This is a genomic window from Natronorubrum thiooxidans, assembly GCF_900156475.1.
Classification (GTDB): Archaea; Halobacteriota; Halobacteria; order Halobacteriales; family Natrialbaceae; genus Natronorubrum; species Natronorubrum thiooxidans.
Genome location: NZ_FTNR01000001.1, coordinates 56,155 through 110,340, shown reverse-complemented (window position 1 = coordinate 110,340; position 54,186 = coordinate 56,155). Strand labels below are relative to the sequence as shown.

General features: G+C 62.6%; 61 protein-coding genes and 1 tRNA gene (2 of these 62 cut by a window edge). 34 read left to right on the top strand and 28 right to left on the bottom strand.

Annotation, left to right across the window (positions count from 1 at the left end):
• On the bottom strand, window positions 1–574 hold the 5' portion of the coding sequence (locus BW940_RS00570) for a hypothetical protein (protein WP_076607242.1). The gene continues 497 nt to the left of window position 1, outside the view; only the first 574 of its 1,071 coding nucleotides appear in the window; the start codon lies at window positions 572–574; its stop codon lies off the left edge, out of view.
• A gap of 338 nt (window positions 575–912) precedes the next feature.
• Between BW940_RS00570 and BW940_RS00565 the strand changes: the two genes are divergently transcribed.
• From BW940_RS00565 to BW940_RS20990, 5 genes are all read left to right on the top strand, one after another.
• On the top strand, window positions 913–1,431 hold the full coding sequence (locus BW940_RS00565; protein ID WP_173834827.1) for an HTH domain-containing protein: 519 nt from the start codon (window positions 913–915) through the stop codon (window positions 1,429–1,431).
• A 73-nt stretch (window positions 1,432–1,504) separates the two neighbouring features.
• A complete protein-coding gene (locus BW940_RS21645; protein ID WP_173834826.1) occupies window positions 1,505–1,666 on the top strand; it encodes a hypothetical protein in 162 nt (53 codons plus the stop codon).
• A gap of 52 nt (window positions 1,667–1,718) precedes the next feature.
• A complete protein-coding gene (msrB, locus tag BW940_RS00560) occupies window positions 1,719–2,138 on the top strand; it encodes a peptide-methionine (R)-S-oxide reductase MsrB (RefSeq protein ID WP_076607240.1) in 420 nt (139 codons plus the stop codon).
• 162 nt (window positions 2,139–2,300) lie between these two features.
• Window positions 2,301–5,192, top strand: coding sequence for a bacterio-opsin activator domain-containing protein (locus BW940_RS00555; RefSeq protein WP_076607239.1), 2,892 nt, complete (start codon window positions 2,301–2,303; stop codon window positions 5,190–5,192).
• Between the two features lie 101 nt (window positions 5,193–5,293).
• Complete coding sequence (locus tag BW940_RS20990) at window positions 5,294–5,434, top strand: rubrerythrin-like domain-containing protein (protein ID WP_143823845.1); 141 nt, start codon at window positions 5,294–5,296, stop codon at window positions 5,432–5,434.
• Between the two features lie 18 nt (window positions 5,435–5,452).
• Here BW940_RS20990 and BW940_RS00550 read toward each other — a convergent pair whose 3' ends face one another.
• A complete protein-coding gene (locus BW940_RS00550) occupies window positions 5,453–6,082 on the bottom strand; it encodes a phosphoribosyltransferase (RefSeq protein ID WP_076607238.1) in 630 nt (209 codons plus the stop codon).
• A 244-nt stretch (window positions 6,083–6,326) separates the two neighbouring features.
• Here BW940_RS00550 and BW940_RS00545 point away from each other — a divergent pair, with 244 nt between their 5' ends.
• Window positions 6,327–6,998 (top strand): class I SAM-dependent methyltransferase, encoded by a 672-nt coding sequence (locus BW940_RS00545; RefSeq protein ID WP_076607690.1) that lies wholly within the window; start codon window positions 6,327–6,329, stop codon window positions 6,996–6,998.
• Between the two features lie 90 nt (window positions 6,999–7,088).
• On the top strand, window positions 7,089–7,367 hold the full coding sequence (locus BW940_RS00540) for a hypothetical protein (RefSeq protein WP_076607689.1): 279 nt from the start codon (window positions 7,089–7,091) through the stop codon (window positions 7,365–7,367).
• A gap of 60 nt (window positions 7,368–7,427) precedes the next feature.
• On the opposite strand, the gene BW940_RS00535 is transcribed toward BW940_RS00540, so the two are convergent.
• Complete coding sequence (locus BW940_RS00535; protein ID WP_076607688.1) at window positions 7,428–8,264, bottom strand: lipoate--protein ligase family protein; 837 nt, start codon at window positions 8,262–8,264, stop codon at window positions 7,428–7,430.
• A 426-nt stretch (window positions 8,265–8,690) separates the two neighbouring features.
• Between BW940_RS00535 and BW940_RS00530 the strand changes: the two genes are divergently transcribed.
• The 6 genes from BW940_RS00530 (at window position 8,691) to BW940_RS00505 (ending at window position 14,568) form a co-directional block, all read left to right on the top strand.
• Complete coding sequence (locus BW940_RS00530; protein ID WP_076607237.1) at window positions 8,691–10,304, top strand: long-chain-fatty-acid--CoA ligase; 1,614 nt, start codon at window positions 8,691–8,693, stop codon at window positions 10,302–10,304.
• A 565-nt stretch (window positions 10,305–10,869) separates the two neighbouring features.
• Complete coding sequence (locus BW940_RS00525; protein ID WP_076607236.1) at window positions 10,870–11,781, top strand: serine/threonine-protein kinase RIO2; 912 nt, start codon at window positions 10,870–10,872, stop codon at window positions 11,779–11,781.
• A 212-nt stretch (window positions 11,782–11,993) separates the two neighbouring features.
• Window positions 11,994–12,527 carry an SLC5/6 family protein gene (locus tag BW940_RS00520; protein WP_076607235.1) on the top strand — a complete coding sequence of 178 codons (534 nt, stop codon included), beginning with the start codon at window positions 11,994–11,996 and terminating at the stop codon, window positions 12,525–12,527.
• A gap of 225 nt (window positions 12,528–12,752) precedes the next feature.
• On the top strand, window positions 12,753–13,343 hold the full coding sequence (locus BW940_RS00515) for a 50S ribosomal protein L15e (RefSeq protein ID WP_076607234.1): 591 nt from the start codon (window positions 12,753–12,755) through the stop codon (window positions 13,341–13,343).
• A 249-nt stretch (window positions 13,344–13,592) separates the two neighbouring features.
• On the top strand, window positions 13,593–14,027 hold the full coding sequence (locus tag BW940_RS00510) for a universal stress protein (RefSeq protein WP_076607233.1): 435 nt from the start codon (window positions 13,593–13,595) through the stop codon (window positions 14,025–14,027).
• 112 nt (window positions 14,028–14,139) lie between these two features.
• Window positions 14,140–14,568 carry an arsenate-mycothiol transferase ArsC gene (locus tag BW940_RS00505; RefSeq protein ID WP_076607232.1) on the top strand — a complete coding sequence of 143 codons (429 nt, stop codon included), beginning with the start codon at window positions 14,140–14,142 and terminating at the stop codon, window positions 14,566–14,568.
• Between the two features lie 67 nt (window positions 14,569–14,635).
• On the opposite strand, the gene glmS is transcribed toward BW940_RS00505, so the two are convergent.
• From glmS to thrS, 3 genes are all read right to left on the bottom strand, one after another.
• Window positions 14,636–15,085, bottom strand: a complete 450-nt coding sequence (glmS, locus tag BW940_RS00500) for a methylaspartate mutase subunit S (RefSeq protein WP_076607231.1) — start codon at window positions 15,083–15,085, stop codon at window positions 14,636–14,638.
• Between the two features lie 188 nt (window positions 15,086–15,273).
• On the bottom strand, window positions 15,274–15,984 hold the full coding sequence (locus BW940_RS00495; RefSeq protein ID WP_076607230.1) for a phosphoribosyltransferase family protein: 711 nt from the start codon (window positions 15,982–15,984) through the stop codon (window positions 15,274–15,276).
• A gap of 173 nt (window positions 15,985–16,157) precedes the next feature.
• On the bottom strand, window positions 16,158–18,107 hold the full coding sequence (thrS, locus tag BW940_RS00490; RefSeq protein ID WP_076607229.1) for a threonine--tRNA ligase: 1,950 nt from the start codon (window positions 18,105–18,107) through the stop codon (window positions 16,158–16,160).
• Window positions 18,108–18,349: 242 nt separating this feature from the next.
• Between thrS and BW940_RS00485 the strand changes: the two genes are divergently transcribed.
• A complete protein-coding gene (locus BW940_RS00485) occupies window positions 18,350–18,685 on the top strand; it encodes a DUF7322 domain-containing protein (protein WP_076607228.1) in 336 nt (111 codons plus the stop codon).
• A 153-nt stretch (window positions 18,686–18,838) separates the two neighbouring features.
• Here the strand turns inward: BW940_RS00485 and pyrE are convergent, their stop codons facing one another.
• The gene (gene pyrE, locus BW940_RS00480; protein ID WP_076607227.1) at window positions 18,839–19,366 is read right to left on the bottom strand and encodes an orotate phosphoribosyltransferase; all 528 of its coding nucleotides are present in this window, start codon (window positions 19,364–19,366) and stop codon (window positions 18,839–18,841) included.
• 109 nt (window positions 19,367–19,475) lie between these two features.
• Here pyrE and aglM point away from each other — a divergent pair, with 109 nt between their 5' ends.
• Both aglM and aglJ read left to right on the top strand, forming a co-directional pair.
• Window positions 19,476–20,765, top strand: coding sequence for a UDP-glucose 6-dehydrogenase AglM (gene aglM / locus BW940_RS00475; protein WP_076607226.1), 1,290 nt, complete (start codon window positions 19,476–19,478; stop codon window positions 20,763–20,765).
• Window positions 20,766–20,852: 87 nt separating this feature from the next.
• Window positions 20,853–21,857: an S-layer glycoprotein N-glycosyltransferase AglJ gene (aglJ, locus tag BW940_RS00470; RefSeq protein ID WP_076607225.1), complete on the top strand. Its 1,005-nt coding sequence runs from the start codon at window positions 20,853–20,855 to the stop codon at window positions 21,855–21,857.
• A 24-nt stretch (window positions 21,858–21,881) separates the two neighbouring features.
• Here the strand turns inward: aglJ and BW940_RS00465 are convergent, their stop codons facing one another.
• Complete coding sequence (locus BW940_RS00465; RefSeq protein WP_076607224.1) at window positions 21,882–22,211, bottom strand: DUF5789 family protein; 330 nt, start codon at window positions 22,209–22,211, stop codon at window positions 21,882–21,884.
• Between the two features lie 98 nt (window positions 22,212–22,309).
• Between BW940_RS00465 and BW940_RS00460 the strand changes: the two genes are divergently transcribed.
• On the top strand, window positions 22,310–22,519 hold the full coding sequence (locus BW940_RS00460; RefSeq protein ID WP_076607223.1) for a ribbon-helix-helix domain-containing protein: 210 nt from the start codon (window positions 22,310–22,312) through the stop codon (window positions 22,517–22,519).
• Between the two features lie 25 nt (window positions 22,520–22,544).
• Here BW940_RS00460 and BW940_RS00455 read toward each other — a convergent pair whose 3' ends face one another.
• On the bottom strand, window positions 22,545–22,964 hold the full coding sequence (locus BW940_RS00455; RefSeq protein ID WP_076607222.1) for a hypothetical protein: 420 nt from the start codon (window positions 22,962–22,964) through the stop codon (window positions 22,545–22,547).
• A 67-nt stretch (window positions 22,965–23,031) separates the two neighbouring features.
• A complete protein-coding gene (locus tag BW940_RS00450; protein ID WP_076607221.1) occupies window positions 23,032–23,715 on the bottom strand; it encodes a hypothetical protein in 684 nt (227 codons plus the stop codon).
• A gap of 113 nt (window positions 23,716–23,828) precedes the next feature.
• On the opposite strand from BW940_RS00450, the gene BW940_RS00445 reads away from it, so the two are divergent.
• Window positions 23,829–24,521, top strand: a complete 693-nt coding sequence (locus BW940_RS00445) for a VOC family protein (protein ID WP_076607220.1) — start codon at window positions 23,829–23,831, stop codon at window positions 24,519–24,521.
• On the opposite strand, the gene BW940_RS00440 is transcribed toward BW940_RS00445, so the two are convergent.
• Both BW940_RS00440 and BW940_RS00435 read right to left on the bottom strand, forming a co-directional pair.
• Window positions 24,502–24,792: a DUF5779 family protein gene (locus BW940_RS00440; protein WP_076607219.1), complete on the bottom strand. Its 291-nt coding sequence runs from the start codon at window positions 24,790–24,792 to the stop codon at window positions 24,502–24,504. The two genes, BW940_RS00445 and BW940_RS00440, sit on opposite strands and share 20 nt — an antisense overlap.
• A 228-nt stretch (window positions 24,793–25,020) precedes the next feature.
• Window positions 25,021–25,094 (bottom strand) — tRNA-Tyr (locus BW940_RS00435).
• 130 nt (window positions 25,095–25,224) lie between these two features.
• Between BW940_RS00435 and BW940_RS00430 the strand changes: the two genes are divergently transcribed.
• The 3 genes from BW940_RS00430 to ftsZ all read left to right on the top strand — a co-directional run bounded on the left by BW940_RS00430 (window position 25,225) and on the right by ftsZ (window position 27,470).
• Complete coding sequence (locus BW940_RS00430) at window positions 25,225–25,902, top strand: ribbon-helix-helix protein, CopG family (protein ID WP_076607218.1); 678 nt, start codon at window positions 25,225–25,227, stop codon at window positions 25,900–25,902.
• A 198-nt stretch (window positions 25,903–26,100) separates the two neighbouring features.
• Window positions 26,101–26,280 carry a ribbon-helix-helix domain-containing protein gene (locus tag BW940_RS00425; RefSeq protein ID WP_076607217.1) on the top strand — a complete coding sequence of 60 codons (180 nt, stop codon included), beginning with the start codon at window positions 26,101–26,103 and terminating at the stop codon, window positions 26,278–26,280.
• A 2-nt stretch (window positions 26,281–26,282) separates the two neighbouring features.
• Window positions 26,283–27,470 (top strand): cell division protein FtsZ, encoded by a 1,188-nt coding sequence (gene ftsZ / locus BW940_RS00420; protein WP_076607216.1) that lies wholly within the window; start codon window positions 26,283–26,285, stop codon window positions 27,468–27,470.
• Between the two features lie 520 nt (window positions 27,471–27,990).
• Here the strand turns inward: ftsZ and ncsA are convergent.
• Together ncsA and BW940_RS00410 are read right to left on the bottom strand one after the other, a co-directional pair.
• Entirely contained in the window at window positions 27,991–28,950 is a 960-nt protein-coding gene (gene ncsA, locus BW940_RS00415; RefSeq protein ID WP_076607215.1) for a tRNA 2-thiolation protein NcsA, read from the bottom strand.
• A gap of 119 nt (window positions 28,951–29,069) precedes the next feature.
• The gene (locus BW940_RS00410; RefSeq protein WP_076607214.1) at window positions 29,070–29,807 is read right to left on the bottom strand and encodes an alpha/beta hydrolase; all 738 of its coding nucleotides are present in this window, start codon (window positions 29,805–29,807) and stop codon (window positions 29,070–29,072) included.
• Window positions 29,808–29,959: 152 nt separating this feature from the next.
• Between BW940_RS00410 and BW940_RS00405 the strand changes: the two genes are divergently transcribed.
• The 3 genes from BW940_RS00405 (at window position 29,960) to BW940_RS00395 (ending at window position 31,572) form a co-directional block, all read left to right on the top strand.
• The gene (locus BW940_RS00405) at window positions 29,960–30,427 is read left to right on the top strand and encodes a DUF4442 domain-containing protein (RefSeq protein WP_076607213.1); all 468 of its coding nucleotides are present in this window, start codon (window positions 29,960–29,962) and stop codon (window positions 30,425–30,427) included.
• Between the two features lie 70 nt (window positions 30,428–30,497).
• Window positions 30,498–31,160: a DUF7095 family protein gene (locus tag BW940_RS00400; RefSeq protein WP_076607212.1), complete on the top strand. Its 663-nt coding sequence runs from the start codon at window positions 30,498–30,500 to the stop codon at window positions 31,158–31,160.
• Window positions 31,161–31,371: 211 nt separating this feature from the next.
• Window positions 31,372–31,572, top strand: a complete 201-nt coding sequence (locus tag BW940_RS00395; RefSeq protein ID WP_076607211.1) for a hypothetical protein — start codon at window positions 31,372–31,374, stop codon at window positions 31,570–31,572.
• A gap of 21 nt (window positions 31,573–31,593) precedes the next feature.
• Here the strand turns inward: BW940_RS00395 and BW940_RS00390 are convergent, their stop codons facing one another.
• The 4 genes from BW940_RS00390 to BW940_RS00375 form a co-directional block, all read right to left on the bottom strand.
• The gene (locus BW940_RS00390; RefSeq protein ID WP_076607210.1) at window positions 31,594–32,391 is read right to left on the bottom strand and encodes a class I SAM-dependent methyltransferase; all 798 of its coding nucleotides are present in this window, start codon (window positions 32,389–32,391) and stop codon (window positions 31,594–31,596) included.
• Between the two features lie 41 nt (window positions 32,392–32,432).
• Window positions 32,433–32,804, bottom strand: coding sequence for a hypothetical protein (locus BW940_RS00385; RefSeq protein WP_076607209.1), 372 nt, complete (start codon window positions 32,802–32,804; stop codon window positions 32,433–32,435).
• 81 nt (window positions 32,805–32,885) lie between these two features.
• Window positions 32,886–33,755, bottom strand: coding sequence for a deoxyribonuclease IV (locus tag BW940_RS00380; protein WP_076607208.1), 870 nt, complete (start codon window positions 33,753–33,755; stop codon window positions 32,886–32,888).
• Window positions 33,756–34,027: 272 nt separating this feature from the next.
• Entirely contained in the window at window positions 34,028–34,222 is a 195-nt protein-coding gene (locus BW940_RS00375) for a cold-shock protein (RefSeq protein WP_008160330.1), read from the bottom strand.
• A 317-nt stretch (window positions 34,223–34,539) separates the two neighbouring features.
• Between BW940_RS00375 and BW940_RS00370 the strand changes: the two genes are divergently transcribed.
• The gene (locus tag BW940_RS00370; protein WP_076607207.1) at window positions 34,540–35,739 is read left to right on the top strand and encodes a redox-regulated ATPase YchF; all 1,200 of its coding nucleotides are present in this window, start codon (window positions 34,540–34,542) and stop codon (window positions 35,737–35,739) included.
• Window positions 35,740–35,766: 27 nt separating this feature from the next.
• Here the strand turns inward: BW940_RS00370 and BW940_RS00365 are convergent, their stop codons facing one another.
• Window positions 35,767–35,991 carry a hypothetical protein gene (locus tag BW940_RS00365; RefSeq protein WP_076607206.1) on the bottom strand — a complete coding sequence of 75 codons (225 nt, stop codon included), beginning with the start codon at window positions 35,989–35,991 and terminating at the stop codon, window positions 35,767–35,769.
• A gap of 105 nt (window positions 35,992–36,096) precedes the next feature.
• Here BW940_RS00365 and BW940_RS00360 point away from each other — a divergent pair, with 105 nt between their 5' ends.
• On the top strand, window positions 36,097–36,729 hold the full coding sequence (locus BW940_RS00360) for a hypothetical protein (RefSeq protein ID WP_076607205.1): 633 nt from the start codon (window positions 36,097–36,099) through the stop codon (window positions 36,727–36,729).
• Window positions 36,730–36,869: 140 nt separating this feature from the next.
• On the opposite strand, the gene BW940_RS00350 is transcribed toward BW940_RS00360, so the two are convergent.
• From BW940_RS00350 to BW940_RS00340, 3 genes are all read right to left on the bottom strand, one after another.
• Window positions 36,870–38,732 (bottom strand): carbon starvation CstA family protein, encoded by a 1,863-nt coding sequence (locus BW940_RS00350; RefSeq protein WP_076607203.1) that lies wholly within the window; start codon window positions 38,730–38,732, stop codon window positions 36,870–36,872.
• Between the two features lie 181 nt (window positions 38,733–38,913).
• Complete coding sequence (locus BW940_RS00345; protein WP_076607202.1) at window positions 38,914–39,888, bottom strand: ArsA family ATPase; 975 nt, start codon at window positions 39,886–39,888, stop codon at window positions 38,914–38,916.
• A gap of 3 nt (window positions 39,889–39,891) precedes the next feature.
• Window positions 39,892–40,188 carry a hypothetical protein gene (locus tag BW940_RS00340; RefSeq protein ID WP_006064785.1) on the bottom strand — a complete coding sequence of 99 codons (297 nt, stop codon included), beginning with the start codon at window positions 40,186–40,188 and terminating at the stop codon, window positions 39,892–39,894.
• 342 nt (window positions 40,189–40,530) lie between these two features.
• On the opposite strand from BW940_RS00340, the gene BW940_RS00335 reads away from it, so the two are divergent.
• A complete protein-coding gene (locus tag BW940_RS00335; RefSeq protein WP_076607201.1) occupies window positions 40,531–41,775 on the top strand; it encodes a CobW family GTP-binding protein in 1,245 nt (414 codons plus the stop codon).
• 23 nt (window positions 41,776–41,798) lie between these two features.
• On the opposite strand, the gene BW940_RS00330 is transcribed toward BW940_RS00335, so the two are convergent.
• A complete protein-coding gene (locus BW940_RS00330; protein ID WP_076607200.1) occupies window positions 41,799–42,206 on the bottom strand; it encodes an SRPBCC family protein in 408 nt (135 codons plus the stop codon).
• Window positions 42,207–42,325: 119 nt separating this feature from the next.
• Here BW940_RS00330 and BW940_RS00325 point away from each other — a divergent pair, with 119 nt between their 5' ends.
• Together BW940_RS00325 and BW940_RS00320 are read left to right on the top strand one after the other, a co-directional pair.
• Entirely contained in the window at window positions 42,326–42,550 is a 225-nt protein-coding gene (locus tag BW940_RS00325) for a hypothetical protein (protein WP_076607199.1), read from the top strand.
• Between the two features lie 103 nt (window positions 42,551–42,653).
• Window positions 42,654–44,315 carry a spermidine synthase gene (locus BW940_RS00320; protein ID WP_076607198.1) on the top strand — a complete coding sequence of 554 codons (1,662 nt, stop codon included), beginning with the start codon at window positions 42,654–42,656 and terminating at the stop codon, window positions 44,313–44,315.
• Here the strand turns inward: BW940_RS00320 and BW940_RS00315 are convergent.
• Together BW940_RS00315 and BW940_RS00310 are read right to left on the bottom strand one after the other, a co-directional pair.
• On the bottom strand, window positions 44,296–44,742 hold the full coding sequence (locus BW940_RS00315; protein ID WP_076607197.1) for a universal stress protein: 447 nt from the start codon (window positions 44,740–44,742) through the stop codon (window positions 44,296–44,298). The genes BW940_RS00320 and BW940_RS00315 overlap by 20 nt on opposite strands.
• A gap of 113 nt (window positions 44,743–44,855) precedes the next feature.
• Complete coding sequence (locus tag BW940_RS00310; protein ID WP_076607196.1) at window positions 44,856–45,719, bottom strand: SDR family oxidoreductase; 864 nt, start codon at window positions 45,717–45,719, stop codon at window positions 44,856–44,858.
• A gap of 356 nt (window positions 45,720–46,075) precedes the next feature.
• On the opposite strand from BW940_RS00310, the gene BW940_RS00305 reads away from it, so the two are divergent.
• Window positions 46,076–47,524 carry an aldehyde dehydrogenase family protein gene (locus tag BW940_RS00305; RefSeq protein ID WP_076607195.1) on the top strand — a complete coding sequence of 483 codons (1,449 nt, stop codon included), beginning with the start codon at window positions 46,076–46,078 and terminating at the stop codon, window positions 47,522–47,524.
• A 247-nt stretch (window positions 47,525–47,771) separates the two neighbouring features.
• On the opposite strand, the gene BW940_RS00300 is transcribed toward BW940_RS00305, so the two are convergent.
• Together BW940_RS00300 and BW940_RS00295 are read right to left on the bottom strand one after the other, a co-directional pair.
• Window positions 47,772–48,197 carry a universal stress protein gene (locus BW940_RS00300; RefSeq protein ID WP_076607194.1) on the bottom strand — a complete coding sequence of 142 codons (426 nt, stop codon included), beginning with the start codon at window positions 48,195–48,197 and terminating at the stop codon, window positions 47,772–47,774.
• A gap of 120 nt (window positions 48,198–48,317) precedes the next feature.
• Complete coding sequence (locus tag BW940_RS00295) at window positions 48,318–49,988, bottom strand: acyl-CoA synthetase (protein ID WP_076607193.1); 1,671 nt, start codon at window positions 49,986–49,988, stop codon at window positions 48,318–48,320.
• A 117-nt stretch (window positions 49,989–50,105) separates the two neighbouring features.
• Between BW940_RS00295 and pdhA the strand changes: the two genes are divergently transcribed.
• The 3 genes from pdhA (at window position 50,106) to BW940_RS00280 (ending at window position 53,193) form a co-directional block, all read left to right on the top strand.
• On the top strand, window positions 50,106–51,233 hold the full coding sequence (pdhA, locus tag BW940_RS00290; protein WP_076607192.1) for a pyruvate dehydrogenase (acetyl-transferring) E1 component subunit alpha: 1,128 nt from the start codon (window positions 50,106–50,108) through the stop codon (window positions 51,231–51,233).
• Between the two features lie 77 nt (window positions 51,234–51,310).
• Complete coding sequence (locus tag BW940_RS00285) at window positions 51,311–51,808, top strand: hypothetical protein (protein WP_076607191.1); 498 nt, start codon at window positions 51,311–51,313, stop codon at window positions 51,806–51,808.
• A 164-nt stretch (window positions 51,809–51,972) separates the two neighbouring features.
• Window positions 51,973–53,193, top strand: a complete 1,221-nt coding sequence (locus BW940_RS00280; protein WP_076607190.1) for an acyl-CoA dehydrogenase family protein — start codon at window positions 51,973–51,975, stop codon at window positions 53,191–53,193.
• A gap of 71 nt (window positions 53,194–53,264) precedes the next feature.
• On the opposite strand, the gene BW940_RS00275 is transcribed toward BW940_RS00280, so the two are convergent.
• Entirely contained in the window at window positions 53,265–53,645 is a 381-nt protein-coding gene (locus BW940_RS00275) for a hypothetical protein (protein WP_076607189.1), read from the bottom strand.
• Between the two features lie 174 nt (window positions 53,646–53,819).
• On the opposite strand from BW940_RS00275, the gene BW940_RS00270 reads away from it, so the two are divergent.
• Window positions 53,820–54,186: the 5' end (the start) of a CaiB/BaiF CoA transferase family protein gene (locus BW940_RS00270; RefSeq protein ID WP_076607188.1), read on the top strand. The gene runs 821 nt beyond the window's last position; the window shows 367 of its 1,188 coding nt (coding positions 1–367); it begins with the start codon at window positions 53,820–53,822; the stop codon falls past the right edge of the window.

The window sequence follows — 54,186 nt, the reverse complement described above, 5'->3', positions numbered from 1 at the left end:
CGTTATATGATTCCGCTCGCTCGGCCACTCGGACCGCGTCTTCCCACCGCTCTTGATCCAGATACTGCTCCCAGACCTCGAACTCATCCATCGCGTCGCCGAACGCCGAGAAAACAGCCACGAAGTCACGGAGGAACTCGACGACATCCTCGAGCGCCGCGATCGTCTCGAGTTGGTCGTCGGTCGCCCCGTCTCGTGCAGCCGCCAGATTGGTCTCGGCGTCGTCGATCCGGGCTTCGATCGGCCGCGTTTCAATTGCGTTCGAACGCTCGCCCAGTGGATCGTCGGTGTCGTCGAGTGCCGCCTCGAATTCGTCGACGGCCTCGTCGAGTGTCTCATCGGCTGTTGCGATCAGTTCCGCCGATTCGTCTACCGTCTGTCCGGTCGTCTCCTCCTCGCTCTCCGTCTCCGCGTTTCCATCGTCGGTATCAGTGTCTGTCTCCTCCTCGTTCTCCGTTTCCTCCTCGGTATTTGTCCCCTGACTCGAGCCATCGTCGTCATCGCCCAGACAGCCAGCGAGTGAGAGTGTGGCGACCGATCCGCCAACAGCGGACAGCGCTCGTCTTCGATACATACCCCGGTGATGAGACTCGAGCGGTGAATGCGTTCACCTTCATATGACCATCGTGAAAAACAACCGTTCGGTCTGACATTCGACGCGATATCGCGGAGGACACCCTCGATTGGCTCAGCGACAGTGGCCATCGATCAGCGAACGGATGTCTCGCTCCGTCGGGACACCCACCACAGACCGATAGTCGCCACAGGCCGTCCAAGGCGATAGGTCAGGCGAAATGATAGCTTGACCAACACTTTTGTGCACATCCGTAGACACCCTCGAAAGAGATCAGCGTGTCACACCACACCACCACTCCGAAGACGGTCGAGCTATGGATCCGTTCGTTCACCCCAATGAGCACGGGTCCGACCCAGGAACGCGCCCTGGAGCGACTCGACGACCTCGAGTCGAACGCGCCGGTCGAGTCGGTCGAGATTGGCGTCTGGGGCAAGGAGGTCGAACAGACGGACCACGCGACGCGGATTCCACACCTCCAGCGGATCGAAACGCGACTCGAGGCGTTCGAATCGTGGGCGGCTCGCACCAGTCGATCGCTCGAGCCGTTCTTTCGAGAGACTCACATCGACTCTTCGATTACGGGCGAGTGTTACGACGTGTGGCGGCTGCCGACGGTTGCCCTTGCGGAGTTCGACGAGGATGACGAACTCCTCCACGTGGCTCCCTGCCACGACGGCGAGGACATGATCGGCGTCTTTGACCGGATCGATGCGCTCATCGACGACGAGACGGACCCATCGGTACCCGTCGACGACGAGCATCGAAACGATGAGGTGATCGTCGACCGGCCGAGCGACCGGACGACCAGCTACGGCCGGGGTCGTATCGAACCACCGTCGTCTCGTTCCGATTGACGTCTGTCACTCGCTGTGAGACTCACGAACAGCGTGAACAACACCTATGGGACTGACTGACATATATCGGTGTATGGTGACCGAATCAGTCAGTCTCGGCCAGTCACGATGTCGCAACTGCGGATTCGAAGCCCCCGGCGGTGACGACGCATGGGGACGGATCGAGGTCCCGAAACTGGGACGAATGACACAGTGTCCGGAATGTGGCAGCACAGACGTGATCACGAGTCGATAACGGTGACGCGACGCAGACAGACTCTTTGGTGTCTCGCCACTAACACCCCCACATGGCACACGAAACGGACGATCACGGGTCCGACGCCGACCAATCCCCGACCGACAGCGAGTGGCGGTCCGAACTGAGCGATGAGGAGTACCGTATCCTCCGGGAAGCCGGGACCGAACCACCCTTTAGCGGCGAGTTCGTCGATCACAACGCCGACGGGAGCTACGTCTGTGCCGGCTGTGGTGCTGAACTGTTCGACTCCGAGACGAAGTTCGAGTCCGGCTGTGGTTGGCCCAGTTTCTACGATACCGACGACGATCGCATCGAAACCAGACTCGACACCAGTAACGGCATGCGCCGGACCGAGGTCCTGTGTGGCAACTGCGGCGGCCACCTCGGTCACGTCTTCGATGACGGGCCCGATCCCACCGGAAAACGCTACTGTATCAACTCGGTCGCGCTCGATTTCGACGCAGAGTAGCGCAGACCAGTCCACGAGCGCAGCGCGCGGACGGGCACGACCATTTTGACTCGACCGATCCGCCGTCGAGAGAGTGATCCAGCCGCCTCGAGAGATTCACGGCGGTCCCAACTGCGAGGAAAACCGATGGATTCTATCACTATCGAATGCGAGTGACCACGAATGGCTTCCGCACGGACCGTCGACGACACCCATCTCCTCGTCGTCGCCGACGAGACGATCCCAGCCGAAGATGGCGACCCAGTCTCGACTGTCGCCGAGCGCGAATTCGACGCCGAACTGCTTACGGCGTCAACCGTCGAGACGGCGCTCGAGATCCTCGCAGCCCGGCCAGTCGACTGTATCTTGTCGCTCCACCAGCTCCCGGACGCACGCGGCCTCGACCTCCTCGAGCGAGTTCGCGAGCGCGAGCCGGAGTGTCCGGTCGTGCTCGCCCCCAGTGATGGCGACGAAACGCTCGCGAGTGCAGCGATCGCGGCGGGCGTAACGGAGTACGTCCCCGAAGATCGACGCGCCACAGACCTGATTGCAGCGCTCGAGCGCGCACTCGAGACAGGGCGGGAGCGACGAGAACGGCGCGCACAGTCGCGCCAGTTCAGTGCGGTTTTCGATGATCCGGAGACGTATTCGTGGGTGCTGGCACCCGACGGACGCGTTCGCCGAGCCAACGCGGTCGCCCTCGAGGCGATCAACGCGACCGAGACTGCTGTCCGCGGGCAGTCGTTTGCCGACCTCCCATGGTGGCGGTGTGCCGAGGCGGGACGAACGGTACTCGAGGCGGCACTCGAGCGGGCCGCCGCTGGCGAGGTCGTCCACAGGGAAGTGACACAAGCGCAGATCGCCGACGAGGACAGCGAGGCGACCGACCCACACACGCTCGAGGTGACCATTCGGCCGGTCTACAACGACTCTGGAACGGTCGGCTCGCTACTTGCACGGGCGAGCGACGTCACCGAGCGCGTCCGCCTCGAACAGGAACTGCGCGAATCAGAGGAACTGCACCGGGTAACACTGAACAACATGACCGATACCGTCCTCATCACGAACGATGCAGGCGAGTTTACCTACGTCTGTCCGAACGTCCACTTCATTTTCGGCTACACGGACGAGGAGATCCACGAGATGGGGACGATCGACCAACTCCTCGGGTCGGACCTGTTCGACCGCGAGGTGCTCGAGGCCGACGGCGTGTTGACCAACATCGAGTGTACGGCGACCGATCGGGCGGGTCGCGAGCACACGCTGCTCATCAACGTCCGTGAGGTCTCGATTCAGGACGGCACGCTCCTCTATAGCTGCCGGGACGTGACGACACGCAAACACCGAGAGGAGGCGCTGACAGCGCTGCACCGAACGACGCAAAAACTGCTCTACGCCGAAACTGACCGCGAGATCGCCGACATCGTCGTCGAAGACGCCCCCGAGATCCTCGACCTCGAGGCGAGCGGGGCCCACCTGTTCGATACCGACGAGAACGTGCTTCGGCCGGCCGCGATCTCACCAGGGTTAAAACGGCTTCACGGGCCGCTCTCACAGCGGCGGGCGACCACTGACAGCATCGCAGGCGGGGTCTTCGTCGAGGGCCAGTCTCGCTTTTTCGAGGATATCCACGACGCGGACGTGCTCTCGGATCCGACGACCGATCTCAGAAGCGGCGCGTTCGTCCCGCTCGGCGACCACGGCGTGTTCGTCGTCGGCTCGTCGCAGTCCGACGCGTTCGACGACGTCGCTCGAGAGCTGACCGATCTGGTGGCGACGACGGCAACGGCGGCGCTCGACCGGGTCGAACGGGAGCGAACGCTCCGTGAACGTGACAGGGAACTCAAACGGCGGAACCGGGAACTCACCCGACTCAACCAGATCAACGAGATCATCCGCGAGATCGACGCCGCACTCGTCCGGGCGGAAACCCGCGAGGAGATCGAAGCGGCCGTCTGCGAACGGCTCACCTCCGACGAGCGGTTTTCGTTCGCCTGGATCGGCGCTGTGGACGTGACGGACGAACGGCTCGTCCCGAACGCACACTGCGGGACGGGACGCGGACAGGATTACCTCGACAGCGTCTCACTGTCGCTTGCGGAGGGACGCGAGCCGGCAGTGCTCACGGCAACGACTCGTGACGTGACCGTCGTCTCGAACGTCGTCGATCGGCTCCACGACGAGCTCTGGCGCTCCGAGGCCCTCGCGCGGGAGTACCAGTCGATCACCAGTGTCCCGCTGGCGTACGACGAGTTCACCTACGGCGTGTTGACCGTCTACGCCGACCAGCCCGACGCGTTCGGCGAGGTGACGCGGGCCGTCCTCGCGGAACTCGGTGAGACGATCGCCGCCGCGATCGCCGCCGTCGAACGCAAACAGGCGCTGTTGACCGACTCCCGGACGCGCATCGAGTTCGACGTCGTCGACGACAGTTTCGTGTTTTCCCGGCTTGCACAGACGGTCGGCTGTGTCCTGTCGTTCGACGGCGGTGTCCGTCTCCACGAAGACGGTGCTGCGGTGTTCGCGACGGTCGAAAACGCCGATCCGGACGCCGTCGTCGACGCGACCGCCGAACTCGTTGCCGTCGAGCGCGCACAGGTGATCAGCGGTGGCGAACCCGGCGGGAACGGAACGGTCCTGCTCGAGCTCTCGTCGCCGTTTCTGGCGCTGCAGCTTGCAGACCACGGCGTCGTGTTACACAGCGTCGAGGCGACGCCGGAGCAGACGCGGATCGTCGTCGACGTCCCACGGACTGTCGACGCCAGAGCGAGCATCGACGTCGTCTCGAACGCCTTTTCGGACGTCGCCCTCCACGCAAAACGCAGCGTCGATCGAACGACCACTCGCGACCTCCGGGCCGAACTGCTCGAGCGACTCACCGACCGCCAACTCGAGGTCGTCCAACTGGCCTACTACGGCGGCTACTTCGAATCGCCACGGGAGCGCTCGGGCGAAGCTATCGCCGAGACACTCGAGATCTCGCCGGCCGCGTTCTATCGTCACATCCGGATCGTGCAGCGAAAGCTGTTCACGATCCTCTTCGAGGAACTCGATGTTCCGGCAAACACTGCGTAAGGGGTTGAATAGTGAACCGTCAAAAATCGTCGACGCTAGCTATCTAACGGACACGCATATCCTAATATCCCTATTATTCCTCAATCGAAATCCCACGCCCCATGAAAGACGTCAAACTCAACCCGAAAGAAGAATCGACCTACGAGTGTTTCGACTGCGGAACTGTGGTCCGTGCGACGGCCCCAGAACAGTGTCCCAACTGCGGTGCTGATATGCGGAATCGACAGACACCGATCGAATAATCGGCGGTATTGCAGTTCCTACGGCTCCGTCTGAAGGTAGTCGATCGCCTCTTCGTCGCTTACCTGCCCGAACGTCTGGTAGAACTGGCCGACAGCACGAAACGACGGTGGCGTCTCCAGGGCAATCACTTCGTCGGCTTCAGCCTCGAGGTCGTCAATACTCCGCGGCGAACCGACTGGCACTGCAAGCGCAACGAACGCGGCGTCGGCGTCCCGTACCTGCCGCAGACAGGCCATCGCGGTTGCCCCGGTCGCGACGCCGTCGTCGACGACGACCACGCGTTTTCCCTCGAGACTCGGTAGTTCAGCGCCGTCACGGTACCGAGTTGCCTTCTCGCGGGCGTTTTCGGCCTCTTTCGTCCGGACCTCCTCGAGGTAGTCTTCGGAGACGCCGAGTCGGTCGATGAGGGCGTCGTTGTGCCAGACGCTCCCGTCGCTCGCGACGGCCCCGATCGCCAGTTCGGGATTTCTCGGGGCTCCCATCTTCCTGGCGACGACGACGTCGAGGTCGGCATCTAGCGCGTCGGCGACCGGACGAGCAACGGGCAAGGCACCGCGAGGAATCCCGAGGACGATATCGGCCTCAAGGCCGCGGCGCTCGAGATGGGCCGCGAGCTGTTCGCCGGCGTCGGTTCGATCGTCGAACATAGTCATGTACGGACTACGACAACCACGTACTATGATTTATGGTGTCATCTATTGGCTGACATATCGAGTTATCCATCAGTTCGAAACAGCCGGAAGACGCCTGCCGAACGGCTATCTGTGGCTGTTCGAGAACCGTGGTATGGATCGCCTTCAGCGAACGCTTCCGAATATCGTCACGGAACGCGGGATCGACAACGGTCGCGTGGGAAACGGTTACCTGACTCTTGCCCCACACTCGAGACAGATGCCCGAACCGAACACGCAGCCACCGACTCGAGACCACGAGATCGCCCACCCCCTCTTTGCGACGCTCTACGACTGGCTCCCACAGGCGTTCCTGCTTGCACCCCATCGGAACTCCCTCGTACAGAACCTCTCGGGGCGTGTGCTCGAACTGGGCTGTGGCACCGGCGATATGTTTCCGTTCGTTGCCGACACGGAGCCGTCGGTGCTCGAATACCACGCCATCGAACCGGACCCACACATGCGAACGCGGGCGGCACGCACCGCTCGAGAGGCCGGCCTCGACGTGACGCTCCGAGACGCCCGCGCCGAATCGTTGCCCTACCCCGACGACAGTTTCGACGTCGTCCTCGCCAGCGTCGTCTTCTGTACGGTTCAGGACCCCGACGCCGCCGTCGATGAGGTTGCACGGGTGTTGAAACCAGGTGGTGAGTTCCGGTTTTTCGAGCACGTTCACGCCGACGGCTGGCAGGGAACCGGCCAGCAGCTGCTCAACCCGCTCTGGAAGCGTGTTGCCGGTGGCTGCCAACTCACCCGCGAGACGCTTCCGCGGTTCGTCGGCCACGACGCCTTCGCAGTCGACGAGATTGAACGCCTCGAGTTCGGGATCTTTCCAGCGACGCCGTTCGTCCGCGGAACGTTGCGGCGTCGACGCGACAGCGTGCTCGGCTAACGGCTCGCAGTCGGTTTCTGAACCGTGCTCGTGTCGAACCCGGAGGCTGCAGGTGGAACCGTTTCCCAAGAGACGGTTTTAGAAGAGGATATGTCCGAACCGGATCGAGAGCCGACGGAAACGCCCACGACTTCCAGAGACGAGGCCGAAGCGGAAGGGCAGTGGATGGCCCGCAACTGGCTCGGGATCGCTGTCGTCTCGATACTGTCGCTGGTGATACTCGCGCTCGCGTTGATGCAGTGGACTGGCCTCGTCAACGTCTTCGCACCGATCGCGGAGACCGAAGGCCAGCAGTGGGGAGCGTTCTTCGTCCTCGCGCTCGTCGTGATTATTCTCGGTGGCTGGAGTTGGAAAGCGATCCTCAGTTAAGACCGGCGCTCCGGTGGCCCGGTCGACGACCCCACTGTCTGTGACTCGAGTCGACTCGTCTTACTGCTCGCCCGCCTCGAGCACCTCTCGATTACGAACCCAGGCGTCGGCACCGAACTTCCGGTCGGCGAGGTCAGCAGCGGCCTCGAGTTCGTCGTCGCGCCAGTCGCCCGCGTCCGCGTCACACCACTCGCCCAGCGCCGTCGCGAGGGTGTCGACGGCGTCCTCGCGATCGATTCCCATCTCGTCACGGATGCTCGTCACTCGGTCGGTGAACACGGCTGGTTCGAGGTCCGTCTCGAAGACGCCGACGTGATGGTCGGGCTCGAGGGCGTAGCTGATCGAACCGTGCTGGATGACGACGTCGCGCTGGCGGTACTGGGCGTTGCCGCTGATCTTCCGTGCGTTCTCGCCCGCACTCGCGGGCGCGACGACGTCGTGGGCCGGGTTGATATCCCGCAGGTAACAGGAGGGGTAGTAGATCGACGACTGCTCGACGGCGGCGAAGTCGGCGTCGACGCCCATCCGCTCGAGTCCCTCGAGCACTGGCTCACAGAACAGTTCGTAGCAGTCCATCAGATCGCCCGGGACTTCGTCCGCGGGAGCGACGATGGTATACGAGATATCGGCGTATCGGTCGTGATAGATCCCGCCGCCGCCGGTTTGCCGGCGCGTGACGTCGATCCCTGCCTGCTCGCAGTACTCCCAGTCGACCGTCTCGGCGTCCTGTCGGTACCCAAGCGAGAGCGTACTCGGCTCCCACGAGTACACCCGGACCGTCCGGATATCGTCCTCGAGTGCCGTCGTCGCAGCCACTTCCTCGAGGGCCATCTGTGTCGCCCCATCACGGGGCTCGTCTCGAAGCAACCGCCACGAACGCTCGGCGAGGTCAGTCATATTCATCTGATCGCTAGCAACCGAGTTAGGGGTTGCGACGGGAACTCACGCCCGAAAAGAACGTCCCCTCTGCTCGCGGTGATCGATCTGGACCAGAAACAGAACGCGACGGAGCCTCGGAGTCGGTTCTCGAGGCCGCGTCAGACATAGGTATGAAATCCGAAAATCGACGTCGAACGGTCCGGTCTGGCGCATCGAGTTGGCACTCGAGAACGGGCTGTCACGGTCGGCGGGCAGCGGTCACAACGAGCCGACAGGTGATCGTATCAAGTAGCTACCGTCTCCGTGTTTCACGCCAGTCGGCCACTCTTTTTTCGAACCGTACCGATCAAGGCGAACATCTTCGCCAGACACCGATTCATCTAGACTCGATGTCGATTATAGATCCATAAAGAATATTATAAACAATGTTCAAAGCTGAGCCACATGGAAGTCCCGCTCTTAGTAACCGATTTCCTCGACCGGGCGCGCAAGTATTACGGCGACGAAGAAGCGATCGTTGCGACGACAGGCGAACGGTTCACCTACGACGAGTTCGGCGACCGGGCCGACCGACTGTCTGCAGTGTTGCAAGAGCGCGGTATCGAGAAGGGTGACCGCGTGGCGGTCCTCGACCCGAACACGCACTACCACCTCGAGTCGGCATACGGGATCATGCAACTCGGTGCGATCCACGCGCCGCTGAACTACCGGCTGACGCCCGAGGACTACGAGTACATGCTCAACGACGCCGGCGTCACAGCCGTGATCGCCGACTACGAGTACGCAGAGCAGATCGAAGCGATTCGAGACGAGGTCCCAGTCGAGACGTTCATCACGAACGATGCCGACGCCGTCGAGGGTGACTGGGAAGATTTCGAGGCGCTCATCGACGACGCCGAACCCGACTACGAGCGCCCAGAGATGAGCGAGGACGACGTCATCACAATCAACTACACCTCAGGGACGACTGGCGACCCGAAAGGCGTCATGCGGACCCACCGCACCGAGTCGCTGCACGCCCAGCTCGTCACGATCCACCACGAGATCACCGACGACGACGTCTACCTCTGGACGCTGCCGATGTTCCACGTCAACGGCTGGGGTCATATCTACGCCATCACGGGCATGGGCGCAAAACACGTCTGTACCCGCGGCGTCGACGCCGGACAGATCTTCACCGACATCGCCGAGGAAGACGTCTCGTTCCTCTGTTGTGCCCCGACGGTGCTCAGCCTCCTCGAGGAGTACCGCGAGGAGAACGACGTCGAACTGACGGGCGACAACCCGATGCGTGTCACCGCAGCCGGCGCTGCACCGCCGGAAAGCATCATCGAAACTGTCGAAGAGGAGTTTGGCTGGCACTTCCGCCAGCTCTACGGCGCGACCGAGACCGGGCCCCTCATCGGCACCTCCGCGACTCGACGCCTCATCGACGAGGACAGCGACCGTCGCTTCGCGCTCAAAAAGCGCCAGGGGATCGCCCCGCTGGCTACCGACGTCGAAGTCGTCGACGACGAGGGTACCGAAGTGCCGTGGGACGACGAAACCATCGGCGAAATCCTCGTTCGTGGTAACCAGGTCATGGAAGGCTACTGGGAGAAACCCGAGGAGACCGACGAAGCGTTCAACGACAAACGCGAGGGCTGGTTCCACACCGGCGACCTGGCTGTTGTCAACGACGACGGCATGATCGCCATCCAGGACCGCGAAAAGGACATCATCATCTCCGGCGGCGAGAACATCTCGAGTATTGAACTCGAGGACACGCTGTTCGACCACGAGGCTGTCTCGGACGTGGCCGTCATCCCGTCCCCGAGCGAGAAGTGGGGCGAGACGCCGAAGGCGTTCGTCGTGCCATCGAACAACGACCCCGAGAACCCACCGATCTCTCCGGACGAATTGACGGCGTTTACCCGCGACAAACTCGCCGGCTACAAGGTCGTCCACCGCGTCGAGTTCGTCAACGAACTGCCCAAGACGGCGACGGGCAAGATCCAGAAGTACGAACTCCGCGAAGAGGAGTGGGACGAAGAAGACGGCATGGTCGGGCAAGGATAACACGCGGCCGGACCACGACGGCCGATACGGGGCCGTCCGTCGCCCCGAGCCGATCGACAGCGTAGCGCCTTCGAAATCTGCAGTCGCCGACCACTTGCCGCGCCGCCGTGACTGCCAGCGGGACCTGCCGTGCTGTTTTTGCTGTGTGTGGCCAACAACTGAACCGATCACACACCCATCCAGAGTCGCCGTACGATGAGAGTGCAAACGGTCAGTGGCTACTATAGACTCCGCTGTTGACTCGCGTACTCCATGGGATCGCCAACTCGTCCGTTTGACGCCAGGGTATCGACAGGGATGCCCGTCTCAAACACGGTGAGTTTTGATTCTATATCCCAGTATATGATTTATGGCTGGCAGTGAACCACGCTCGAGGCCCGACACGTCGCGCTGAACGCGACTGGCTGTCCGGAAGACGGGGTACAACGAGCCACACCGGCCGAAAACAGGTTCGACACTCGAGTTCGAACTGCTCAGTTGCGGCTTGCGGTGATCGCCCGCCGGCGGTCGACCCACCTGCGGTGCGCGTCACGACGTTTTTACGTATCCACCAGCTATCTCGCGTATGGTGCGGAACGTCGCCGGATTACTTCCGGAACTCGAGGCCGAGGACTTCTATCTCCTTTCGGGGGTCGAACAGGGGATGCGCTTTTCGGAGTGGGTCCAGCGGGAGAAGCTTCCGAAGTTCTCCGGCCTGACCGAAGAGGAGGTCGACTACCGACTCGAGCGCTGTCTCAAGCGCGGGTTAGTCGAAAAGAAAACGATCCAGTATGAGGGGTACACCCTCCAGTTCGAGGGGTACGATATCCTCGCGTTGCGAGCGCTCGTCGAACAGGACACGATCAGCGAGTTCGGCTCCCCACTGGGTGTTGGGAAGGAAAGTGACGTCTACGAGGTCAAATCCTACAAGCCACTCGCCCTGAAGTACCACCGCGAAGGCTATACGAACTTCCGGGAAGTCCACAAAGAACGCGATTACACGTCGGACAACGAGCACGTCTCCTGGATGTACACCGCTCGAAAAGCCGCCGAACGGGAGCATGATATCCTCGAGGCACTGTATCCGGACGTCTCGGTTCCCCGACCGATCGGCCAGAACCGCCACGTTATCGTCATGGAAAAGATGGACGGCGTCGAGCTCTCACAGACGAAACTCACGGACGAGCAGGTCCTCGGTGTCCTCGACTTGTTGCTCGAGGAGATCGCACTCGCCTACGAGACTGGCTACGTCCACGCGGACATGAGCGAGTACAACGTCTTCGTCAGCGAGGACGGCGTGAAAATTTTCGACTGGCCACAGGCGATTCCGACGGATCACGAGAACGCAACCCAGTTCCTCCGGCGTGACCTGACGAACACCCTGGGGTATTTCCGCCGCAAGTACCCCCAGCACGTGCCGGATGCAATCGACAGCGAGGAGGTAGCTGCCTCGATCGAGACGGGATCGTTCGACAGCGTGACCGACTCGCTTTCGTAACGGCTTCACGTTTTCAATCGCGATTCGGGTCGCAGCTGGTTCCGTGGACAGCGAGTGCGCTGTGACCTGTTTTAAATCCTATTTTGCGATATGAAATGTCCGTGGCAGCCACGGATCGAATCCGAGCGACGTGTGCTCGTGTTCGCAGCCAGTATTGTCACGGCTATCGACGGATGAGGGGATTCATTCTACTCGCGCCCGTACCTCAAACCATGAGTGAGAATACCACGCATGGTATCGACAGCGTCGGTATCTGGGGTGGTGGATTCACTGGCGGACTGGTCGGCGGGATCGCCATGGGGCTGGTCCTCCATCTCGGTGCGAACCAGATCGAACTACTCGGCGGACTCGTCCCCGGCGGGGGAACAGCAGTTGCAGTCGGCTGGACGTTCCATCTAATAATCAGCGTCCTGTTCGGGCTGGTGTTTGCGACCCTCGTCTCGAGGACCGTGGGCCAAGAGCTGCTGGAGACGTTCATCGACTACGTGATCGCTGGCCTCGCCTTCGGTGCGCTCCTCGGTCTCTTCGCCGGCGGTGTCCTCTTCCCGGTGGCGATGGCAGGGGCTGGCGTGGAGACGCTCCCGCTTCCGTTCTTGCCTATCCCCGGCATTGCGGGTGAGTTGGTCAGTGCACTGCTGTTCGCGCTTGGCCATCTCGTCTACGGGCTGATCCTCGGAGCCGTCTTCGCGGCGATCAACGGTGTGACGCCGGCAGCCGTCGAGAGACGAACCCCACTCAAGCGATAGGTCAGCACACGAGTTTTCGACGCCGACCGACGTTTGATGTCTCTCGAGTCCGCCGTTCGTGGAGTTCGAAGCTCTTATACTCGAGAGTTGGATAGGTTCACGCAGACTCGCTGGGTCGCGGGCGTCAGCGGGCACCTGCTCGGCATTGTGCTACAGGTCGGAATGTGATCCGCGGGGCAAAGCCCCGGTCAGGATTGAACCAGAAAACGCCCGCGGGAACATACAATGGCAAAAAGCTTCTACTCCCATATCAAGGAGGCATGGAAAGACCCCGACGACGGCAAGCTCGGGGAGCTGCAGTGGCAGCGAAAGCAGGAATGGCGAAACCAGGGCGCAATCGAGCGTATCGACCGCCCCACCCGCCTCGACAAAGCACGCGAACTCGGCTACAAGGCCAAACAAGGCATCATCATGACGCGGGTTTCGGTCCGCAAAGGGACCGCCCGGAAAGAGCGCTTTACGGCCGGCCGACGAACGAAGCGCCAGGGTGTCAACCGCATCGGGCGGCGCAAGAACATCCAGCGCATCGGTGAGGAGCGCGTCTCCCGGAAGTACCCCAACATGCGGGTACTCAACAGCTACTGGGTCGGTGAAGACGGCTCGCAGAAGTGGTTCGAAGTGATTCTCGTCGATCCGAACCACCCCGCAATCGAGAACGACGACGACCTGAACTGGATCTGTGGCAGCGCCCATCAGAACCGCGCCTTCCGTGGCCTGACCAACGCCGGCAAGGCCAACCGCGGCCTCAACAACCGCGGCAAAGGTGCCGAGAAGGTCCGTCCGTCCAACAACGGCGGCCAGGGTCGCGCAAAGTAACCTCGACCGACGCTCTTCCATTTCGATTTTCTCGACTCGAGTCCGACGAGTCCGAAGCGACTGCTGTCGACCGTGTTCAGCCACCGACCGTCCCCAATTCGATCGAGGTTTTTCGCCGCTACTACTCCCTTTCCAAGCGTCGACTACAGGCTCGAATCGACCCGCACCATCAGATCGAGCCAGCAGGTCAGGCTTGGCGCGCCACTAGCGGCCGGAGGCTTATTTTATTGGCCGACGTACACGCGACAGATGGTAGACCACGTTCTCGTTCCGGTAGACGACTCGGCCCAATCGATGGACGCACTCGAGTTTGCCTGTACGGAGTATGCCGATACCACGATTACGGCACTTCACGTCCTCGATCCCGGGGACTTCTACGGCGCAACAGGTATCGAAGGCGGCGCGATGGCGAACTACGAGGAGATCCAAAAACACCACGAGAATCGGGCCGAAGAACTCCTCGAGCAGGCACGCAAACGGGCTGCCGATCACGACGTGGAACTCGAGACGGACCACGTCATCGGCGGAATTTCGCGCTCGATCGTCGACTACGCCGACGAACACGACGTCGATCTGATCGCAATCGGTAGCCACGGTCGGACGGGCGCGAGTCGCATTCTCCTCGGCAGTGTGGCCGAGAAGGTGGCTCGTCGCTCCCCGGTTCCGGTGACGATCGTTCGGTGAGTGTCGCTCCGACGGTGGCTGGGCGCGACACGTCGAAGACGTATCCGTGCGTATGTTTCTCACAGACACCCACATATGAACAGTTAGGAGTGATCCGCGCCACCCGATACGCATGACCGACGCCGAAACACAGATCGCACTCGTCTGTGTCCAGAACGCCGGGCGAAGCCAGATGGCGACCGCATACGCCGAACGCGAACGCGAGACTCGTGAACTCGCCGACGAGATATCGATTCACTCGGGTGGCACACACCCGGCCGACGCCGTCCACGACGTCGTCCGCGATGCGATGGCCGAGGTCGGGATTGACCTCTCAGATCGCGACCCCCAGAAAATCGCGACTGAAACCCTCGAGTCCTGTGAGTACGTCGCGACGATGGGCTGTTCGACGCTCGAACTTGAGGCCGACACCGACGTCCGCGACTGGGACTTACCGGATCCACACGGACAGGATCTCGAGACGGTTCGAGAGATCCGTGACGACGTGAAAACACGTGTCGAATCGCTATTCGACGAAATCGAGTCAACGCGAACCGACTGATCGACTGCAAAAACGGCATCGCGCGACAGCGTGGTTATGAAACGGGGGGCTCGAGTCGCGGTGTGGCTTAGGCCGAAACGGTGTGGCTCTCTTGTTCGGATTCCGAGGACCGCATATCCAGGTCGGCCCGGAGCGCCTCGATCGCCTCTTCGGGATCCGTTTCGGAGTCGAAGACCCGGTCGAAGCCCATCTCCCGGAAGAACGTCCGGGTTTCCTCAAAGTCGTCCTGTCCAACGGCGAGGTTGCCGCCGATATAGGTCGTGACATCCTCGAGGCCAGCGTTGACAATCTGCTGGTGGAAGCCCTCACAGTCCTGTTTCGCGTGACCGTAGAGGGAGGAAACGAGTACAGCCTCGGCGTCGTGAGCCGTTGCGGCGTCGACGAACTCTTCCTGGGAGCTCTGGACTCCAAGGTTGACAACGTCGAAGCCGGCTGCCTCAAACGCCTGTTCCAGGATGGTGATCCCGACGACGTGTGCGTCGGAACCGATCACGCCGAGGATGACTGTCTTCGTCATGTTCGTACTACCACCAACAGGGGGGAACACTATAAACCTAATGATTAATAATGTGGTAGTGATTCACATGGTCTTTCATGCAGGACGTCATGGCCCCGTCCCATCACTGTCCGCACACGGCGGCGCTGACACTCGAGTAGACCGTTGACGGCTGCTCGAGTCGAACGACAAGAAAGCGCGGCGACCGATCAGACTGTCGTCAACGCCCCAACCGGCGCATCAGTGTGGTTGCGAGCCCGCTGGATACCGTCCTCACCAGCCGCGATGAGAGCGAAGACACCCGCGACGTTTGCATCGGCGGTGTCGACAATATCGAGCAGGAGTTCTTGTGTTTCGCCCGAGCGGATGAGGTCGTCGACGACGAGCACCGACTCGCCAGCGTTGATCGCCGACTCCGGGAGGTAATAGGTGAGTTCGATCCCCGACTGCAGCCGTTCGCGCGCCTCGATGAACTCCTCGACGGCGGTCTCCTTGCGCTTTTTGGCGTACGCACACCGCGTGCCGTAGTAACTCGCGAGTGAGGCGGCGAGCGTGATCCCGTCCGTCGCGGCGGTCAGCACCACGTCGGGGCGGTCGAAATCGAACCCGTTTGCAACGACGGGAGCGACGAGGTCGAGAAACGGCTGATCGAAGACGGTCGCGGAGTTGTCGACGTACCCTTCCTCGTCGACACGGATCCGTGACTCGAGTTCGTCGGCCAGCGCTTCCCGGCCGAGGTCCTCGACGACGGTTCGCGCGCGCTCGGCACCCGGAAGGACGTGGCCGTTGACGTACCGGTTGAGATCGCCCGCCGGAAGCGCTGTCGTCTCGGCGAGTTCATCGTACGTCCGTGTCTCTTTTAACATTCGCAACACGTCGACGGCCCGCAACTGCAGGGCTGCCTTCTCTGCTCTGTTCATATACCTATGCACGATTCCGCAACTATGGATATTTCGATTGGAAAAATGCGTGAGATTACCACAAACATGGACCTAGTCGTCGCGACAGCGGGAGCGTCCACATCGCAGGCAGTCTGTAGTCACAGACTGCAAAACCGTTGATCGAACACAAAACCGACCTCGAGCGACCGTGCTCAGTCCTGCAAGAAGTCCGGCTCCGTCCGCTGCTCGTCGCGTTCGGCCTCGAGGTGGGCCTTGAACGCGTCGATTTCGACGTCGTACTCCTGATCCTCGAAGCGGTCACGGACCGAGATGTTGCCGTCGGCTTGTTCGTTGTCGCCGACGATGATCTGGTAGGGCACGCGGTCGTCGTGGGCCGCACGGATCTTGCGCTCGAGCGTCGAGTCGCGGTCGTCGACCTCGACGCGGAACTCGTCGAACTCGTTTGCGACCTGATGGGCGTAGCCGAGGTTGTTATCCGAGATCGGCAGCACACGAAGCTGTTCGGGCGCGAGCCACAGCGGGAAGCGACCCTCGTAGTGCTCGATGAGCATCATGAAGAATCGTTCGTAGCTGCCATAGAGCGCGCGGTGGATCATCACCGGCTCGTGTTCGTCGTTGTCCTCGCCCACGTAGGAGAGGTCGAACCGTTCGGGCATGTTGAAGTCCAGTTGGACCGTCGGCCCGTCCCACGAGCGGCCGATGGCGTCCTCGAACGCGAAGTCGATCTTCGGGCCGTAGAACGCGCCGTCGCCCTCCTCTAACTCGTAGTCGAGATTGCGCTTCTCGAGGACGTTCTCGAGTTGTTCTTCCGCGTGTTCCCAGATCTCGTCGCTGCCGACCGACTTCTCGGGGCGGGTGGCCAGGGCCATCTCGTACTCGAGGTCGAACGTCTCCAAGACGTCCGTGATCATGTCCATGATCTCCTCGACTTCGCGTTCGATCTGGTCGGGCCGGATGAACAGGTGGCCGTCGTCGATCGTAAACGCCCAGACACGGGAGAGCCCCGAGAGTTCGCCGCGCTGTTCCTTGCGGTAGACCTTCCCGTTTTCGGCGTAGCGGATCGGGAGGTCGCGGTAGCTCCAGGACTGGTCCTGGAAGATGGCGGCGTGGCCGGGGCAGTTCATCGGCTTCAGGCCGAACTCGTCGTCGCCGACGTCGAAGATGAACATGTCGTCGGCGTAGTTCTCGTAGTGGCCAGAACGGTGCCAGAGGTCCGTCTTGAAGACGTGGGGCGTCTCGACGTAGTCGTAGCCGGCGTCTTTGTTGAGGTCCTCGACGAAGTCCTCGAGTTCTTTGAGTACCGTCTTCCCCGGCGGGTGATACAGCGGCAGTCCGGGGCCGGTGACGTCCTGAATCGAGAACAGGTTCATCTCGTTGCCGATCTTCCGGTGGTCGCGCTTTTCGGCTTCCTGCTTGCGCTCGAGGTAGGCCTCGAGGTCGCTTTCGTCCTCGAAGGCCGTGCCGTAGATGCGCGTCTGCATCGTGTTTTCCTCATCGCCGCGCCAGTAGGCCCCGGCGATCTCGAGCAGTTCCACGACGCCGATCTCGCCCGTCGAATCGACGTGCGGGCCGGCACAGAGGTCCTCCCACTCGCCCTGTTTGTAGAACGAGACCTCGTCGTTCTCGTCGGCGAACTCCTCGAGTAACTCGAGTTTGTACGGCTCACCGGCGAGGCGGTCTTCGGCCTCTTCGATCGAGACGTCCTCGCGTTCGATCTCGTAATCCTCCTCGATGATGGCCTCGATTTCGTCCTCGAGGGCGTCGAGGTCTTCCTCGTCGATGTCGAGGTTGTCGAAGTCGTAGTAGAAGCCGTCGTCCGTCGGCGGGCCGATGGCGAGGTCGACGTCGTCGTAGTGGCGTTCGACGGCCTGGGCGAGACAGTGCGAGGCGGAGTGGCGCATCACGCGGAGGTACTCATCGGACTGGTCGGTGACGATCTCGAGGTCGACACCGTCGTAGACGGGCGCTTCTTTGGCGACGAGTTCGCCGTCGAGTTTGCCCGCGACCGTGTCACGGCCGAGGCCGGGACCGATCTCGTAGGCGCAGTCTTCGACCGTCGATCCCGCGTCGACCTCAAGTTCGGAACCGTCTGGCAGTACGACCACGAGTTGCTCCTGTGATTGTGGATCTGATTCTGACATGGCTGTTACTATGGCTTGGTTGTGAACTTCGGTGAGAAGTCCGATTTGACGTCCGCTCTGGCCGCTCGTCTGTGGACCCGTGTCGACACAGCGAGCGGTAGGTGTAGATTAAAAACGGGCGAAAGCCCCTGTAAAGCGGACACCTACCATCGTGGCTATGCGTAGTCTCGAGCGGAATAAAAACATTGTGATGGGGCGCCGTCGACCGAACCGTTTTGGCTCCGAGTCGGCTACCACAGGTCGTGGGCTTCGATCCGCCACCGGACGACGATCCGTTCGACGACCCGTTCGGAGACGACCCGCTCGAGGACCCGTTTGCGGACGACCCGATCGGTGGCGGGGATGGTGACAGTGGTAACGACCTCGAAGAGGCGTTCAGCCAGGGCTCGCGATCGACACTGCTCGCGTTCGTTATGGTCGCGGTGCTCGTTCACGCTGGCCTCTTTAGTGCGAGCCTCGGCGTGATGCTGATCGGATTTCGGAGCCAGTGGATCGTCGGCGGCGCGCTTGCGGTCGGCGGAGTGCTCGCTCTGAGCCTAGCTGTCGTCGGATACCGCCGGTACAAGCGCCGCCGGTGAGCCTTCATACGGATTGCTGTAACTATTTACCGCCGATCGCCAGAACGGGTCGGCGATCGGCGGTAATTGACTACAGTAAACCGTATCTGTCGTCGACTCGAGACGGGGGCAGAACGGACGGGTCATAGAGCAAAACGACCCGAGCGCTCGGTGTCAGTTCCGATCGGCCAGCAACTCTTCGGCGGTGACAAGCGCCTCCATCTCGACGTCTGCGGCTTCGACGTTTTCGCGGCCGCCTTCCTGTCGGTCGACGACAACCAGCGCGCGGTCGACGGTCGCCCCGGCGTCCCGGAGTGCTTCGATCGCGTCGACGAGACTCGTCCCCGTCGTCACGATGTCCTCGAGGACAACGACTTCTTCGCCGTCCTCGAGGCGGCCCTCGACTAAGTTCGCAGTGCCGTACTCCTTGCGCTGCTTGCGCGCGATGACGTAGGGGACGCCGGCAGCGACGCTCGTCGCAGCCGCAAGCGGGACACCGCCGAGGGCGACGCCGCCGAGTTTGTCCTCCGGCGTGACGCGCTCGGCGAAGGCATCGGCGATTGCCTCGAGACAGCCCGGATCGGTCTCGAAGAGGTACTTGTCGACGTAGTACTCGCTGGTGCCGCCGTGAGAGAGTTCGAACTCGCCGAACTGGACGGCATCCGCCTCGCGCAGGGCATCGATGAGTGCCTGATTCGTCATTGCTCGAACGGGCGGGCCGAACCGAAATAAGCGGTGTGGATCGGGCCAGCACGCGACCGCACAAATCGAAGCCAAAAACGACTAACGACCCCCCTTCGTCGAACACAGCATGCACGTCTCTATCGTCGGCAGCGGCTACGTCGGCACCACGGTCGCGGCCTGTCTCGCAGACCTCGGCCACGAGGTCGTCAACATCGAGATCGACCAGGAGATCGTCGATACGATCAACGCGGGCGAGGCCCCGATCCACGAGTCGGGCCTCGCAGACCGTATCGCCGAGCACGCGGGCACGAATCTGCGGGCGACCACCGACTACGCGGCAGTTCGGGAGACCGACCTCACCTTCCTCTGTCTGCCCACGCCGCAGGCCGAGGACGGCAGCCTCGACCTCGCCGTCATGCGCGCCGGCTCCGAATCCCTCGGTCGCGCGCTCGCGGCAAAAGCCGACGACCACCTCGTGGTCGTCAAGAGCACGGTGCTCCCCGGAACGACCGAGGACGTCGTCGGACCCATTCTCGAGGACGAATCCGGCAAACGAGTTGGCGACGATCTCGAGCTCGCGATGAACCCCGAGTTCCTGCGGATGGGGACGGCCGTGACGGACTTCCTCGAGCCCGACAAGGTCGTCGTCGGCGCAACGAGCGAGGATGCCGCCGCGACGTTGCGCGAGTTGTACGCACCAATCGTCGACCGTGAGGCGACCGACCTCGTCGAGACCGACATCCGCGAGGCCGAACTCATCAAGTACGCCAACAACGCCTTCCTCGCCTCGAAGGTCTCGCTGGTCAACGAACTGGGAAACATCGCAAAGGAGTACGGCGCGGACGCCTACGAGGTGCTCGAGGCAGTCGGCCTCGACGACCGCATCTCCGAGCGATTCATGCGCTCGGGGCTGGGCTGGGGTGGCTCCTGTTTCCCGAAAGACGTCGACGCGCTGCGGGCCGGGGCCCGCGAGCAGGGGTACGATCCGGCCCTGCTCGACGCCGTCGTCGCGATCAACGACGCCCAGCCCCGCCGACTGGTCGACTCGCTTGCGGCCCACGTCGACCTCGAGGGCGCACGGATCGCGGTGCTCGGCCTCTCTTTTAAGCCCGGCACCGACGACATCCGCAAGTCGCGCGCGCTTGACGTGATCGAGTATCTACAGGATCGTGGGGCAGCCGTCGTCGCCTACGACCCGGTCGCGATGGAGAACGTCCGACCGAAATATCCCGAGGTCGAGTACGCCGAGTCGGCCGCCGCCGCGCTCGCGGACGCCGACGGTGCGGTCGTCGCGACCGACTGGCCCGAGTTCGACGATCTCGCGTTCGACGGAATGGTCCAGCGCGTGGTCGTCGACGGTCGCCGGATCGACGTCGACGAGGAGTCACTCGAGGTCTACGAAGGGTTGACCTGGTAACGTCACACGGCTCGCTCGAGCCGCAGTGATAAACCAGTCACTGGTCAATCAGTACGTTTTTGCAGTCACAGAGGAGAGTCCCTGCCGATGGACAATGACGCGGTTGGTGCGGGCTCGAGGCTGTCGGTTGGCGATGGAGAGGTTCTCGCCATGAGTCAGGAGACGCGCGAGCTCGCCGCCGAGGATGTCTGTATTCTTATCCCGACGCTCGATGAAGCAGCCACGATCGGCGACGTCATCGACGGCTTTCACGCAGAAGGCTACACGAACGTCTTCGTCGTCGATGGCGACTCCGAGGACGACACGCGTGAGATCGCCCGCGAGCGCGGCGCACACGTTCTGGTCCAGTCCGGCGACGGCAAAGGACAGGCCGTCCGCGAAGCCCTCGAATACGTCGATGTCTCCTACGTGTTGATGGTCGACGGCGACGGGACCTACGATCCGGCCGACGCGGATCGGATGCTCGAGCCGCTCTCGCGTGGGTACGACCACGTGATCGGCAACCGGTTTGCCGATATGGACGACGACGCGATGAAGGCGTTGAACGGGTTCGGCAACCGGGCGATCAACAAATCGTTCCGGTTCATTCACGGGGCCGACTACGACGACATTCTCTCGGGGTATCGGGCGTTTACGGTCGACTCGTTCGAGCGCCTCTCGCTCGACTCTGACGGCTTTACGATCGAAACCGAACTCGCCGTCGAGTGTGTCAAACACGGGATCGACACCACGGTCGTCCCGGTCAGTTACAGCGCCCGGCCGGAGGCATCGGAGACGAATCTCCATCCGCTCAAAGACGGCGGGACGATCATTCTCGCGTTGTACTCACTCGCCAAGACCAACAACCCGCTGTTTTATTTTGGCAGCCTCGGCGTCGGCGGTATCGTCTCCGGTGGCTTCATTGCGACGTACGTCCTCTGGCAGTGGATCCAGCACGGACAGGGACACGAGATCATGGCGATGGCGTCCGCGGCCGCCATCCTGCTTGGCGTCCAGTTACTCATGTTCGGCGTGCTCTCCGATATGCTTGTTACGCTCCATCGCGAACAGCGACGCCGTCTCGAGCAGATTACGCGCGACGATCGAGAGTGAGATGACGAGTCGTGACGACCGTTTTCAAAACGGGAGCATCGATCGCATCTGCTGGAAGACGCCGCCGGAGTTGTTCCGACGGTACTCCTCGAACGGTTCGTGGAGGGCGTTAAGCAGTTCCTGGCGGGAGCGAAACTCCGCCGTGTCCACTTCATCGAGCATCGCCCCCAGCGCGACGTCGTTGCCGTGGACGTCATACGGGATCTGCTCGTGTCCGAGTTCAGCGGCGACATCGTCTGTTGTCGCCGGAAACGAGAGGTCTGCCGTTCTGAGATGTGCGTCGACGGCGGCGATGCCGAATTCGATACTCTCCGGTTCGTCGTCGTCTCCGCTCGAGGGTGGCCGGACTCCCATACCGACCAGTAGCGCGTCCGATAGCAAAACCGCTACGAAGACTGACGCAGATCCCGCACGGTCGATACGCCTTTGGCGTCGGCGACGGAGTATGGCGTATGACCGAGTACACGACGGTTTCGATTCCAAAGGATCTCGCTGACCGCGTCGATGATACGATCGAAGGAACGAGCTTCCAGAGCACGAGTGACCTCGTCCGATTCCTGCTTCGCAGCATCGTCATCCAACACCAGAAGGAAGGCGAACTCACCGAAGCCGAGTTCGAAGAGATCACCGAACAGCTTCGCGGCCTCGGCTATCTCGAGTAGTGCACGCTCGCTGCTGTGCGCTCGGTTACAGTGACTGCTCGGGCGGGCTAGCGTCGATGACATCGAGTGACTGGCGCGTGCCGCGGCGATCAAACGCAGCGAACGACCGTTCGTCGAGCTCCCATGGTGGGACGGCCACGAAGATCACTTCCGCGAGGTCATCTCGCCGGGTCACCTCGAGTTCTCGGACCGGGTGGGAGACGAACTGACCCTGGGCCTGCCGGGCAGGTGTCGAGAGGTTGACGCCGAACACGGCGTTGACGGCGTTTCCCGGATCGGGGAGAAAGAAATCCGTAAACACCGGTGTGTCGGGCGGGAGTCCGGATCCAGCCCCCTCGAGTTCGTCGGCGAGGGTGACCGAGACGCCGGTCGCAACGCGGTTCGGGTCGGCGTCGCTGGCCAGATCGAGCAGGACATCGACGAGAGCGCGCGTGATGTAGACCATAGTGGTCGTCTTAGGCGCGGCTTGTAGTTAGTTGTATGCCACGCGAGTGACACCGCGAGACGGCGATCTAGAGCGGGACGAACTGGCGGACCATCCCGGCATACAGCTGTGGCGTGTGCCGGACCGATTTCGTCAGCGCATCCTCGAGTGCCGTCCCAGCGTCGGTCAGGACGCCGTGGCCGTGGCCGACGAGCACCCGCTCGGGCTGAAAGCGCCCCAGTTCCGCCCGCGGTGGGCGGAGTCGACGCATCGGATGCACGCCAAGACGTTCGCTCCCGGCGAGAAAGTACGACGCCGTCCCGACCGATTCGGGGACGAGGAGCGTCCCATCGGCCGGGTTGTAGAGGGCGACCTCCTGCCAGAACCGGTTGTCGACTACCGTCTGGGCCTCGAGGCCGGTATCCGAAAGCGTCTCGGAAAAGCGAGCGACCGGCGCATCGAGTTCTTCGGTGACACCCTCGAAGCAGTCGGGCAGAAAGACTGGGACGTCGTGGCGGTTTGCGATCGCCGCAGCGTCGCGCTTGTGGCGATCGAGCAACACGACGACACCGGCGACGTCGCCGAACTCAGCGAGCAACTCGTCGATCCCCTCGACATCGACGGGATCGAAAACCCAGACCTCGCCGTCGATCTCGAGGGCATGACTCGCCCGCTGCATCCGTTCGTCGGGGTGGGCGATCCAGCCGACGCCGCCGTCGAAGCGGTCGATTGCACGGAACTCCGTCGCACGCTCGTCGACACGGAATGTCATCTGTCAATCGTATGAACGCGCTGTGCATAAACGTGTAGCCAACAGGCGCACACGATCGAACGGATCCCGTCCTCGCCAGAGCACATATGCACCTCCCGAGAGTAGAGTCACCTATGCTCACTGGGCTGTCCTGGCTCGCCCTCGAAGTCAAGTCCCTCGAGCGAGCGCGGTCGTTTTACGAGGAGACGCTGGCGCTCTCGCTCACGCAGCAACGGGAGAACGAACTCGTGTTCACGGCGGGCGAGACCGATCTCGTTCTTCGGCGTCCCAACAGCTTTCCGCGTGGCGGCCTCCACACCCACTACGCGTTCTCGATTCCCCACTCGGAGTACGACGACTGGTGGGACCGGCTGAGCGAGGACTACGACCTCGAGGAAGCCCAGTTCGGCCCCGTCAGTTCGCTCTATCTGTACGATCCCGACGGCAACTGCGTCGAACTCGGCCAGCAAGACGTCGCGGGACCGGGTATCGACGGCCTCTTCGAGGTCGTCCTCGAGGTCGAGTCTCTCGAGCGCGCGGCGTCGTTCTACGCCGACCTCAGGTTCGAGACGGGCGACATCGGCGACGGTCGCAGGCGCGTGCGTATGAACGGCCCGATGGCACTCGAACTCTGGGAGCCACAGCTTGGGATCGCCGACGCCCGCGGCGGCGTCCACGTCGACCTCGGGTTCGAAACCGACGAGCCGGCGGCAGCGCTCGAGGCGATTGGTGATCGAGTACAGTCGCTCGAGTGCGACACGGACGAGCGGGTCGTCGTTCGCGACCCAGACGGACACTTCCTGACGTTTACAACCGCTCAGTACTGACATCCACACCCGGCGGGGCGACGAGCAAAAAGCCCCGGAAGTGGATCAGACTGCCACCCGACTCTTTGACGTCGCGGGCGAATCCGGACGCTAACTCGTTGACGTCGCCCTCGACGGTGAGGACGAGCAGGTTCCCCTTCGAAATCGCCTCGAGCCACTCGTCGGCCGGCGTCGTTCCATCCAAGACGCCGAGGACGACACTGCCTTCGATCTCGAGTTCCTCGTCGATGTGTTCCTCGACCGCGCGAAGATCGAGGTCGAAATCGCTCATACCGGGTGGGTCGAACCGGGACGAGAAAAACGTTCGCCTCACTCGACGGTCATGTGAACGTGTGACTACTCACGGTGTTCGCAACAAAAGTCCGCCCTCTCCGATTTGAACGGAGGAAGATGTTCCGGGCGTGCGGCCCAAAGCGCCGTTCTGGGCTGCAACTTACACGCTCAAATCGTGTCGGGATCGACAGGATTTCTGCTCACGGATTTGTCCGCGGAAAAGCAGTCCGCCCTCCCCGATTTGAACGGGGGGCAAGTCGATCTACAGTCGACTGCTCTACCAGTCTGAGCTAAGGGCGGTTGCACTTCAACGTAGCCGCTCTGGATAACATAAGGGTTGTTATTTTCGACGGCAGGGAACGCCGTCGGCAACCCGAAATGGAAGAATGATTGATATAGGTGGAGTGTCAACTATCGGGATAACTCGCACATGAGCAAGATCACGTTCCGCGCCGACGATGCCCTCGTCGAGCGACTCGAGACCCTCGAGCTCTCGAAAAGCGAAGCGATGCGGGAGGCGCTTCGCGCGTATCTCGACGACGGGGGACCGACTCGAGGCGCGGACCGTGAGCGACGACCCGATGCCGGGCAGTCGGGGGCGATCGACGAGTTGGTTCGTGATCGCGTCGACGAACTGCTCGCGGATCGACTCGACGAACTCGGCCTCGAGTCGGCGGCTGAACGCCGGGAGAAGCCGCCCCGGGATCGATCAGCCCCGGGAGCGGTCACCGTCACTGTCTCGCTCGAGGATGAACACCCTGACTCGACACGGTCGACTCGAGGCCGAAGTCGGCAACGCGACGAGCAGCCGCATCGACGCGGACAAGAACAAGAGTCTGTCAGACAGGAGCCAGCCGAGGAAAACCGAGCCACGGGCGACGCAGACACCGACTGTCAGAGATCAATCGATGGGACACGAACCCAGTGTGACCAGTGTGGCGAGTGCGTCGACGACGACCACGTGTACTGTCCCAACTGTGGCGAAAAAACCTCGAGACGGCTGTTCTGTGAGTGTGGCGACGAAATCAGGTCCGACTGGTCGTTCTGTCCCGGCTGTGGTCGTCGGACACCAGCTGCAGATGTGCTCGGTCGAGACAGTCATACATAACGACCAGTGTAAGACACAGAAAGTCACATTCGACGAAAGTTTTATTGCCTCTGACAGTCTTCCACTTAGTCGCGTAAGACGGTTGTCTTACAACGGTCGGCAAACACCGAAAAACGTCCGATGTCGGGCGGTTACGGTGTAAGACATGCCGCGTCTGACAGGGGCGCGCCGCCGTCTTACTCTACAGGGAATACAACTATGGAGCGTGTGACACTGCGAATTCCGAAACAGCAGATCGAGGAGGTCGAACAACTGGTCGACTCGGGCGAGTTTCCGAACCGGAGCGAGGCGATCCGGTCAGCCGTCCGTGAAATGGTCAACGAACAACAGGACGGAGCGAGTGACCAGTCCAGCAAACGAACGTGGGCGAAGGTGTAACGATGCAGGATATCGTTCAAGACGCACTCGAGAACGCGGAGCAGGAGTCCCGAGAGATGGACGCCGACATGGACGACGACGAGTTCGGCGATCCACGGATCGTCATCGTCGGCTGTGGCGGTGCGGGTAACAACACGATCAACCGCCTGTACAACATCGGCGTCGACGGTGCCGATACCGTGGCGATCAACACGGACAAACAGCACCTCAAGATGATCGAGGCCGACACGAAAATCCTGGTCGGCAAATCGCTCACCAACGGGCTCGGCGCTGGCGGTGATCCATCGATGGGCGAACGCGCGACCGAGATGGCCCAGGGCACGATCAAGGAGGTTCTCGGAGACGCAGACCTCGTGTTCGTGACCGCAGGCATGGGTGGCGGGACCGGGACCGGTGCCGCCCCCGTCGTCTCCGAGATCGCCAAAGAACAGGGGGCGATCGTCGTCGGGATGGTCTCGACACCGTTCAACGTCGAGCGCGCCCGCACGGTGAAAGCCGAGGAAGGCCTCGAGAAGTTGCGCGAGCAGGCCGACTCGATCATCGTGTTGGACAACAACCGGCTGCTGGATTACGTCCCGAACCTCCCGATCGGCAAGGCGTTCTCGGTGATGGACCAGATCATCGCCGAGACGGTCAAGGGAATCTCGGAGACGATCACCCAGCCCTCGTTGATCAACTTAGACTACGCGGACATGTCCACCATCATGAACCAGGGTGGCGTCGCCGTCATGCTGGTCGGTGAGACCCAGGACAAGAACAAGACCGACGAGGTCGTCAAAGACGCGATGAACCACCCGCTGTTGGACGTCGACTACCGCGGTGCCTCGGGTGGCCTCGTTCACATCACTGGCGGTCCCGACCTCACCCTCAAAGAGGCCGAGGGCATCGCCGACAACATCACCGAGCGCCTCGAGGCCTCGGCGAACGTCATCTGGGGGGCCCGCATCCAGGACAACTACAAGGGCAAAGTGCGAGTCATGGCGATCATGACCGGCGTCCAGAGCGCACAGGTGCTCGGTCCGACGACCCAGAAGCAGGCCGACAAGTCCCGGCAGAGCATCGAGGGCGTGAAAAACACCGACTTCGACGCGAGCAATCACATCGAAGACGGCGGTTCCAACGTCGGCGCCCACAGCGATGGCGGCCGCGAGGAACTCGAGAAACAGAACGGCGTCGACGTGATCCGGTAATCGGCACACGGTACTTGACACACCACCTGCCGCACACGGTACTTGACACACCACCTGCCGCACACGGTACTTGACACACCACCTGCCGCACACGGTACTTGACACACCACCCGCCGCACGCGGTACTTGACACACCACCCGCCGCACGCGGTACTTGACACACCACCCGCCGCACGCGGCACTTGGCACACCACCCGCCGCACGCGGCACTTGACACACCACCCGCCGCACGCGGCACTTGACACACCACCCGCCGCACGCGGCACACCGTGTTGCTACCGAGACGGCCCGTTTTTGCCGTTCTCGTTTCCTGACCAATAGCGACCGAGAGTCACGACAGTTCTCTCCAGAGCCGGGGAGTCAGACAGACGGTTTGCTGTGAGACCAATCACGTTTCCGTCTTTGTGGCCGACAAGACGCCTGTTTACAGCCGTATACAGACACAAAATCGGCTTTTCGCCTCGAGGATGCGAGCGAAAATTCCGTGGAACGCCACCGTAAGACGGCTCTCCAGTGGGACTCAGACGAGTGACTCGAGTAACGAACACTTCCGACAGATTTCGCGGGTCGTCGTCGACCCGCATTCGGCACAGTCCTGTAAGTCAGCGCCGTCATCGCCGCTGAACTCGTCGGAGAGGATGCTGGCCAGTTCTTCGTACCCAGAGAGAATGGAGTGGCGGGTTCCCGGATGATTCTCCTCGAGCCCGTAGAGGAGCTGTTGGATCTCGCCGCGGTAGGCCTCACTCGAGTGCGGACACTCCGTGATGTGGGCGGGGAGGTCGTTGAGGTGAGCATAGAGGGCGACTTCCTTTTCGGGGACGTCTCGAAGGGGTTTCGCACGGGGGACGAACTCGTCCTGCTCGTCGCGTTCGGAGAGCGGCCCGAGGCTGGCATCGAAGTGTTTTGCCATCTGTTCGACGTCGCCCTCGAGGAAGTTCATCAGCGCTGACTGAGCCTCGTCGTCCAAGTTGTGGCCCGTCAACAGGAGATCCGCCTCGAGTTCGTCGGCGTACGTCGAGAGCAGATCCCGCCGGAAGACGCCACAGTAGGCACAGGCGGCCATGTTTTCGGGGTCGTCCTCGACGACGTCGTCCATTCGAACGCCGAACTCCTCCTCGTAGCTGACGACTTCGTGGCGGATCTCGAGGTCGTCGGTGAGGTCGATGCAGGCCTCGAGGCTCTTGTCCCGGTAGCCCTCGATGCCCTCGTGGATCGTCAGGCCGACGAGTTCGATGCGAGGATCTTTCGCAAAGGTGTCGTGAAGAATCTGCGTGAGGACGACGCTGTCTTTACCCCCCGAAAGGCCGATCACCCACGTCTGTGGGTTCTCTGGCGTCGCGTCGTGTGGGACGAGGTCGTCCCGACGCACGCGGCGGCGCACCCGTTTTTCGACCGATTCGCGGAAGTGATCCGCACAGAGATGCGCCCCGGAGTAGGCGGCGTGCATGACCGCCTCTTCGTCACACCGGTTACAGTCCATCGGCGTCAGGTTACCGACGAACGCGTATGTCCGTTTCGTCTCTTCGTCGAGTCACGTCGGTGGCGTTTCGAGGGCGACAGTGTCGAACTCGCCGCTCGAGGAGACGACGGCCGAATCGGTCAGGCTGAGACTGGCTCTTCTTCGTCCGCTTTCGGGTCTTCCTCGAGGGCGTCGGCCCCGTCCTCGAGGGCAGCAAGCAGCGTGTCGATGTGGCGGTCGCGGCTCACAGCGGAGAACAGTTCGTGGCCGCCGTCGTAGAGGACCACGTGGTCGGCGGGAACCCGTTCGCCGATCGGAGCGAGACTGACCACGGGATCGCGCAGCGAACAGAAGACGATCGCGTCGTGGTCGATCGTCAGCAACTCTGCCTGCGCCCGACGGGTCTCCCGGACGAACGCCGGCGACACCCATCGCGGCAGCGTCGCGAGCTGGTGATCGGTCGCCTTCTCGCCGAGGGCTTCGCGGTCCATCTCGCCGATCGGCAGACAGGGGAACGTCGTCGGCAGTTTTGCTACCACATCCAGCAGTGGTTCCGGATACGCCTCGCTATACCCCCACCACGGGCTTAGGTAGACGTGATTGTCCGCACCATCGAGGGCCTGACCGACGAGTGCACCTGCGCTGTGGCCCAGCAGCTGGTACTCCTCGAGTTCGAGGACGTACTCGGCGATCGGCTCGAGCCAGTCGGCTTTGAAATCGTCGATGTTCGTCGGAAGTTCGAAGGCGTGGACGCGGTAGCCGGCGTCGGTCAGCTTTCCGATGAGCCAGCTGACGTTCTCGTGGGTCCAGCGGTTGCCCCAGCCCATGACGAACACGAGGTCTGTGTCGCCGTCCTCGCCGAAGATTCGGTGTCGCATACGATTTCGTTCGCCCGGAACGGATAAAAAAGGTGCTCTCCTGACACGAGTGGACGCCCTCTGCGCGAGTGAGCCGCGGACAGCGAGACAACGGCGGGAAATGGGATACTCGTTCACAAATAGCTTTCCGGACGGCCACTCGAGTCGAGCGCATGTTCGATTCCCTGAAAGCTCGCCTCTACCGACTTGGCTTCAACCTGTTTCCGGCCTACCGCGGGACCGGCGGCCGGGTCACGTACGTCGCCCCCGATTGGCAGGAGATTCGTATTACGCTCCCACATTCCTGGCGGACACGCAACTACGTCGGGACGATCTTCGGCGGGAGCATCTATGCAGCCGTCGACCCCTTTTATATGATGATGCTCCTGAAAACGCTTGGCGAGGAGTACGTCGTCTGGGACAAGGAAGCCGAGGTTCGATTCAAAAAGCCCGCTCGAGAGACGCTGTACGCCAGCTTTCGGCTGTCTGACGCAGAACTCGAGTCGATTCGAGCCGAACTCGCAACCGAAGGGACGGAGTCGATCGACCGCCACTACACTGTCGAGCTCGTCGACGCGGCGGGAACGGTCCACGCAACCGTTGGGAAGACGGTCTACGTCGCGCGAGATCGAGGAGCGTGAGCGGGGTGACCGTGGCTTCGAGCAGGGGCCGAAGAAACCGTTTTGCGACTCGAGCACGCACCCGTACGTAATGAGTGGCTTTGACCGCCGCGATGCGGTCGACCGGCTCGAGGAGTTGGTCGACACCGTCGAAAGAGACCGAATGCCCGTCCCAGTTCGGGAGATTTGGGCCTTCGGTGACGTTGCACTCGGCGTCGATCCCGTCGACCGCCTCGATATCTATCTGACCAAGGACATCCTGGTGCGAGACGACAGCGAGTCCACTGCCCGAGAGACCGATGTGGGCGAGGCGTACGATATCGAGGGCGTCGGCAAATCCGTTCGAGCGGACTGGGCCGCCGCCTACCCCAACCACCTCCGGGCGAACGCCAACGGACACGCCGCCCCCGAGAAATGTCTCGGCGCCCACCTGCTCGGCGACGACGAACCGATCCACCTCGAGGTCTGTAACGCGTCCTTCGAGGACAACGTCACCCAGCGACTGCGCGGCGCGACACTGCGCGAGGACTACACGCAGTTGCTCGACCCGCGCGGCGTCTGTCTCTGGGCTGACGGCACGCGAAGCGAAGAGGCGTTCCGGAAGCTTCGCGAGAGTGAACTGGCACTGCCGACGCTCTCGGCCGCCCTCGAGATGCTCGGGCTGGACGACGAGGACGCAGAACAGGCAGCCCACGAGCTTCATGCCTGGCGGGAACAACAAGAGGGTGTGACAGTCCGCGGTGACGTCGTCTAACGCCGTCGACCCTGATCGACCCGTCGGTTCTGCAAGGCCGTGACCGTCGACTCGACCTGCTCGAGGCAGTCCGTAACCGCGGCGCGATCGATACGATTTCTCGACGAGCGTGCACTCGAGCAGTTTCACCGCTCCTTTCTGGACACCGACGTCAGCCTCGAGTTTCGGGGGCGATGACAACGGATTTTGCGCTTCCAGCGAGTGTCCTCGTATGAGCGTCTCGTCGGTTCTGCAGCGGCTCCGTTCACCCCGTGTCGCGATGCTTCCCAATCTCGCGCTCGTCATGACGGGCTCGGTACTCGCTCTGTTTGGTGCGGTCGACTTGCTCACCGGCGTCGTGATCGTCGGACTCGGATTCGCGGGCATCGTCGTCTCGCTGCTGGGCCAACAAGACAGTCAAGAACACGAATAAGTCGAGTGTCGGACGGTCCTGTCAGACAACTCGGCCAACAGTGACAAAGAACGGTACGGATTCCTCACGGCGGTACTCCCGTGTTTCCATCTGTGCGATGACGTTCCGGCCCATCTGTCGCCACGAGCTACGGAGGTCGTCGTACGCCGCCTCAGTCAGCGGGCCGGCAAGCATCGTCTCGCGGTCGTCGGCCAGTCCCGCCCCGGTTGCCTTGCGCCGGGCCGCGAGCAGCGCCCCTTCGCTGTAGGGCGGTTCAACGGTCCGAACGTGGTCGTATCGACGCGTCGAGATCGACTCGAGACCCGCGTCCTCGAACGCCGTGCGAGCGTCGGCACCGAGGGCGACGTCCGTCGGCACGCCCTCGAGATAGGCCTGCCGTGCTCGTTGCTCGAGGCGGCCTTCGGCGTCGACGCTCGAGTCGACCTCGACGGCGGCGTTGTCGGGTTCGATGGCCGCAACGCGATCGCTCGAGACGCGGGCGAACTCCCTGAGGGCGGCCGCCGGATCGGGGAGGTTGATCAACAGCGCCTGACAGACCACGAGGTCGAAGCTGTCGTCGGGAAACGGGAGTCGCAGCGCGTCGCCGGCGACGGCTGGAACGTGTTCGCGGGCCGCTGCGAGCAGGTCCGGATCGGCATCGCAGCCGATCACGTCGGCCGACGAGTCGGCCTCGAGCACGCGGCTTAGCTCGCCGGTGCCACAGCCGACGTCGAGGATTCGCTCGCGGGACTCGAGGGCGAGCGGGGCAAGCGCCTCTCGGGAGTCGTCCCACATCCCCTGGCGGGTCCGGCGGAGGTAATCTTCGGAGAACTCGCGCACGAGGAGTGGTTTGACCGTCTCGAGTAAAAACGGGTCGATTCCTAGTTCCGGCCCAGTTCTCGACCCACGGTGAAAAGCAGGATAAGACCGACCAGGATCATCGATCCCTGTGCGACCGCGGCGATCGTCGAGTCGACGGTCCCGCCAGTCAACAGGGCGATCACGTCGGAGATCCCGCGAGCGGAGCCAACGACGCCAAGCAGAGCGAGCACGCCGATCCCGATAACGGCGACACGGCGTCGCTCCGTCTGTCGACCCACGACGCCGAGGATAGCGATGATGACACCGAAAACGGCCGGAATGAGTGCAGTGATACTCGCGAAATCAGAGAGGACGTAGGCGGCGATGCCGACACCAATGAGGACAGCGCCAAGCGCGATACCGAGCGTAGACGTCGTTTCGGATGACTCCATGCGCGTATTTGTCGTCGAGTTGTCCTATAGCTTCCCGTTAGGACAGTCGAAGAAGCGGAACACGATCGCGTCGGACGTGAGTTAGTCGTCGCGCAGTTCCCTGACTTTCTGGATGTTCCACGCGAAGCCGCGGCCGTCCTCGGTCGGCGTCTCGAGTGCAAACGGCAGTTCGCGCAGGTCGGGATGGTTCACGATCGCTTGCATGCCGTCCTCACCGATGTAGCCCTCGCCGACGTGGGCGTGTTCGTCCTTGTGTGTGCCGACGTCGTGTTTCGAGTCGTTGAGATGGAGATATTGCAGGTACTCGAGGCCGACCTCGTCGTCGAAGCGGCTGACGGTTTCGTCGACGGCTTCGGGGGTCGTGAGGTCGTTGCCCGCGACCAGCGTGTGGGCGGTGTCGATACAGATGCCGATCTCGGTCTCGGTGCGGTCGATGATCCCCGCGAGATGGGCGAACTCGCCGCCGAGTTTCGTTCCGCTGCCCGCGTCGGACTCGATCAGGATCTCGACCCCATCGGGGACCTCGAGGTCGTCGATCAGACTCGCCGCGTTGTCGAGGCCGCCCTCGACGCCAGCGCCCGTGTGCGCGCCGAGGTGAACGTTGACGTACGGAATACCGAGTTGCTCTGCGGCGTCGAGTTCCGCCTGCATGCTTGCTTTGGATTTCTGGCGGAGGTCGTCTTTGGGCGTACAGAGATTGACCAGATACGAGGAGTGGATCACCCACGGCCCTTCGAGGGTTTCGTCGGATTCGGCCCGAAAGCCCTCGGCAGCCTCGTCGCTGATCTCGGGTTCGGCCCAGACCTGCGGCGAGGTGGTAAAGATCTGTCCGCAGTTGCCGCCGAAGGCGAGTTGGCGATGAACCGCGTTCCGAATGTCGTCGTACGGCGGTGTTTCGTCGTCGGAGGAGACGCGCGAGCCGGAAATCGAAACGTGTGCACCGATCTTCATAGCGTCTCGTCAGTACCGATCCCTGATAGGGATACCGGAGCGACTCGAGACACATACGGTCTGCTGTACCGAGTGACCGTCGATCACCAGCGGCAGGGTCGGTGATCGGCGGGACGTGACGACGGTAGTCCGTATCAGTAGTCGCCACTGGCAGTCACTGTCCACGCGAGTGCACACGGCCGTGCAACGGTGTAAGCGTCGTGACTATGGAGCGTAGTTGTCTGGAAAATGTCGTCATACAAAGTCGCCGTCAAGCGACGGAGATGCCGATATTACTCGCGGGTGACGTTCGTCGCGCGGGGACCCTTGGGGGCCTGTTCGATATCGAATTCGATGTCTGTGCCTTCCTCGAGGTCCGGACCGCCAACGTCTTCCATGTGGAAGAAAACGTCATCGTCCGCGTCGTCCGTCGAAATGAAACCGTAGCCGCCTGTGTCGTTGAAGAAATCAACGTTACCTTTCGCCATTACAACCAAACGTAGTGCCGATACACGGATAAGACTTGCGAGGGTCACGATACCACGAGCACGGTCCTGTGGGTGTGTACCACGCTTTTAGCGACGATTGCCCGGTTGTGGGACGGCTCGAGGTGTCGTAGCCACTGAACGTCAATGCACATCTGATCACACGACAGCTGTGCGATCAGTGTGTAAATTATTTCAGTTGTTACTACAGGATCACACAGCGGCTGCGAGACGACCCACTGCCAGCCATGATAAGAGCTCTCTTACCACTGCGAAACCGGAACAAAACCCGTTTAGCCGGGCCGCTCGAGGGATGGATAATGAGTACGAGTTACCGGATCGGACTCGTCGGCAAACCGTCTGTCGGCAAGTCCTCCTTTTTCAACGCGGCGACGATGAACGACGTACCCGAAGGGGCCTACCCGTTCACGACGATCGATCCCAGCGTGGGCGAGGCCTACGTTCGCGTCGACTGTGCGGCCCCAGAGTTCGACGAGGAGTGTACGCCGTCGGTTGGCTACTGCGACCACGGCACCCGATTCGTGCCGACGAAACTCGTCGACGTCGCCGGACTGATTCCCGGCGCACACGAGGGCAACGGGCTTGGCAACCAGTTCCTCTCGGACTTAAACGAGACCGACGTGCTCGTCCACGTCGTCGACTTCTCCGGCGAGACGGACTTAGAGGGCGAGCCGACCGAGGGCCACGACCCGCGCAAGGACATCGCCTTCTTAGAGGAGGAACTCGACCAGTGGTATCTCGGCGTCTTAGAGAAGGGGATCAACCGCTACGCCTCGGGCTACACGACCGAAGACGACGCCATCGAGGAGGAACTCGCCGAGCAGATGAGCGCGTTCAAAACTACTGAAGACGAGATTAAACGTCTCATCCGACGCGTCGACGTCGGCTTCGACCCCGAGGAGTGGGACGACGACGACCGCCTCGAGTTGGCTCGCGAAATCCGCAAGGAGACCAAACCGATGGTCATCGCGGCGAACAAGATGGACACCCCCGAGGCGCAGGACAACTACGAGGAGATCACGGCCGATCCGGAGTATGAACACCTGACGATCGTCCCCTGCAGTGCCCACGCCGAGAAGGCGCTCAAGTCGGCCGATCAGGCCGGCGTCGTCGACTACCGACCCGGCGACGACGACTTCGAGATCGTCGGCGATATCTCGGGCGACCAAGAACAGGGCTTAGAACAGATCCGCGACTTCCTTTCGGAGTACGGCGCGACGGGCGTGCAGGCGGCCATCGAGTCCGCGCTGTTCGACGTCCTCGAGGTGACGCCTGTGTTCCCCGGTGGGGCAAACGGCCTCGGCAACGAACGCGGCGAGGTGTTGCCCGACTGTTATTTGATCCCGCCGAACTCGACGGCAGAGGACTTCGCTTACAGCCTTCACTCCGACATCGGTGATGGCTTCCTGCACGGGATCGACTGCCGGAGCAACCGACAACTCGGCAAAGACTACGAGGTCGAACCACGCGACGTGATTGAAATCATCACGACGAACTGATTCGACGCGCAAACTCGGACTGATCTCTTACTGCCGCCAGATCAGTCGATTCGCGACGCCGTCGAGGCGACTCGAGAGCGCCCCCAGCCACGCACTGGGCGAAAGCGTTCGTAACTGGTCTTCGTCGACCTCGATCCGGTCCTCGCCGTAGGGGTTTCGAGCAGTCCGCTCGTCGGCGTCTCGGTCGCTGTTTGCGACGTCGACGGCGACCGACATCGAACAGCGACCACACGCCTCGCGTTCTTTTCCCATGTGTGTTCGACACAGTGTACGGACTCCCGCCGCTTAACTGCTGGCACGATGGTGCGGCCGTCGCGGTGCCGACGGACTTTTACTCGCGACGTGGCATCACCACACATGGACGACGACGAGTCCGCCACGGAGTCACGCGAGCCGACGACCGACCGGCAGGCGGACGAGCGCCTCGAGGGAGTCCCGGACTGGGACGACGAGTACGTCGATCGAGTGAGCGATCGACTGCTGCACAACTACGACCTCGAGAAAGAGTACACCGTCGACGGCGAGCGGTTCACATTGTACGGACGGATGGACCTAGTGAGCAAGAAACAGTTTCTCCACCCCGCGCTCTCGATCGCCGAACACGAGTCGACGGAACACCTGTTCGTCAGGCGGGTCGACCGCGTCGACGACCGGACGCTCGATCGGTTCGTCGACCTCGGCGAGCGGCTGGCCGACGAGTGGATCGAGCCGACCGAGGAACACTTCGCGACGGCGTTTACGTTCGTCGCGATCGCACCCTCGATTCCCGACTCGATCCGCGAGCGCGTCGCGGAATTCGACGGGCGAACGATGCTGAAGTACGGCTTCCACGGCCACTACGAGATCAATCTGGCCGTCGTCGCCCCCGACAGCACGGACCTCGTTGCGAGCGACAACGCTGACGTCGCGACCGCGTTTCGGCTCTGGGAACCGATCGAGTCGGACGAACCGGGACTGCTCGGGCGACTCTCGCGGCGGCTCCGAAAGTAGCTGGCTCTCAGCGCGGTTGTGTCTCGGTTTCGAATTCGCTGTAGCGTCGAACGGACGACCGCAGTCGCGCGGGCTCGAGGCCGAAGCCCTCGAGTCGAAAAAACTGCGCCTGTAATCGAAATCGCGACCCGGTGTCGCGATCAGTCGTCGGATGTGACGTCGGTTGCGACCCCGTCGCCGGTTCCACGGGCCGTCATCATGTTGTCGTAGCCGATCTTGAACAACGACAGCGCGAGTCCGATGAGGACCGCGATGATGACGATCTGAACGACGGCCGACGCCTGCCCGAGTAGCGTCGTCTCGGCCTCGGCAGTGATGCCGAGTAATCGGCCGCCGAGGATCTGATAGAGTCCAGTCCAGGTGAGTCCAATGACCGTAATGAACCCCATCAACATCATCGGACCGCCGGTCGAGATCAGCTGCTTGGACTCACTCCAGTTGGCCAGCCAGACGGTCCCGGTCAGCAGCGCAAGCGATGCCAGCAGCTGGTTCGCCCCGCCGAACAGCGTCCAGAGGTCTTCCCACCGACCGCTGCCGAGCAGGAAGAACGCCACGACGGCGATGGTCGTCGTGTTGACGTAGCGATTCGCTGCATACGTTTCGATCGTCGTCTCCGGCGTGCCGACGATCTCCTCTAACATGTACCGGCCCAGTCGGACGGCCGTGTCCATGCTCGTCAGCAGGAAACTCGCGAGCACGAGTGCCATAAAGGGCGCGGCGAACTCGAAGGGGATCCCGAGTGCGGTGAGGATCGCCCCACCACCGGTCGCGAAGTTTGGCAGTGCGAGCCCGATACCGCCGGATGCAGCCGGGATCGCGACGACCGTCACCGCTGAGAGTGCGACAGCCGCCAGCAGCCCTTCTGCGAGCATGCCACCGTAGCCGATCAGTTTGGCGTCGCTTTCCTTGTTCAACTGTTTTGCCGTGGTTCCCGAGGAGACCAGCGAGTGGAAGCCGCTGATGGTCCCACACGCGATGGTGAGGAACAACAGCGGGAACAACGGCATGAGCGGGAGCGACTCCGCGAGCGGCCCAGCCTGTCCGAGGAAGCCGTACCAGGCCCCGGTCGTGATTTCGAAGCTTAGTTGTGCGCCCGTGTCGGGGTGGACAGCGTCGGTGCCCATCCCGGTTATGAACGTGCCGACGATGACCGCAAGCAGGCTCCCGCCGACCCCTGTGTACAGGAGGAACGACGAGAGGTAGTCACGCGGCTGCAACAGCATCCAGACCGGCAGGACACTCGCAGCGCCTCCGTAGACGAGCATCACCAACACCCACGCGCCGATGTTTGCACTGCCGAGCAGTTCCGGGAAGAACGTCGCTGAATCGAACAACACGATCGTTCCCGCGGCGTAGTCGCCGGGAACGATGGCAATCGGGTACTGGATGCCGGCCCAGACCGACCCGAACACGCCCGCGACGAAGATGACCGTTCCGACCGAGAACGGCAGTCCTAACTGGTAGAGCCAGATGCCGAAGACGAACGCGAGTGTGACATATAGTAGGCTCGCGGTCGCCGCCGACGGATACGCATTGAGTACGACGCCGATAACCAGCGCGAATACGGCGACGACCAGAATCGTCAGCAAGAACGCAAACCACAACAGCATGTCCTTGCCGCGTTCACCGACGTACTCGCCGATAATGTAACCGATCGATTTCCCCTCGTGTCGAAGGCTACTCGACAGCGAAATGAAGTCGTGAACCGCGCCCAAAAGTGGGTTTCCGATCGCTACCCACAGTACGGCCGGCACCCAGCCCCAGACCAGTGCGGCCGTGATCGGGCCGACAACGGGTGCGCCGCCCGCGATACTCGAATAGTGATGCCCCAGTAACACCGGCTTCTTCGCCGGTACGTACTCCTGTCCATCCTGGTACTTGTGTGCTGGCGTCTCTCGACTATCGTCGAGCCCCACGAACTGCGAGAGGTACCGCCCGTACCCGATGTACGCGGTGGTAAACGTTATCAGCACCAGTGCCACGATCCAAATCACTCCAACCATGGTATTATCTCTCTAGGTACGGATGGAACGGGAGGAATATAAATATAATTCATTGGAGTTCGTACTAGTACCACTCGTGTATCCCAGAATACACCAAACCACTTGTTCGTGTAAACCGAGTATCGGGAATCGGCTGAAAGATTGCAAACTCGCGATCAGACCAGTGAACTCGCCGCCAGTCTCAGGTCGTCCGCGGTCGATCGTCATCGACTGAAATCTCGAGGTCGCCCGCGACGTCCTCGAGAATGCTTCCGCGCACTTCCTCGACGCGCGTCTCGATGGTCGCGACGACCGGGACGTCGAACGTCTCCTCGATGTACTCGAGGCGGTCGCGTTCGGTGTCGACCCGGTCACGGAGGTAAGTGGCACCGCGGCCCTCCTCGTGGGGCTCCGGTTCCGGTGTCAGGCGATTGACCACGAGCCCGCGAACGGGAAGGTCGGCGTCGGACAGCGTCTCAAGTGAGCGACTCGTTTCCCGGATCGAGAGTTCGTCGGGATTCAGTACGAGATAGAAGGCGGCGTCCTCGCGTAACACGTTACTGGCGAATTCGAAGCGTTCCTTGCGCCCCTGGAGGCGCGCGAGGATCGGATCCCCCTCCATCACGCGCCGGGGCTCTTGGTTACCGATCGCGGCCTTTTCGAAGAGATCGATACTCCGCTCGCGTTTGTCCATCAGGCGTTCGATCCAGCGCTCGAGCAGCTCCGGCAGGGCGAGCAGCCGGAGCGTCGAGCCGGTCGGGGAGGTGTCGAAGACGACCCGGTCGTAGGGATCGGCGTTTCGCATCACATCGACGAACCGGTCGAACAGCGCGGCCTCGTAGGCCCCGGGCGTCTGGTGGGCCATCTCGAGTTGGATGTCGACCTCGTTGACCATCGCCGCGCTCAACTGGGAGTTCAACTGGCGTCTGAGATCCTGCAGGTGGTCCTGGACCTCCTGTTCGGGATCGATCTCCATCGCCGAGAGCCCGTCGTAGCCCTCGACGGAGCGGGGCTCGTCGCCGAACTCCTGGTCGAAGACGTCGGCGGTGCTGTGGGCTGGGTCCGTCGAAACCACGAGCGTCTCGAGGCCCGCCTCGGCACACTCGAGCGCGTAGGCGCTCGAGACGGTCGTTTTGCCGACACCGCCTTTGCCGCCGAAGAAGGTGAACTGTGTCATCGATTAGAAGTGATACTGGTGACCCTTGCGCTCGATGACCGATTGGCGGTCCCACATCCGACGCTCCCAGGACTGGTACTCGTCCTCGAGATACGGCAGGAGTTCGGCCGTGTAGTACGAGACTGGGCTCGGAATACCGAACGCGTCGGGGAAACACGCAAGCATAAACGCGTCCTCCGTGTCCTCGGCCTCGGCCTCGATCTTCTCGTAGGCAGGATGGGTAAACATCCCGTGATAGAGCCCGCGGAGCCACTCCTCGAGCGTGGCGCGGAAGGATTCGATCCGATCGGCGAGTGTCATCGTCGGTCATGCTCGGGCCCGGAGACAAAAGTATGTCGCGTCCGAGCCGCTCGTCAGACGGCTGTCTGCCGAACAGTTACCAGTCTCGACCGCGAACAAAGAGTCGCCTTCCGGTTCCCGTATCAGAGCCGTCGCCACACTGGGCGAACGGCATCACGACTCAGCACCGTCAACGTGTCGTGAAAACGGGAGCTGGTGGTGTGTCTATTGCCGTGTCGGTGCTCCCGTAGGCCCAGTCACCACTGAACCAGTATAATGCCATCGGTTAGCTTAGCACACCACTCTGCGACCAGCACGGAGATGATACGACGCTTCTTGCCCCTCGAGTCACAACAGCACGGTATGCACTCCGACGAGATCCCTGTCACTGTCCTCTCGGGTAGTCTTGGGGCGGGCAAGACGACACTGCTCAATCACCTCCTGGAAAACGCCGGCGACCGCGACCTCGCCGTGCTGGTCAACGATATGGGATCAGTCAACGTCGACGCCGAACTTGTCGCCGAGGGATCCGACCTCGACGCCGGCGGCGTCACCGAGCTCTCGAACGGCTGTATCTGCTGTGAACTCCAGGACGACCTCGAGACGGCTGTCGTCCGACTGGCCCGCGAGCGGGCGTTCGACCATCTGCTCGTCGAATCCTCAGGAATCTCGGAGCCAGAACCGGTTGCACGGCTGTTTACGACCGCCTCGCGGGTCGCGGCCAGTTACGAAATCGACGCGCTCGTGACCGTCCTCGACACGCGGCGCTTTCTCGACACGTTCGCCGGCGAAGACGTGCCGGAACGCCGTGGCGAGACAGCGGACGACGAGACGCGCCCGCTCGCGGATCTGCTGATCGAGCAACTCGAGGTCGCAAACCTCGTCTTACTCAACAAGACCGATCTCTGCGACGAGTCAGAGCTCGAGGAAGCGGAGGCACTCGTCAACGCACTCCAGCCCGACGCCGAGACGATCCGAACGGAATTCAGCGCGGTCGATCCCGATCGAATTCTTGGCGTCGACCTGTTCGATGCCGCCCGGATGGGCGAGTTGGCCGGCTGGCAGCACGCGCTGGCCGACGAGCGCGCGGACGATGCACATCACGATCACCAAAGCGAGGAGAGCCGGCAGAGCCACGATGACCACCACGACCACCGCCACCCCGACGAGGTCTACGGCATCGAATCGCTCGTGTTCCGCGCGCGACGGCCGTTTCACCCTGAACGGCTCGCAACCGTCCTCCGGGACCTTCCCTCGAGTATCGTCCGATCGAAGGGGCTCGCGTGGATCGCCGGCCGGGACGTCAAAGTCGACCTCTCCCAGGCCGGCCCCTCGATTCGGGCGACCGTCAGGGGGCCATGGATCGCCGCGCTCCCCGAGGTCAGACAGGAGCTGTATCGCTCCAACCGACCCGACCTCGAGTGGCACGACGAACACGGCGACCGACAGACCGAGCTGGTCTTCATCGGGACCGACCTCGACGCCGAGCAGTTGCACGCACGACTCGAGGACTGTCTGGTGACGGACGACGAATGGGAGCAGGCGAGCGACCTCGAGAACCCGTTTCCGAACGAGGGCGACGAGGACGTCGTGCTCCGGGAACCCTGACGGAGCCGGGGACAGCGACTCCGTTACGCGAACTCCGTCTCGAGTGCCTCGAGTGCGCGCGTGAGTTCGCCCTTTCGTTTCCAGGCGGCGATTCGGTCGCCAAATGGCAGCGGGGCCGCAAGCGAGACCGACGACCGGAACGTGACTTGTGTGCCATCAGCCACGTCCTCGACGTCAATCCACGTCTCCATGTGGGCGAACGGCCCCTGTTCGCCCTCCTGTGTGTAGTACAGTCCGTCGTCGCGCTCCTCGAAGCGCAGCGGCAGGTGCATCCCGGGGCCGCTGGCGACGACGATGGTGGCGTCGGCTCGCTCGTCGATCGTCTCGACGGTAAAGCTCCCCTCTGCCTCGACGATCGTCGCCGGCTCGAGCCAGCGCGAGACGACGACGGGCGACGCATCGACGACTCGAGACACCGTGACCTCCTGCATACCGACTCCGTTCGAGCCGACTGACATAAATGCCGGTGTCGCCGGCTGCCGCTGCCCGCGACTGCCGAGTCGCTGGCGACAGGGAAACGGCTAAGTGAGCGACGGCCCCGTCTCTCCGCATGGCAGATCCCGACGCCGATCGCGACGGCCTCCGGGAGGGCCTCGAGTCCTCCCGTGGCGACCCGCGCGTACTGGCCGTGTTGAACGCGCTCCTCTCGGTGCTGTTTGCCGTGATGATCGTCCGGGGAGCCGCGCTCGTCGGGGCCCTCGAGTACCAAACAACGACCGTCGCGGGCGTGGCCGTTGCGCTGTTCGTCCTGACGTCCGTGATGACGCGACGGTGAGGACGACCACCGCAATCGGTCTCGAGTAACAAGCGACGGACCGGACTCGAGGCCCTGCAACGAGCCGACAAGTACTCACGGGCGGATCAACTGGGTTTAGCCAATGGATCTGCGGACTGCTGCGGCCTACCGGCCGACCAAGCCCGAACTCGCGGTCTTCGTCTCCGGGGTCACCAGTATGGGGCTGGAAATTCTCGCGGTGCGGATCATCGCCCCGCAGTTCGGCAGCCACATATATACCGTCGGTGGCATTCTGACGGTCGTTCTCGCCGCGTTGAGCCTCGGCTACTGGCAAGGTGGCAAACGTGCACGCGGGGCGACGAACCGGGAGATGTCGTGGCTGTTGCTCGCGACGGCGCTGTACGTCGCGATCGTGATCTACGCGAGCGATCTACTGCTGATACAGACGTCGACGCTGGCGCTGCCGCCGCGGTACGCCGCGCTCCCGTCGGCGATCATCCTGTTCGGACCGCCAACCTACCTGCTCGGCTTTATCAGTCCCTACGCCGCCGAACTCTCACAGAAAGCGGGCGTTGGCGAAGCGTCCGGCCACGTCTACGCGCTCGGGACGATCGGGAGCATCCTTGGCTCGGCCGCGACCACGTTCGTCCTCATCCCGGCGATGAGCATCGACACCATCGGCGTCCTCTTTGGCGGTCTCCTCGTCGGCACGGCCATCGTCCTGACGCTGCCGTCGATCTCACGGAAGCCACTCCTCGCGAGCGTCACGATCGTCCTGTTGCTCGTCGCCGCGACCGGTGCCGGCCCGATCACGTACGACCACCGCGGCGACGTCGTCTACCAGACCCAGACCGCCTATCAGGAACTCGAGATCATCGACGACGGCGATACCCGAATAATGTACCTCGATGGGGCACGCCACAGCGCGATCGACCTCGAGGCGCCCGACCGACACGTCTTCGAGTACACACGCTACTTTCACCTGCCGATGCTCATGACCGAGGATGTCGACGACGTCGACCGCGTACTATTCATCGGCGGTGGCGGCTATGTCGGCCCACAGGACTTCGAGGACCACTACGACGCCACCGTCGACGTCGTCGAGATCGATCCCGGCGTCACGACTGCCGCCGAAGACTACTTCGGCCTCGAGGAAAGCGAGACGATGACCGCCCACACGAACGACGGCCGGCAGTTCCTCCAGAACACCGACGAGACCTACGACGTCATTATCCTCGACGCCTACAAGCAGGATCAGGTGCCGTTTCACCTGACGACCGTCGAATTCATGGATCTGGTCAGCGATCGGCTGACCGACGACGGGGTGTTCTACGCGAACGTCATCGCCGCACCGAACGGTCCTGCATCCGAGTTCTACCACGCCCAACAGCGAACGATGGACCAGGCCTTCCCCGATACCTACAGCTTCCGCACCTCGGAGTCGAACGACATCCAGAACATTCAGATCGTGGCGACGAACCATGAAACCGGGTTCAGCGAGGCCGAGCTCGCCGAGCGAAACGACGCGCGCAACCTGAGCGTCGACCTGTCGGAGGCAGTCGGCAACTACATGCCCGCCTCCGACGACAGCGACGCCCCGATCCTCCGGGACGACCGCGGTGAAGTCGACAGCCTCCTCGACCCCATGCTGGGTCAGCGGTACGTGATCGAAGAAACCGAGGACGGCTCCGGATCGAGTGAGCCACCGTCGCCGTCCCAGTCGGTAGGCGGCGAGCCACCGATAGCGGCGACACAGCAGACGGAGTCCAGGCCGCCACTCGTCGTTACTCCATTCGGACGGTGAGGACTGGGACGTCGCTCTTTCGGACGACCTTCTCCGTGACGCTGCCGAGGACGAGTCGGTCCGCACCCGATCGGCCGTGCGTGCCCATCACGATCGCGTCAATATCGTGCTCGTCGGCGTACTCGAGGATCTGGACATTCGGCTTGCCGTGTTCGATCGCGTCGACGACCTCGAGGCCGTGGTCGCGTGCCTGCTCGGCGATGTCGGCGGTCGCGGCTGTCCCCTCGTCTCGCTGTTCCTCGACGACGTCGCCCCATTCGGCCGATGCCGGTTCCGCGCCAGCCGAGAAGCCTCCAAGCGGGATCGGTTCGACGACGTACAGTGCGTGAAGTTCGGCGTCGTTCTGTGCGGCCAGTTCGATTGCTTCCTCGATCGCGGCGGCTGCTGGATCGCTCCCGTCCGTCGGCACGAGTATCCGGTCGTACATATCGATCGTCTACGACATCTCCTCGCCGTTCAATAGGCGTTTCGGCGGTTCTACCCCACTGGCAATCGATCCGTGACTCGCCACGCTCAGCTGGGTACGAAAAGCGGCGCGAGTCAGTCCGAGCGGCGGTAGTCAGGATCGAACAGCTGTGCGGAGGTCGGTTCCGGATCACCTTCGGTCAGGTTGTACTTCGAAAAGTCGTCGACACCGGCCTCACGGAGGAGTTCCTCGTCATAGACGCTGTTGCCCGTGTACTCGGCCGGGTCGTGACTGAGGATCTCGAGGACGGTGTCGCTGACGATCTCGGGGGTCCGCCAGTCGTCTTCGGTTCCCATGCCAAAGTACCGCGTTGCACGCGTATCGATCGCCGTCACGGGCCAAAAGGCGTTACAGCCGACGTCGTCGCCGCCGAGTTCGCTCGCAAGCGACAGCGTAATGAACGTCATCCCGAGTTTCGACCACGCGTACGGTCCCGACCCCGGCGAGCGGTCGATCCCGACTGGCGGCGCGTTCGTCAACAGCCACGCGTTGTCGACCTCGCGCAGATGGTCGGCGAAGGCTCGAGAGGTGAGGTAGGTGCCCCGCACGTTGACGTCGGTCAGCAGATCGAACCGCTTCGGTGGCAGGTCCTCGACGGTCGCGAGTTGAATTGCGCTCGCGTTGTTGATGACGATATTGACCGTGCCGAACTCGTCGATGGCGCGCTCGACTGCCGCTTCGACCGCCGCTTCGTCTCGAACGTCGAGTTTGAGCGCCAACGCCTCGACACCGCACTCTCTGGCTTCGCGAGCCGTCTGCTCGATCGATCCCTCGAGGTCGCGGTCCGCGTAGTCGTCGTCTTCCTCGCTGGTCTTCCCGGTCGAGACGATGTTACAGCCCTGCTCGGCCAGTGCGAGCGCGATCGATTTGCCGATGCCGCGTGTCGTCCCGGTAATAAACGCCGTCTGCCCGGAGAGATCCGGTCGTGTGACTGACATACGTTCACATCTATCGCCTCCCGGATAAGGGCCCGTAAACCGGAAGCGAGTATCAACGGCGTCGAACGTGTCTTGCGTTTCTCGGCCCGCCGCAGGTTCGCATCCGACCACCGAGGACGGTCGCGGCCGATATTCGCTGTGTGTCACGCCGACAGTATCGAGTAGGGTGTCGATCTAGCGACGGCTTGTAACCATCACCGGACTCATTATCGATCAATATTGATTAAGTGAAACCACTGATGGTTTATATGTCGTCAAAAAGCCAATATCTCTATCTGAAACAATCCCCTTGGGCCGGTTACAGCGGTGTCGCGAGCAAACCTAGCGTCCTTCGCTGCGCCGCTGCCAGCGCACGTATGACCATGGATCTCAACGGACACTATCAGCTCCACATCGACGGCGAATCGGTACCCGCATCGACAGACGACGCTCTCGTGACGAACGATCCCGCGACCGGTGAGCCTATCGCGCGGTTCGCCACAGCAACCACGGCCGATGTTGATCGAGCGGTCGACGCGGCTCGCGAGGCGTTGTCGGCGTGGCGTTCAAAGACACCCGTCGAACGGGGACAGATCTTGCAAACCGTCGCGACACAAATCCGAGCCAACGCCGACGACCTCGCGCGAATCGAAAGCCGCGATCAGGGGAAACCGCTGACACAGGCCCAAAGCGACGTGGAAGACGCGGTCCGGTACTTCGAGTACTACGCCGGCGCAGCCGACAAACTCGAGGGCAAAAGCGTCCCGCGCGGCGACGAGACGCTCGATATGACCGTTCGAGAACCCTACGGCGTCAGCGGCCAGATCATTCCGTGGAACTTCCCGCTGAGCATCACTGCTCGAGGGGTTGCACCCGCCCTGGCGGCCGGTAACACGGTCGTGGTGAAACCGGCCCCGACGACGCCGCTGTCGGCGCTTCACCTGGCGGCGCTCTGTCGGGATGCCGGCGTTCCCGACGGCGTCGTAAACGTCGTCACCGGCGGGACAGAACCCGGTGTCGCACTGACGTCCCACGACGGCGTCGACCAGCTCACGTTCACCGGCAGCGTGCCGACGGGCAGGGCCGTGATGAAAGCTGCGGCGGAGACGATCACCCCGGTCACGCTCGAACTCGGCGGCAAGAACCCGGCAATCGTCATGCCCGACGCGGATCTGGACGAGGCGGCGTTCTGGATCGCGACGGGCATCTTTACGAACGCCGGCCAGATCTGCTCCGCGGCCGACCGGGCACTCGTTCACGAATCGATCTACGACGAGTTCGTCGAGTTGCTCGTCGACCACGCAGCGTCGTACGAACTCGGTCCAGGCACGGATGATCCGGACATGGGGCCGCTCAATCACGCCGAGCACTTCGAGACGGTCGTCGACTACATCGAGACCGGCCTCGAGGAAGGGGCGACGCTCGAGACCGGCGGCGAACCGCTCGACGGAGATGGCCATTTCGTCCCGCCGACGGTCTTTTCGGACGTCGAACCGGAGATGCAGATTGCACAGGAAGAGATCTTCGGTCCGGTGCTTGCGGTGATTCCGTTCGCGGACCGCGCGGAGGCGATCGAGATCGCCAACGGCGTCGAGTTCGGGCTAACCGGCGGCGTGTTCTCTCGAGACGTCGCACAAGCGCTCGGGATGGCCCGCGACATCGACGCCGGTGGCGTCTACGTCAACGAGTGGTTCGGCGGCTCAATCGAGACACCGTTCGGCGGGATGAAACAGAGCGGGATCGGCCGTGAGAAAGGCCTCGAGGCGCTCGATTCGTACCTTCAGACGAAAAACATCGCCGTGAACCTGGACGAGGACGGGCACTGAACGCACAGTCCCGACGGTGTGCGAACTCGGCCGACAGGGCGTTAGACAGCGGCGACGCCTCGATCATCGCACCGACCGGTTAGCGAACGTGTGACAATGCGCGGCGCATCAATCATTGAGCACAGTATCAAACAGCGAACGGCGAACGATGGCGAAGGGGTGTGGCGGTCGAGAGAACGGTCTGGGCATGTACCCGCACGACGCTACGTCTGGGGAGAAATCGCTTCAGAACCGCTCGGGAGCCGATTCAGTCGCCGCTGCCGCCCGTAACGACGACCGGGAGGTCAGTGTTCAAGATCACGGACTGGGTGACGCTGCCGAACACCGCTTTTCCGACCGGGGAGCGTTTCCGCCCACCGAGAACGATCGAATCGACGTCGTACTCGTCGGCCCGCGTCAGGATGTCGCCCTTCTCGACGTCACCGCTGCCCTCGAGGACCGTCACGTCGATACCGTTGTCCTCGAGGTGTTCTTTCGCCCGGCGAACGGAGCCGATCCGCGACGCCGATTTGAACTGCTTGAAATCCTTCGGGAGGTCCTCGCTTTCGTCGGTGAAGATAAACAGCAGATACGCTTCGACCGAATCAGCTGCGTCGGGCAGCGATGCGATGTATCTGGCCTGTGTGATCGCTCGGTCCTCGTTCGTGTCGACGGGCACTAAAACACGATGCATGCAGACATGTTCACATGTTACACTAATAAAACCGACTGTGACTGTCGGTCTCGTAGAAGGTGCGTCGGCGCTGTTTGCATGGTGTCGACTCGAGCGGCCCAGGTCGCTCGAGTGGCGTCGTTACTCGTCGGCGGCGTCGACGAGTCCTTCGCGGTCGCGCAGCGACCGGCGCTGGATCTTGCCGGTGGTCGTCGTCGGTAGTTCGTCGACGAATTCGATCCGTCGTGGATACTCGTACTCGGCGAGTCGGTCCCGGACGAGGTCGCGGATCTCCTCACGGAGCCGCTCGGGGTCGTAGTCGTCGCTTGCGGGCTGGACGTAGGCCTTGATTGCCTCGCCGTGGGTCTCGTCGGGAACACCGATGACGCCCGCCTGTTCGGCCTCGGAATGGTGGAGGATCGCCTCCTCGACTTCCATCGGCCCGACGCGGTAGCCGCTCGTGAGGATCACGTCGTCGGTCCGGGAGACGAACCACAGATAGCCGTCATCGTCGCGTTTGACGAGGTCACCGGTGCGGAACCACCCCGATTCCGTCTGTTTGTTCGCCGTCTTCTCGGGCAGCTTCCAGTACTCGTCGAAGAACACGCGGCGATCACCCGGCTTGACCGCGAGTTCGCCGACCTCGCCGGTTGCGAGTTCCGCGTGGGTGTCGGGGTCGAGCACCGCCAGTTCGTAGCCGGGGAAGGGTTTCCCCATGCTCCCCGGACGTGTGTCGAACCACGCCTCGGAGTTGCCGACGACGAGGTTGAGTTCGGTCTGGCCGTAGAACTCGTTGACCGCGACGTCTGCGAACGTCTCGTCAACCCAGTCGACGACCTCCGAGGTGAGGGGTTCGCCAGCAGAGGCGAACGTCTCGAGAGAAAGGTCGAACTCCCCTTCGGGGTCGTCGACGGCCATCAGCATCCGAAGCGCCGTCGGCGGCATGAACGCCTTGGTCACGCCGTGGCGTTCCATGAGGTCGTATGCCGCCTCCGGGTCGAACCCGTCGCGGGGCCAGCCGACGACGGTACAGCCGTGGTGCCACGCCGCAAAGAGCGTCCCGCCGAGGGCGGCCCCCCAGGCCCAGTCGGCCGGCGTCCACACCGTGGTCTCACCCGCCTCGAGGCCCTGATCGAAGTAGTTGTACGCCGCAGCGGCCCGGCCGAGCCAGAGCGCGTGGCTATGGCGGACGCCCTTTGGCGGGCCCGTCGAGCCGCTCGTATACATGATCGCCGTCGGCGTCTCCGGTGTGGCGTCGTAGACGTCGATGCCGGGTTCGTGGGCCTCGAGCAGGTCCTCAAAGGCGTGGGCGTCGCCGTCGACCGACGCCCCGTCGCCGAGTTCGATCACGTGCTCGAGGTCGGGACACTCACCACGGATTTCCTCGACCGTCTCGCGCACGCTCGGATCGACGACGACGGCCACGGCCTCGCTGTCGGCGAGTCGGTACTGCAAGGCGTCGCGGCCGAACAGTACGGTGAGCGGGACGGAGACGGCTCCCACCTTCCAGTTTGCGAGGTGCGTGAGCGGGTTCTGGGGTTTCTGCGGGACGACGACGCCGACGCGGTCGCCCGCCTCGACACCGAGGTTGGCGAGGGCAGCTGCGAGCCGGTCGGAGCGCTCGTCGAGGTCGTCGAAGGAGTAGGTCTCGAGGCCGCCGTCGGGTTGTTCGTATCGAAGCGCCGTGCGACTCGTATCGTCGTGTTTCCGCAGGAAGTCGACGGCAGGGTTGAACGATTCGGGAAGGTCCCACTGAAACGTCTCTCTGGCCCGTTCGTACTCGTCGAACGTCGGCATCACCGTCCATGTCATGCGTGGGGGTTGTTGGGCCAGCACATAGCGTTTTTCGACACGCCGCTGCGTGACGGAGAGACGCCAGCACACCAAGACGGCGATCAGTATATGTATCGAGCGTCCAACAGTGCATGCATGTCACAAGACGTCCTCGAGGACGCCGTTTTCGATCGGGAACCGGACGATCGATTGCAGATCCTCGATGCCGACGGGACCGTCGTCGCACCCGCCCTCGAACCGGACCTCGAGGCCGAAACGTTGCGATCGATGTACCGCGATATGCGGTTTTCTCGGCGGTTCGACGAACGGATGATCAGTCTCCAGCGGCAGGGACGACTCGGCACCTACGCATCGCTGGCCGGCCAGGAAGGCAGCCAGATCGGGTCGACATATGCGCTCGCCGAGGACGACCTGCTGTCGTTTCAGTACCGGGAACACGGCGCGGTCGCGGCGCGGGGGATGCCGTGGGAGTACCTGCACTACTGGATGGGCCACGAGGAGGGCAACGCCGCGCTGGCCGATATCAACGTCTTCCCGCTGAATATCTCGATCGGCGGCCACCTCCCGCACGCGGTCGGCTGGTCGTGGGCCGCGAAACTGAACGGCGACGAGCGCATCAGCGTCGTGCATTTTGGCGACGGCTCCACCTCGGAGGGCGATTTCCACGAGGCGATGAACTTTGCGGGCGTCTTCGATACGCCGACGATATTTTTTTGTAACAACAACCAGTGGGCCATCTCGATCCCGCGCGAGGACCAGACCGCGAGCGCGACCATCGCCCAGAAAGCCCACGCTTACGGCTTCGACGGCATCCAGGTCGACGGGATGGATCCCCTCGCGAGCTACGTCGTCACGAACGCAGCCCGACAGCGGGCGCTCGAGCCCGGCGACGAACAGCTGCGACCGACGCTGATCGAGGCGGTCCAGTACCGCTACGGTGCGCACACGACGGCCGACGATCCGTCGGTCTACCGGGACGACGAGGAGGTCGACCGCTGGCGCGCGAAAGACCCAATCGATCGGTTCGAGGCCTACCTGCGGAACAACAGGGTTCTCGACGACGAGCGGATCGACGCCATCGAGACCGAAATCGACGAGGCCCTCGCGGCGCTGATCGACCGTGCCGAAGCTGGCGAGCGTGATCCACTGGAGATGTTCGAGTACACGTACGACGAGCCGACGCCGCGACTCGAGGAACAGCGAGCTGACCTTGAAACCCTCCGAGACACTCACGGTGACGACGAATTACTCGATTACGAATGAGTTTGACAGGTCGTATATAAAATCGGCAATAGGACAGGGCAACGGCTATTTCCTGGTCGTCGCTGCGTTCGCATACGATGCAACTCGAGCAGCCGACACAGGAATCCGGCTGGAGCGGGACGATCCCCAGCGCCATCGACGTCCGAGTGCTCGGTCTCGTCGTCGTCACGGCAGGGCTGGCCGCGTCGGTGAACATTCCCTACGGCGGCGTGCCCGTCGCGCTCGCCGCGTTCGTCGTGCTCGTCGGTGGCGGCGTTGTCGTCCACGTACTCGGCGAACGGAAACTGCGCCGGATCACCGACGGACTCGTCGAGCGGTGGGCCGCGGCCGGCGGGCAGATCAACGACGTCACACGGTCGGCCGACGGGATGCGGACGGAGTGGACCGTCCACACGCCGGACGGCGACGTGACAGTCGGCGGGATCGCACTGGTCCCGATCGCCCAGCTTTCGGTCGAGTGGCAGGGCGTCGGCGATACGATAGATGCAAGCGAGGCGGCGGACAATCTCGACGCGCTCGCGGACAGCCTCTACGAGGAAATCTTCGAGATCGGTGCGACGCCACAGCGGGCCTGAGTTTCGATCTTCGCGGTCACAACGGCAACTGAGGTCTCGAGTGCGCAAGCGCGGGCCGAATGGGGTGAATACACCGCAGACGAATCGGGTGAGGTATCGAACTGATGGCTCACACTGACTTTCGTGGCCGACAGTTAAGCCACTCGACAGACACGTGTTCACGCATGTCAACAGACACCACCGGCGGTGTGGGATTCAGCGTCGACGACGAAACACAGCTCATCCTCGACAGCCTCGACGACTTTCTCGAGCAAGAGGTCGACCCACTCGTCGACGACCTCGGCGACGTCGACACGAATCCGCGGAAGGGCCACCACGAGAACGGTCGCCTGACGGACGACATCCTCGAGGCGCGAGCGCAGATCCGGCGTCAATCCGCAGACGCGGGCTTCTACGCGATGAACCTGCCCGAGGCCGTCGGCGGCGAGGACGTCTCCGCGGTGACCTGGTATCGGGCGAAAAAGCATCTCGCGTCTCATGGTCCCGGCCTACCGCGCTACGTGCTGGCCGGGCCGGAAGGGCCGAAACCGCTCCTGTTGCAGGCCGAGGGCGACCAGATCGAGCGCTACCTCGAGCCGACCGTCCGGGGCGAGAAATCCACGGCGTTCGCCCAGACCGAGCCGAGCGTCGGCTCCGATTCGCCGAACATGGAGACAGTCGGGAGGAAAGACGGCGACGAATGGGTGCTCAACGGGCGCAAGCAGTGGATCACGAACGCACCCTACGCGGATTTCGTCCAGCTGTTCGCGCGAACGACGCCACAGGCGGACGCCGGGCGCTACGGCGGGATCACCTGCTTTCTCGTCGAACACGACGAGTACGACCTCGGCTCGTACAACAACGCCGTCGGCGCGGTGGGGACACAGGCCGAGATCGTCCTCGACGACGTCCGGATTCCGGAAAACCGGGTGCTCGGCGAGGTCGACAACGCCTTCTACGCGGCGATGGAGTTTCTCTCGCTCGGTCGCCTCGAGTTGGGCGCCGAAGCCGTCGGATACAGCGAGTACGCCCTCGAGCAGGCCCGCGAGTACGTCACCGAGCGCGAGGCGTTCGGGCAGTCGATCGGGAACTTCCAGCAGGTGTCGGCGAGTCTCGCTCGCGGGAAGGCCAAGACGTACGCGGCCGACGCGGCCGGATTGAAACTCGCCTGGAAAATGGCCACCGACGAGCGGACCGTGATGGACGCGTCCGTGTTCAAGTGGTTCGCCACGACTGTCATGTGGGAGGTCGCCGACGCCGTGGTGCAGGTCCACGGGGCGAACGGCCTCGCCGAGGAGAATCCCTACATGGACCTGCTCCATCAGGCGCGTATGCTGCGGATCGTCGAAGGGACGGACGAGATTCAACTCAACACGATCGCCAACGAGCTGGGGCTTAGGGACTGATCGGCGTGCTCGAGGCCCGTTTGTCAGTCCTGTCGCTTCGGTATGCGATTCGGAACGACTTCGGCGAGACGTTACGGGCTGCCCACGTGGACGTGGCGCCGGTACAGATAGTACGAGAGCGCCGGAACGGACACGAGTAACAGTTCGGTGAAGACGACCCCGCCGAAATGGACGACACCCGCGAGGCCCCACAACGGACTCGGCGACCACGTCTCGTTACCGCCGAGCGCCCGGAGATCGGCGAGCAAACACCCGAGGACGACGACGGCCACGCCGATTCCGACCCAGAACGAGAGCGTCTGGAGGACGAACCACGCAACGTCCAGACCGAGCGGTGCGTCAGGGGCCGACGCCGCAGAAAAAAACGCAGTGGCTGCGAATCGGGAGGTCACTGCTGTCAGCACGACGACAGGGAATAGCGCAATGCCGTACCACCACGATGCCCTGTGCATAGCACACTATTTCTGAAACCGCCAATAAATGCGTCGGACAGAGACGACAACTCGAGGGGAAGATGATCCCGGCTGTTGGTTCGTCGGATGCCGATTCTCGAGGCAGGGGTGTGCCACCGAACGCACTCACGACTGTCCCGTAACGTAAAGTGTTGATACGAGTATGCGTTCAGTATGCAACTCGATGGCATTCGTGTACTCGATCTCTCGCGGTTGTTGCCCGGCCCCTACGCGACACAGTTGCTCGCCGACTCGGGTGCCGAAGTGGTGAAGGTGGAGGATACCGGCGCGGGCGACTACGCGCGGGCGATGGAGCCGCTTACGTCCCGCGACATCGGGGCGATCTTCGAGATGGTCAACCGGGGCAAACGAAGCGTTGCGATCGATCTAAAAGACGAGGACGGACGAGCCGCGTTCTATCGCCTCGTCGAAGATGCCGACGTCGTCCTCGAGAGCTTCCGCCCGGGCGTGGTCGATCGACTGGGGATCGACTACGAGACGCTCACCGAGTACAACGAGGACCTGATCTACTGTTCGCTCA

Excerpts from the sequence above, each read along its gene's own strand:
- BW940_RS00565 (WP_173834827.1), top strand. The coding sequence starts at position 913 with ATGAGCACGGGTCCGACCCAGGAACGCGCCCTGGAGCGACTCGACGAC.
- BW940_RS21645 (WP_173834826.1), top strand. The coding sequence starts at position 1,505 with ATGGTGACCGAATCAGTCAGTCTCGGCCAGTCACGATGTCGCAACTGC.
- msrB (WP_076607240.1), top strand. The coding sequence starts at position 1,719 with ATGGCACACGAAACGGACGATCACGGGTCCGACGCCGACCAATCCCCG.
- BW940_RS00555 (WP_076607239.1), top strand. The coding sequence starts at position 2,301 with ATGGCTTCCGCACGGACCGTCGACGACACCCATCTCCTCGTCGTCGCC.
- BW940_RS20990 (WP_143823845.1), top strand. The coding sequence starts at position 5,294 with ATGAAAGACGTCAAACTCAACCCGAAAGAAGAATCGACCTACGAGTGT.
- BW940_RS00550 (WP_076607238.1), bottom strand. The coding sequence starts at position 6,082 with ATGTTCGACGATCGAACCGACGCCGGCGAACAGCTCGCGGCCCATCTC.
- BW940_RS00545 (WP_076607690.1), top strand. The coding sequence starts at position 6,327 with ATGCCCGAACCGAACACGCAGCCACCGACTCGAGACCACGAGATCGCC.
- BW940_RS00540 (WP_076607689.1), top strand. The coding sequence starts at position 7,089 with ATGTCCGAACCGGATCGAGAGCCGACGGAAACGCCCACGACTTCCAGA.
- BW940_RS00535 (WP_076607688.1), bottom strand. The coding sequence starts at position 8,264 with ATGACTGACCTCGCCGAGCGTTCGTGGCGGTTGCTTCGAGACGAGCCC.
- BW940_RS00530 (WP_076607237.1), top strand. The coding sequence starts at position 8,691 with ATGGAAGTCCCGCTCTTAGTAACCGATTTCCTCGACCGGGCGCGCAAG.
- BW940_RS00525 (WP_076607236.1), top strand. The coding sequence starts at position 10,870 with ATGGTGCGGAACGTCGCCGGATTACTTCCGGAACTCGAGGCCGAGGAC.
- BW940_RS00520 (WP_076607235.1), top strand. The coding sequence starts at position 11,994 with ATGAGTGAGAATACCACGCATGGTATCGACAGCGTCGGTATCTGGGGT.
- BW940_RS00515 (WP_076607234.1), top strand. The coding sequence starts at position 12,753 with ATGGCAAAAAGCTTCTACTCCCATATCAAGGAGGCATGGAAAGACCCC.
- BW940_RS00510 (WP_076607233.1), top strand. The coding sequence starts at position 13,593 with ATGGTAGACCACGTTCTCGTTCCGGTAGACGACTCGGCCCAATCGATG.
- BW940_RS00505 (WP_076607232.1), top strand. The coding sequence starts at position 14,140 with ATGACCGACGCCGAAACACAGATCGCACTCGTCTGTGTCCAGAACGCC.
- glmS (WP_076607231.1), bottom strand. The coding sequence starts at position 15,085 with ATGACGAAGACAGTCATCCTCGGCGTGATCGGTTCCGACGCACACGTC.
- BW940_RS00495 (WP_076607230.1), bottom strand. The coding sequence starts at position 15,984 with ATGAACAGAGCAGAGAAGGCAGCCCTGCAGTTGCGGGCCGTCGACGTG.
- thrS (WP_076607229.1), bottom strand. The coding sequence starts at position 18,107 with ATGTCAGAATCAGATCCACAATCACAGGAGCAACTCGTGGTCGTACTG.
- pyrE (WP_076607227.1), bottom strand. The coding sequence starts at position 19,366 with ATGACGAATCAGGCACTCATCGATGCCCTGCGCGAGGCGGATGCCGTC.
- aglM (WP_076607226.1), top strand. The coding sequence starts at position 19,476 with ATGCACGTCTCTATCGTCGGCAGCGGCTACGTCGGCACCACGGTCGCG.
- aglJ (WP_076607225.1), top strand. The coding sequence starts at position 20,853 with ATGGACAATGACGCGGTTGGTGCGGGCTCGAGGCTGTCGGTTGGCGAT.
- BW940_RS00465 (WP_076607224.1), bottom strand. The coding sequence starts at position 22,211 with ATGGGAGTCCGGCCACCCTCGAGCGGAGACGACGACGAACCGGAGAGT.
- BW940_RS00460 (WP_076607223.1), top strand. The coding sequence starts at position 22,310 with ATGACCGAGTACACGACGGTTTCGATTCCAAAGGATCTCGCTGACCGC.
- BW940_RS00455 (WP_076607222.1), bottom strand. The coding sequence starts at position 22,964 with ATGGTCTACATCACGCGCGCTCTCGTCGATGTCCTGCTCGATCTGGCC.
- BW940_RS00450 (WP_076607221.1), bottom strand. The coding sequence starts at position 23,715 with ATGACATTCCGTGTCGACGAGCGTGCGACGGAGTTCCGTGCAATCGAC.
- BW940_RS00445 (WP_076607220.1), top strand. The coding sequence starts at position 23,829 with ATGCTCACTGGGCTGTCCTGGCTCGCCCTCGAAGTCAAGTCCCTCGAG.
- BW940_RS00440 (WP_076607219.1), bottom strand. The coding sequence starts at position 24,792 with ATGAGCGATTTCGACCTCGATCTTCGCGCGGTCGAGGAACACATCGAC.
- BW940_RS00430 (WP_076607218.1), top strand. The coding sequence starts at position 25,225 with ATGAGCAAGATCACGTTCCGCGCCGACGATGCCCTCGTCGAGCGACTC.
- BW940_RS00425 (WP_076607217.1), top strand. The coding sequence starts at position 26,101 with ATGGAGCGTGTGACACTGCGAATTCCGAAACAGCAGATCGAGGAGGTC.
- ftsZ (WP_076607216.1), top strand. The coding sequence starts at position 26,283 with ATGCAGGATATCGTTCAAGACGCACTCGAGAACGCGGAGCAGGAGTCC.
- ncsA (WP_076607215.1), bottom strand. The coding sequence starts at position 28,950 with ATGGACTGTAACCGGTGTGACGAAGAGGCGGTCATGCACGCCGCCTAC.
- BW940_RS00410 (WP_076607214.1), bottom strand. The coding sequence starts at position 29,807 with ATGCGACACCGAATCTTCGGCGAGGACGGCGACACAGACCTCGTGTTC.
- BW940_RS00405 (WP_076607213.1), top strand. The coding sequence starts at position 29,960 with ATGTTCGATTCCCTGAAAGCTCGCCTCTACCGACTTGGCTTCAACCTG.
- BW940_RS00400 (WP_076607212.1), top strand. The coding sequence starts at position 30,498 with ATGAGTGGCTTTGACCGCCGCGATGCGGTCGACCGGCTCGAGGAGTTG.
- BW940_RS00395 (WP_076607211.1), top strand. The coding sequence starts at position 31,372 with ATGAGCGTCTCGTCGGTTCTGCAGCGGCTCCGTTCACCCCGTGTCGCG.
- BW940_RS00385 (WP_076607209.1), bottom strand. The coding sequence starts at position 32,804 with ATGGAGTCATCCGAAACGACGTCTACGCTCGGTATCGCGCTTGGCGCT.
- BW940_RS00380 (WP_076607208.1), bottom strand. The coding sequence starts at position 33,755 with ATGAAGATCGGTGCACACGTTTCGATTTCCGGCTCGCGCGTCTCCTCC.
- BW940_RS00375 (WP_008160330.1), bottom strand. The coding sequence starts at position 34,222 with ATGGCGAAAGGTAACGTTGATTTCTTCAACGACACAGGCGGCTACGGT.
- BW940_RS00370 (WP_076607207.1), top strand. The coding sequence starts at position 34,540 with ATGAGTACGAGTTACCGGATCGGACTCGTCGGCAAACCGTCTGTCGGC.
- BW940_RS00365 (WP_076607206.1), bottom strand. The coding sequence starts at position 35,991 with ATGGGAAAAGAACGCGAGGCGTGTGGTCGCTGTTCGATGTCGGTCGCC.
- BW940_RS00360 (WP_076607205.1), top strand. The coding sequence starts at position 36,097 with ATGGACGACGACGAGTCCGCCACGGAGTCACGCGAGCCGACGACCGAC.
- BW940_RS00350 (WP_076607203.1), bottom strand. The coding sequence starts at position 38,732 with ATGGTTGGAGTGATTTGGATCGTGGCACTGGTGCTGATAACGTTTACC.
- BW940_RS00345 (WP_076607202.1), bottom strand. The coding sequence starts at position 39,888 with ATGACACAGTTCACCTTCTTCGGCGGCAAAGGCGGTGTCGGCAAAACG.
- BW940_RS00340 (WP_006064785.1), bottom strand. The coding sequence starts at position 40,188 with ATGACACTCGCCGATCGGATCGAATCCTTCCGCGCCACGCTCGAGGAG.
- BW940_RS00335 (WP_076607201.1), top strand. The coding sequence starts at position 40,531 with ATGCACTCCGACGAGATCCCTGTCACTGTCCTCTCGGGTAGTCTTGGG.
- BW940_RS00330 (WP_076607200.1), bottom strand. The coding sequence starts at position 42,206 with ATGCAGGAGGTCACGGTGTCTCGAGTCGTCGATGCGTCGCCCGTCGTC.
- BW940_RS00325 (WP_076607199.1), top strand. The coding sequence starts at position 42,326 with ATGGCAGATCCCGACGCCGATCGCGACGGCCTCCGGGAGGGCCTCGAG.
- BW940_RS00320 (WP_076607198.1), top strand. The coding sequence starts at position 42,654 with ATGGATCTGCGGACTGCTGCGGCCTACCGGCCGACCAAGCCCGAACTC.
- BW940_RS00315 (WP_076607197.1), bottom strand. The coding sequence starts at position 44,742 with ATGTACGACCGGATACTCGTGCCGACGGACGGGAGCGATCCAGCAGCC.
- BW940_RS00310 (WP_076607196.1), bottom strand. The coding sequence starts at position 45,719 with ATGTCAGTCACACGACCGGATCTCTCCGGGCAGACGGCGTTTATTACC.
- BW940_RS00305 (WP_076607195.1), top strand. The coding sequence starts at position 46,076 with ATGACCATGGATCTCAACGGACACTATCAGCTCCACATCGACGGCGAA.
- BW940_RS00300 (WP_076607194.1), bottom strand. The coding sequence starts at position 48,197 with ATGCATCGTGTTTTAGTGCCCGTCGACACGAACGAGGACCGAGCGATC.
- BW940_RS00295 (WP_076607193.1), bottom strand. The coding sequence starts at position 49,988 with ATGACATGGACGGTGATGCCGACGTTCGACGAGTACGAACGGGCCAGA.
- pdhA (WP_076607192.1), top strand. The coding sequence starts at position 50,106 with ATGTCACAAGACGTCCTCGAGGACGCCGTTTTCGATCGGGAACCGGAC.
- BW940_RS00285 (WP_076607191.1), top strand. The coding sequence starts at position 51,311 with ATGCAACTCGAGCAGCCGACACAGGAATCCGGCTGGAGCGGGACGATC.
- BW940_RS00280 (WP_076607190.1), top strand. The coding sequence starts at position 51,973 with ATGTCAACAGACACCACCGGCGGTGTGGGATTCAGCGTCGACGACGAA.
- BW940_RS00275 (WP_076607189.1), bottom strand. The coding sequence starts at position 53,645 with ATGCACAGGGCATCGTGGTGGTACGGCATTGCGCTATTCCCTGTCGTC.